The organism is Methylobacter svalbardensis (assembly GCF_037671525.1).
Taxonomy (GTDB): Bacteria; Pseudomonadota; Gammaproteobacteria; order Methylococcales; family Methylomonadaceae; genus Methylobacter_A; species Methylobacter_A svalbardensis.
Window position 1 is genome coordinate 1 of sequence record NZ_JAWPOH010000022.1, and the last position, 57,671, is coordinate 57,671.

47 protein-coding genes and 1 pseudogene (1 of these 48 running past the window's edge) are annotated in these 57,671 nt (G+C 48.2%); 25 read left to right on the forward strand and 23 right to left on the reverse strand.

Features of this window, described 5'->3' with window-relative positions; genetic code table 11:
- Positions 1-168 precede the first annotated feature (168 nt).
- The 5 genes from RW114_RS10370 to RW114_RS10390 all read right to left on the reverse strand — a co-directional run bounded on the left by RW114_RS10370 (position 169) and on the right by RW114_RS10390 (position 6,482).
- A complete protein-coding gene (locus RW114_RS10370; RefSeq protein ID WP_340122675.1) occupies positions 169-618 on the reverse strand; it encodes a very short patch repair endonuclease in 450 nt (149 codons plus the stop codon).
- A 314-nt stretch (positions 619-932) separates the two neighbouring features.
- Positions 933-2,426 (reverse strand): response regulator receiver domain, encoded by a 1,494-nt coding sequence (locus RW114_RS10375; protein WP_340122676.1) that lies wholly within the window; start codon positions 2,424-2,426, stop codon positions 933-935.
- Complete coding sequence (locus tag RW114_RS10380; RefSeq protein WP_340122677.1) at positions 2,419-2,802, reverse strand: ATP-binding protein; 384 nt, start codon at positions 2,800-2,802, stop codon at positions 2,419-2,421. Before RW114_RS10380 ends, RW114_RS10375 begins: the two co-directional genes overlap by 8 nt.
- Before the next feature lie 17 nt (positions 2,803-2,819).
- Entirely contained in the window at positions 2,820-5,378 is a 2,559-nt protein-coding gene (locus RW114_RS10385; protein WP_340122678.1) for an ATP-binding protein, read from the reverse strand.
- A gap of 27 nt (positions 5,379-5,405) precedes the next feature.
- Positions 5,406-6,482 (reverse strand): DNA cytosine methyltransferase, encoded by a 1,077-nt coding sequence (locus RW114_RS10390; RefSeq protein WP_340122679.1) that lies wholly within the window; start codon positions 6,480-6,482, stop codon positions 5,406-5,408.
- 200 nt (positions 6,483-6,682) lie between these two features.
- Here RW114_RS10390 and thpR point away from each other — a divergent pair, with 200 nt between their 5' ends.
- Entirely contained in the window at positions 6,683-7,225 is a 543-nt protein-coding gene (gene thpR, locus RW114_RS10395; protein WP_340122680.1) for an RNA 2',3'-cyclic phosphodiesterase, read from the forward strand.
- Here the strand turns inward: thpR and xseA are convergent.
- Positions 7,212-8,576 carry an exodeoxyribonuclease VII large subunit gene (gene xseA / locus RW114_RS10400; RefSeq protein ID WP_340122681.1) on the reverse strand — a complete coding sequence of 455 codons (1,365 nt, stop codon included), beginning with the start codon at positions 8,574-8,576 and terminating at the stop codon, positions 7,212-7,214. The two genes, thpR and xseA, sit on opposite strands and share 14 nt — an antisense overlap.
- Before the next feature lie 163 nt (positions 8,577-8,739).
- On the reverse strand, positions 8,740-9,456 hold the full coding sequence (locus tag RW114_RS10405) for a flagellar brake protein (protein WP_340122682.1): 717 nt from the start codon (positions 9,454-9,456) through the stop codon (positions 8,740-8,742).
- 202 nt (positions 9,457-9,658) lie between these two features.
- Between RW114_RS10405 and RW114_RS10410 the strand changes: the two genes are divergently transcribed.
- The 3 genes from RW114_RS10410 to RW114_RS10420 are packed head-to-tail and all read left to right on the forward strand — an operon-like array spanning position 9,659 to position 10,594.
- Positions 9,659-9,979 (forward strand): DMT family transporter, encoded by a 321-nt coding sequence (locus RW114_RS10410; RefSeq protein ID WP_340122683.1) that lies wholly within the window; start codon positions 9,659-9,661, stop codon positions 9,977-9,979.
- 1 nt (position 9,980) lies between these two features.
- The gene (tusB, locus tag RW114_RS10415) at positions 9,981-10,271 is read left to right on the forward strand and encodes a sulfurtransferase complex subunit TusB (protein ID WP_340122684.1); all 291 of its coding nucleotides are present in this window, start codon (positions 9,981-9,983) and stop codon (positions 10,269-10,271) included.
- Positions 10,262-10,594, forward strand: a complete 333-nt coding sequence (locus tag RW114_RS10420) for a TusE/DsrC/DsvC family sulfur relay protein (RefSeq protein WP_340122685.1) — start codon at positions 10,262-10,264, stop codon at positions 10,592-10,594. Before tusB ends, RW114_RS10420 begins: the two co-directional genes overlap by 10 nt.
- Positions 10,595-10,780: 186 nt before the next feature.
- Here RW114_RS10420 and RW114_RS10425 read toward each other — a convergent pair whose 3' ends face one another.
- From RW114_RS10425 to trhP, 5 genes are all read right to left on the reverse strand, one after another.
- The gene (locus tag RW114_RS10425) at positions 10,781-11,173 is read right to left on the reverse strand and encodes an RNA-binding S4 domain-containing protein (protein WP_340122686.1); all 393 of its coding nucleotides are present in this window, start codon (positions 11,171-11,173) and stop codon (positions 10,781-10,783) included.
- Positions 11,173-11,532, reverse strand: coding sequence for a rhodanese-like domain-containing protein (locus tag RW114_RS10430; RefSeq protein WP_340122687.1), 360 nt, complete (start codon positions 11,530-11,532; stop codon positions 11,173-11,175). Before RW114_RS10430 ends, RW114_RS10425 begins: the two co-directional genes overlap by 1 nt.
- A gap of 242 nt (positions 11,533-11,774) precedes the next feature.
- The gene (gene ispH / locus RW114_RS10435) at positions 11,775-12,722 is read right to left on the reverse strand and encodes a 4-hydroxy-3-methylbut-2-enyl diphosphate reductase (protein WP_340122688.1); all 948 of its coding nucleotides are present in this window, start codon (positions 12,720-12,722) and stop codon (positions 11,775-11,777) included.
- Between the two features lie 36 nt (positions 12,723-12,758).
- Positions 12,759-13,244, reverse strand: coding sequence for a ribonuclease E activity regulator RraA (gene rraA / locus RW114_RS10440; RefSeq protein ID WP_340122689.1), 486 nt, complete (start codon positions 13,242-13,244; stop codon positions 12,759-12,761).
- Positions 13,245-13,337: 93 nt separating this feature from the next.
- Positions 13,338-14,678 (reverse strand): prephenate-dependent tRNA uridine(34) hydroxylase TrhP, encoded by a 1,341-nt coding sequence (gene trhP / locus RW114_RS10445; protein ID WP_340122726.1) that lies wholly within the window; start codon positions 14,676-14,678, stop codon positions 13,338-13,340.
- A gap of 265 nt (positions 14,679-14,943) precedes the next feature.
- On the opposite strand from trhP, the gene RW114_RS10450 reads away from it, so the two are divergent.
- Positions 14,944-15,075: a hypothetical protein gene (locus RW114_RS10450; RefSeq protein WP_340122690.1), complete on the forward strand. Its 132-nt coding sequence runs from the start codon at positions 14,944-14,946 to the stop codon at positions 15,073-15,075.
- A gap of 101 nt (positions 15,076-15,176) precedes the next feature.
- On the opposite strand, the gene RW114_RS10455 is transcribed toward RW114_RS10450, so the two are convergent.
- The 4 genes from RW114_RS10455 to RW114_RS10470 all read right to left on the reverse strand — a co-directional run bounded on the left by RW114_RS10455 (position 15,177) and on the right by RW114_RS10470 (position 18,868).
- Positions 15,177-15,521, reverse strand: coding sequence for a hypothetical protein (locus RW114_RS10455; RefSeq protein ID WP_340122691.1), 345 nt, complete (start codon positions 15,519-15,521; stop codon positions 15,177-15,179).
- On the reverse strand, positions 15,521-16,618 hold the full coding sequence (gene nadA, locus RW114_RS10460; protein WP_340122692.1) for a quinolinate synthase NadA: 1,098 nt from the start codon (positions 16,616-16,618) through the stop codon (positions 15,521-15,523). The genes RW114_RS10455 and nadA overlap by 1 nt, the downstream gene beginning before the upstream one ends.
- Positions 16,619-16,711: 93 nt before the next feature.
- The gene (gene aspS / locus RW114_RS10465) at positions 16,712-18,505 is read right to left on the reverse strand and encodes an aspartate--tRNA ligase (protein WP_340122693.1); all 1,794 of its coding nucleotides are present in this window, start codon (positions 18,503-18,505) and stop codon (positions 16,712-16,714) included.
- A gap of 96 nt (positions 18,506-18,601) precedes the next feature.
- Entirely contained in the window at positions 18,602-18,868 is a 267-nt protein-coding gene (locus RW114_RS10470) for an FmdB family zinc ribbon protein (protein ID WP_340122694.1), read from the reverse strand.
- 107 nt (positions 18,869-18,975) lie between these two features.
- On the opposite strand from RW114_RS10470, the gene pyrC reads away from it, so the two are divergent.
- Positions 18,976-20,013, forward strand: coding sequence for a dihydroorotase (gene pyrC / locus RW114_RS10475; protein WP_340122695.1), 1,038 nt, complete (start codon positions 18,976-18,978; stop codon positions 20,011-20,013).
- Positions 20,014-20,046: 33 nt separating this feature from the next.
- On the opposite strand, the gene RW114_RS10480 is transcribed toward pyrC, so the two are convergent.
- Positions 20,047-20,808 carry an MlaA family lipoprotein gene (locus RW114_RS10480; RefSeq protein ID WP_340122696.1) on the reverse strand — a complete coding sequence of 254 codons (762 nt, stop codon included), beginning with the start codon at positions 20,806-20,808 and terminating at the stop codon, positions 20,047-20,049.
- Between the two features lie 118 nt (positions 20,809-20,926).
- Between RW114_RS10480 and rnt the strand changes: the two genes are divergently transcribed.
- Complete coding sequence (rnt, locus tag RW114_RS10485; protein ID WP_340122697.1) at positions 20,927-21,550, forward strand: ribonuclease T; 624 nt, start codon at positions 20,927-20,929, stop codon at positions 21,548-21,550.
- A gap of 68 nt (positions 21,551-21,618) precedes the next feature.
- Here rnt and grxD read toward each other — a convergent pair whose 3' ends face one another.
- Positions 21,619-21,942, reverse strand: coding sequence for a Grx4 family monothiol glutaredoxin (gene grxD, locus RW114_RS10490; protein ID WP_340122698.1), 324 nt, complete (start codon positions 21,940-21,942; stop codon positions 21,619-21,621).
- A 326-nt stretch (positions 21,943-22,268) separates the two neighbouring features.
- Here grxD and RW114_RS10495 point away from each other — a divergent pair, with 326 nt between their 5' ends.
- The gene (locus RW114_RS10495) at positions 22,269-22,760 is read left to right on the forward strand and encodes a hypothetical protein (RefSeq protein ID WP_340122699.1); all 492 of its coding nucleotides are present in this window, start codon (positions 22,269-22,271) and stop codon (positions 22,758-22,760) included.
- A 322-nt stretch (positions 22,761-23,082) separates the two neighbouring features.
- A pseudogene (locus RW114_RS10500) lies at positions 23,083-23,216 on the forward strand (IS1 family transposase); the annotation flags it as partial.
- A 280-nt stretch (positions 23,217-23,496) separates the two neighbouring features.
- Here the strand turns inward: RW114_RS10500 and glgC are convergent.
- The 3 genes from glgC to RW114_RS10515 all read right to left on the reverse strand — a co-directional run bounded on the left by glgC (position 23,497) and on the right by RW114_RS10515 (position 26,638).
- Entirely contained in the window at positions 23,497-24,768 is a 1,272-nt protein-coding gene (gene glgC, locus RW114_RS10505; protein ID WP_340122701.1) for a glucose-1-phosphate adenylyltransferase, read from the reverse strand.
- 425 nt (positions 24,769-25,193) lie between these two features.
- Positions 25,194-26,234 (reverse strand): acyltransferase, encoded by a 1,041-nt coding sequence (locus RW114_RS10510; protein ID WP_340122702.1) that lies wholly within the window; start codon positions 26,232-26,234, stop codon positions 25,194-25,196.
- 188 nt (positions 26,235-26,422) lie between these two features.
- Positions 26,423-26,638, reverse strand: coding sequence for a hypothetical protein (locus tag RW114_RS10515; RefSeq protein WP_340122703.1), 216 nt, complete (start codon positions 26,636-26,638; stop codon positions 26,423-26,425).
- A 705-nt stretch (positions 26,639-27,343) separates the two neighbouring features.
- Between RW114_RS10515 and RW114_RS10520 the strand changes: the two genes are divergently transcribed.
- From RW114_RS10520 to RW114_RS10595, 16 genes are all read left to right on the forward strand, one after another.
- Positions 27,344-28,477, forward strand: coding sequence for an exopolysaccharide biosynthesis polyprenyl glycosylphosphotransferase (locus RW114_RS10520; protein ID WP_340122704.1), 1,134 nt, complete (start codon positions 27,344-27,346; stop codon positions 28,475-28,477).
- A gap of 200 nt (positions 28,478-28,677) precedes the next feature.
- Entirely contained in the window at positions 28,678-37,830 is a 9,153-nt protein-coding gene (locus tag RW114_RS10525) for a DUF4082 domain-containing protein (protein ID WP_340122705.1), read from the forward strand.
- 86 nt (positions 37,831-37,916) lie between these two features.
- Entirely contained in the window at positions 37,917-38,423 is a 507-nt protein-coding gene (locus tag RW114_RS10530; RefSeq protein ID WP_340122706.1) for an acyltransferase, read from the forward strand.
- 175 nt (positions 38,424-38,598) lie between these two features.
- On the forward strand, positions 38,599-39,642 hold the full coding sequence (locus RW114_RS10535; RefSeq protein WP_340122707.1) for a Gfo/Idh/MocA family protein: 1,044 nt from the start codon (positions 38,599-38,601) through the stop codon (positions 39,640-39,642).
- Positions 39,639-40,757 (forward strand): DegT/DnrJ/EryC1/StrS family aminotransferase, encoded by a 1,119-nt coding sequence (locus RW114_RS10540; RefSeq protein ID WP_340122708.1) that lies wholly within the window; start codon positions 39,639-39,641, stop codon positions 40,755-40,757. The genes RW114_RS10535 and RW114_RS10540 overlap by 4 nt, the downstream gene beginning before the upstream one ends.
- Positions 40,758-40,775: 18 nt before the next feature.
- Positions 40,776-41,417 (forward strand): LbetaH domain-containing protein, encoded by a 642-nt coding sequence (locus RW114_RS10545; RefSeq protein ID WP_340122709.1) that lies wholly within the window; start codon positions 40,776-40,778, stop codon positions 41,415-41,417.
- Between the two features lie 214 nt (positions 41,418-41,631).
- On the forward strand, positions 41,632-42,606 hold the full coding sequence (locus tag RW114_RS10550; protein WP_340122710.1) for an NAD-dependent epimerase/dehydratase family protein: 975 nt from the start codon (positions 41,632-41,634) through the stop codon (positions 42,604-42,606).
- On the forward strand, positions 42,603-43,790 hold the full coding sequence (locus tag RW114_RS10555) for a DegT/DnrJ/EryC1/StrS family aminotransferase (protein WP_340122711.1): 1,188 nt from the start codon (positions 42,603-42,605) through the stop codon (positions 43,788-43,790). Before RW114_RS10550 ends, RW114_RS10555 begins: the two co-directional genes overlap by 4 nt.
- Before the next feature lie 28 nt (positions 43,791-43,818).
- On the forward strand, positions 43,819-45,534 hold the full coding sequence (locus RW114_RS10560; RefSeq protein WP_340122712.1) for a GumC family protein: 1,716 nt from the start codon (positions 43,819-43,821) through the stop codon (positions 45,532-45,534).
- Positions 45,535-45,600: 66 nt separating this feature from the next.
- Complete coding sequence (locus RW114_RS10565) at positions 45,601-46,356, forward strand: CpsD/CapB family tyrosine-protein kinase (protein ID WP_340122713.1); 756 nt, start codon at positions 45,601-45,603, stop codon at positions 46,354-46,356.
- 605 nt (positions 46,357-46,961) lie between these two features.
- Positions 46,962-47,867, forward strand: coding sequence for a glycosyltransferase family 2 protein (locus tag RW114_RS10570; RefSeq protein WP_340122714.1), 906 nt, complete (start codon positions 46,962-46,964; stop codon positions 47,865-47,867).
- Positions 47,868-48,182: 315 nt separating this feature from the next.
- Entirely contained in the window at positions 48,183-50,060 is a 1,878-nt protein-coding gene (gene asnB, locus RW114_RS10575) for an asparagine synthase (glutamine-hydrolyzing) (protein ID WP_340122715.1), read from the forward strand.
- Positions 50,061-50,085: 25 nt separating this feature from the next.
- Entirely contained in the window at positions 50,086-51,045 is a 960-nt protein-coding gene (locus RW114_RS10580) for a glycosyltransferase family 2 protein (protein ID WP_340122716.1), read from the forward strand.
- Between the two features lie 9 nt (positions 51,046-51,054).
- Positions 51,055-53,001 carry an asparagine synthase (glutamine-hydrolyzing) gene (gene asnB / locus RW114_RS10585; protein ID WP_340122717.1) on the forward strand — a complete coding sequence of 649 codons (1,947 nt, stop codon included), beginning with the start codon at positions 51,055-51,057 and terminating at the stop codon, positions 52,999-53,001.
- A gap of 456 nt (positions 53,002-53,457) precedes the next feature.
- A complete protein-coding gene (locus tag RW114_RS10590; RefSeq protein ID WP_340122718.1) occupies positions 53,458-54,339 on the forward strand; it encodes a glycosyltransferase family 4 protein in 882 nt (293 codons plus the stop codon).
- A 250-nt stretch (positions 54,340-54,589) separates the two neighbouring features.
- A complete protein-coding gene (locus tag RW114_RS10595; RefSeq protein ID WP_340122719.1) occupies positions 54,590-55,690 on the forward strand; it encodes a glycosyltransferase family 2 protein in 1,101 nt (366 codons plus the stop codon).
- Here RW114_RS10595 and RW114_RS10600 read toward each other — a convergent pair.
- Both RW114_RS10600 and RW114_RS10605 read right to left on the reverse strand, forming a co-directional pair.
- Positions 55,661-56,956, reverse strand: coding sequence for an O-antigen ligase family protein (locus RW114_RS10600; protein WP_340122720.1), 1,296 nt, complete (start codon positions 56,954-56,956; stop codon positions 55,661-55,663). The two genes, RW114_RS10595 and RW114_RS10600, sit on opposite strands and share 30 nt — an antisense overlap.
- Before the next feature lie 589 nt (positions 56,957-57,545).
- Positions 57,546-57,671 carry the final stretch of a glycosyltransferase gene (locus RW114_RS10605; RefSeq protein WP_340122721.1) on the reverse strand. It continues 1,128 nt past the right edge of the window, so only the last 126 of its 1,254 coding nucleotides appear in the window; its start codon lies off the right edge, out of view; the stop codon is at positions 57,546-57,548.

Sequence of the window (57,671 nt, forward strand, 5' to 3'; positions counted from 1 at the left end):
AAATCGCAGCATGGCAAGAAAAAAGAAATGCTATTGTTCGACCTATGGAATGGCGCTTTACTAATGAGGACGCTCGGGTAAAGTTGAAGAAACTTTATCCGACATTACAAGAATGACTGAGTACTAGCCGCTGCCCAACCTCCGGTCGGACATATGTACCTACAACCGTCATTCCGGCATGGATTGCCGGAATCCAGAATACAGGGACGTGATAGAACCTATACATCTTCGAATAGTTCTAATAAGAAGTTCCTCCTTTTTTGTTTCGCATTCCCAAATAATACAAACATTCCATCCTTGCTGGCGGAGCTCTTTTTCCGCATGCTCATCTCTTTCCATTGTTCCTTGGAATTTTTTTACCCAAAATTCGTGGTTGAATTCGGGTATCGTTGCGCGTTTACATCCAGGATGTTGATGCCAAAAACATCCGTGGACAAAAATACAAAGACGAAACCTAGGGAGAACAATGTCAGGCTTTCCAGCTAAATCCTTTCGATGCAATCGAAAACGGTACCCCATTTTATTCAGCATTCGTCTAACACGGATTTCCGGCGTGGTGTTCTTTCCTTGCACTGCCGCCATGTTTTTGGAACGTTGTACAGGGTTAAGCTTGTCCATTTATTGAATTGTTAAGCCTCATTCGGCAAACACTGGAAATCAAGCCCAACTCTCGAAAGGGAAACACCCAGCCGCTGTAAAAGATTCAGCGCATATTCGTAGCGAAGATGAGCAACTACTTGTGAAGAAATCTCAAGCACAACTAATTGTTCTTGATCGGAGACAACCCTTCGGAGACTGATATTCTTTTCGTCATCAAATAGTCCTTGACGAGCCGCGAACATTTGCTCCCATCTTGGATATGAGAATTCCGAATTGCCCGGCAAAAAACTGAGTGCCTTTATCTTTGAATCTATTTTTAGAAAAAGATGGTTTCAGTAATTTACATTCTTTAATGCATTTTCAATATCAGCATTATGTAACTGCACAGCCTTAAACGGCATGTTTGGTTTAAGGCTTTTCAACCAACCTTTTTCTTGCCCAGGCTCCAAATCGCAGGCGGGAGAAAGACAAAGCCAAAATTCGGCACCTATTTTTAAAACATGCCCAGTTGTCAGATGGTTTCCCTCGATGGCTTTAGTACAGTGGTAGCAGTTCGCTGCAGCTAGATTTTCGGTTTTGTTGCTGTTAGAGCCATCAGGACAATGGATTTTGTATGCTTCGACGGGATCAAGGTCACAAAGATAGTCAGTCATTTTGGATGTAAAGCTGGCAACTTCAGCTTGAACCGAATCGCCCAGACCTTCCCAATGCCTTTCAATAGTTTTGTTAACGTTTAGTTTTCTTTGTGATGCGTCCTCAATCAGCAGTTCTTCAAACCAAGCCGCCTGTAAGCAAGGGTTATCCAATACCTCCTCTTCCGCCAGAGCTCCCCGTGTGTCAAGAGCAGCTCTCATTTTTGCCATTAGTAGCCGATGAGGTTCGGGTTGCCAGTGATTGAGCGCTTCAACCAATTTATCCGGCAATGAATCGGGGGTGTTTTGTTCTTTATGGATAACGGTTATAAATAAGCGACTGGTTCTTATCCAGTTGATGCCGTTTTCGGAATAGCGAAAGCCGACATGCCCCAGATTGTTCGACGACAACTTGCTTTCTAATTTCTTTTGTTGCTCATGAACTAACCAACGTAGAAATAATGAATTTTTAAATTTAGACGGTTTATTCGGATTACTCTCAAATAATAAAACAGCTTCTTGAAATTCAGGTGTTTTTTCTATTTTTTTCCAGTCAATCTTAAGTTGATGATTTACAGCTAAGTAGGCATTCTCGTCAATCGTTGCTTTTAACTTATCCGTAATTCCTTCCTCTTCATCCTCCCATTCCTCAAGATATTCGGTCACCTTGTTTAAACTTTGATGATTTAGTACCAGACCCGATTTGTTTGACGTAAGGCCTAATGCAATTTCCCTTATGACACAGTCAAGGTCACCAGCGTCATTTCCGTAACCTTTCGTATAAACGATAACCATATTGAAATGATCGTTAGTCGCCAACTCCCTAAGGATAGCTATCGCTTTATCTCCGCTGCCTTCATTGCCATCAAGATGATAATCCAGAATCATTAAATCACTTTGATGTAAGTGAGACGCGATGCACTGATCATCATCCGTCGAAATCTTCTTCCCATCATGAACGTCTACCAGCCAACGTCGGTCTTTATGTCTACAGGCAGCCAGAATATCTCTAACTTTATCGGCATCTTCCTTTGTCCCGCACTTCCCGTTTTCTTCATACCATTTTTCTGCAATCAAGCCATCCAATGAGGGAAACTCATCATCGATTACAACCACGGTGCGAATCGGGTCTATATAAACTTCCTTAATCAGGTCGCGATATTCAATCGGTTTTGCCGCGACAGAATTATTCATATTTAGCTCCTTTAAAATCGATTATGAAATTTGCACCCGGCAACCTTTTCAGATCCCCGTCTTTAATGTAATCAATGGTATGTCCGCCTGCCGCTAAATTAGCTCGGCACAGATAAAGCCCGACACCACGTCCGCCACGAAGCTTGCGGGTAAAAAACAAGGTAAACAGGTGTTTAAGATCATCTTCTTCTATGCCTGGCCCGTCATCGGCTATAACAACCTTGCCGTCGACAATGTCCAGTAATATCCTTTTCGAGTCCTCAGCAGTCTGACAGACCCAATAAGCGGCGTTGTTGACCAAATTGATGAATACCGGATAGATACGTGCCGGCTGTTCGTAGATGCTGAAGTTTTTGAATGCCGGTGTTGCGTCCAAAATGATGTTCCTGTGTGTTAAGTTGTCGCCCATAAAGCACTGAATATATTCAATAAGCTTATTGCCGGTGAGCCATGTTTTGTTTTTTCTCCCGACAATTTCAACGGTGATAAAAAGCGCAGTCTATCCGTCAATGCCTCATACGCCGTTTTGACGGCTTCATAGGCCTCTGTAGCTTTGATTTGATCTGGCATTTCGCGCAACCCTCGGGAAATCGTCATATCTAAGCCTTCGATTTCATGACCGATAAATTCGACGGTAATGCCGAGTTGAGCCAGCAAATTCAATTCTTCAAGCTTCTTGTTCAACACTGTCGACTCTTCCAACGTAAAGCTGATCATCGATTCAATATCGATACTTTCCTGTAGACTTTTCAAAACTGAAATATATGGCTCAAAGATCTCGGCATTTTTCCGATCCTGACGATCCCGCTCCCTATCGAGTTCGTCAAGCACTTGAGTCATCGAGATGCGTTGATGTTCCAGATCATCCAGACGCGGCAACATTTCAAGGTGATAGCTTTTGTTTCGTTCATCGGTAAGCTGGTTAATGCGTTGGATTTCCGAATTGAGAATGTCCCTAGCTTCCTGTGCCCATTTGCGTAATCGATTGTGCAGAAATGCGGCGTTACGATTCAATTCAGAATACGCGGTTTCCGTCGGCGATTTAGGCTTTAAGATTTCCAGTTTTTTAATCAACGAGTCATTCAACTGCACACACAATTCGGCGACTTCCCGACTATCGCGGCGATAATCCTTGTATGCATCTTCCAACGTGCCCAAAGAATTTGGCAGCGGTCCTAAAGACAATTCTCGAACATCATTTTTTAAGCTGGATACCTGTTCTCTGAGTGCCAGAATTTCAGTTGCATCGTCCGGTAGCTCAAGCCGAACATGTTCTACGAGTTGTTGAAGTGCGTTCAATGATTTACGCAGTTTGGGAGAGAAATCCTGTAAGTTTTTACGAAATTCTTTACGCTTGCGGGATTTAATTTTTTTTTGAGCTTCGTCGGCTTTTTCTTTGGCTCGCATTTCTTTTACTTCAGGCAACAATGTACCTCGAACCCCCGTTTCTAAGCTAAAGAAACGACGAGAAGAAGTCTTCAGGATGTTTTCCACTATATCCCTAAATACTTTAGCCGCAGTGTTATCGATAATGCCTTCTCTACCAGCCTTATCCCTTAGATTCGGGTTTTCATCACGCCTCAATGCTACGCGCCCAAATAACCGACGGTTTGACCAAAATTCACGTCCTGCATGTCTCGAACGTCTATGTTCAATTTCAAAATAATCATTATCTTCTCGACCAAATGGTAAAACTCGTAGACCATTTCTATAGATCATTAAGCCAGCGTATTTTTTCATTTGCTCATCGTATTTAGTGTGTATTTCAGGTGGATGAGATGAACTTGCTGCTATTTGCTCGAATGTGCCTAAACGTATGCGAAAAGGCCCAACTTTTGAATTAGCTCGTTGGGGAGTCTTTGCATTAGAAATAATGATAATTTCACCGTCTTGCCATTTGCCAAGAACTTTAACACGTCCTCTAAAATCCCCCATTTCATCAACATGCCCATCTAAGACATGCTCTAAACTCTCAAGTTTATTTAGATCAAATTCGCGTTCATTTGCAATAATCTGATTACATAAAGCACCATCCCAAGTAGTAACTGAGTAATGAAAGTTTTCTGCTGCATAGCCTTCTTTAGCTTCTTCATGATCAACGAAAGGATCAGTGAAATTTGATAATGTTTGATGTAACCGATTTTTTGCCTGCATTCCGGCACTGTCTATGCCTCGACCATCCAGTTGCGCTTCCAAATCGAAAGAAATATTCCCGATCAGCAGTGCCGTACCGTGTGTTTTTGTACTGTTCCAAACTGGCCATTGCTGCAGATGTCTCGTTTCAAAAACCGCAGCAATAAGCACTTGCTCAATTGCTTCCCGAGTCAGCGGCTTATCCTCTGACTTTTCCAATTGATCGAAACTTACCCAAGCTGCTTTAATCCGTTGGTCTCTTGCCAAGTCACGACTGTCACCCCACAGATTTCCCATTAATCGGTCAAACATTACCGGCAATTGCTCAAGTAATTCGTCTTTGTCGAAAAATTCAATTATTGGAATTTCGATGTCTTGCAGATAGAGAAATGGATTTTCAAATAGCCGCCAATCGATTAATGCGGCAACAAATGGCTGGTCTATTCTTTTTGAAATCAGCAGCAGCAACGATCCCAGGTTAGCTGAGGATAGTCGGCCTATGCCTTTTTGCCCCTGCTTTGGACGAAACGGCAGACCGTTACGATCTGAGTCTGGCGTTACTGTACTGGAGGCTTTGGACTCGGTACCGACCACTAGCCATTTTTCGATAAATTCTTCCCGACTCATGCCGTGGCCGTCGTCGACTATCGCGGCAATCGGTACTTCGCCGTCGAAAATGTGCAACGCAACGTCTCGCGCGTAAGCGTCGTAGGCGTTTTTCCATAGCTCGGAAACGGCGGTCGGGCAATCGGCAATCTGCTCGCGACCGAGATGGTCTATGGTTCTGGCTCGGGTTTTAAATGCTGCGGTTTCAATCATGGTGCTTCCTGCTTTATCTTTGGGATGCTATTTATCGAGCTTAAAGTTTAGGCCTTCCGCAATAGTGCGTAATAACACTTCACCGAGTTTTACCGGGACGGCATTACCGATTTGTTCACCGGCGGCGATAAGCCCACCCTTAAACACGAACCAATCTGGAAAGGTTTGAAAACGCGCGGCCTGACGTAAGGTAATACCATGATGTTCGATTGGATGTACAAATCTGCCTTTGGATGGATTGATACAGGCTGTGGTCATCGTTGGACCGGATTGTGTCGGATCAATTCTACCGTAAACATCCTTATGTCCATTATGTTTTTCGTGACACGGCAAAACACGATTGGAATCTCGACGACTGCCGCCATTTAAAGGCGTAGATTTGAATACTTCAATTAAATTGGCGGAGTGATTCATGTGGATGTTATTTTCATCATCGTCAGGAACAGGATTTTTAAACACTTCAGTTGCCGGTACCCAAGGATGCAACGATGGATTTTTTTCTATTTCTTTTTCGATGCCGTGCGTAGCTGCCGGCGGCCATACTGAATTAAATTCAATGTCGGATCTTATGCCTAGTATGAATACTCTTTTTCTTCTTTGCGGCAAACCATAATCTCTGGCATCAAGAGTCACCGGCTGCATCAACTGGTATCCGGCTTTTTTCCCTTCTGCATAAAATGCGTCTAAAAATTTCTTATGTCTGGGCCACAATATGCCTGGTACATTTTCCATTAGAAAAACTTTCGGCTTCAAGACGGCAACATATTCAAAATAACGCAGAATAAGTTTGTTACGGGGGTCATCGATACCTGCATCCTTAATTCTATGGACGGAAAATCCCTGACAAGGTGGGCCACCTAAGACAATGTCGCAAGTTCCATCTATAAAATGAGCATGCCTAATTTCTTCAGGTGCCAGCTCAAGTATATTTTTTTGATATAGCTTTGTTGAATTGTCTTTGATAAGATTTTGTCGGTACGTTTCACAAGCGTGGTTGTTTATTTCAATAGCAGCGGATACGTTGAAACCAACATTTTTTGCTGCCAATGAAAATCCCCCTGTTCCCGCAAATAAATCTATACAATTCGGACGATTTTCCTTCATAAAACTTATTACTTGTTACTTACAGAGCTCTTGCATTAAGTCATGTAGAGTAACGCATCGCGTACCATTTTCCAAACATCATCCCAATTTCAATACAACTATGCGACTGTATCCTGCTTCTCTTTCGGCGATCCTCACTGTAGCCATTCTATGAGTTTCTCGATAAACAAGGTTTATTCATCCAACCCTATTTTAAATCCATGTCCAATACTTCAAGATTGTTTTTCGCCTTATGGCCTGACGATGAAACCCGGCAAGCCTTGACACGCCTGGATCGATCCATTCCGGCTAAAGAGTTCAAATGGGTGCAACCGCACAATCTCCATGTGACCTTGGTGTTTCTGGGGCACGTTGACAAAGATGCCGCGTTATCGATTAAACAGTCCGTCGCCGGCATTACCGCCCAACCTTTTTCGTTAACCTTTGACAGCTTAAGTTACTGGAGTAAGCCTAAGATTTTATGCCTGACCTGCCTGCAACCTGCCCCGGAAGTGGCGGTGTTATTGACATCCGCATTGGCGGCAACGGCAGCAAACTGCGGTTTGCAAACGGATACCCGGCCTTATACCCCGCATATTACCCTGGCCCGGCATGCCCGGTATTTGCCGGACGCGAAGTTTGAACCTATCATCTGGCGCGCGGCAGCGTTTTGCCTGGTTGAATCCTGTAGCGAACCGGATGGCGTCTGTTACAGGGTGATACAGCAATGGCCTTTTATCAAACCTGCCGCTAATCCCGGTTAATGATTTTAATCTGGCTGGTGAACCGGCCTTGGGCGAGACGGGTTTGAACCATATCGCCGACGCTGATTTGTTCGGTAGAGCGGATGATTGCCCCGGTAGACGGATTGATTGCCATCGCGTAACCCCGGTTTAACGTCGCCAGGGGGCTGACCGCATGCAGGGTCTGGCTGGAATTTAACAAACGCTGATTAAACTGCTCCAGCTTATGCGCGGTTGCGGCAAGCAGGCGCTTACTCAAATACTCTTGCCGTTGCTTATGGCTGTTGATGATTACCGCAGGATTATGTTGCCATAATTGGGCGGCTTTTGCCTCAACACTGCCGGCCAGATGACGGAGTCTGATGTGTACGGCCTGCTTGAGCCTGGCCTCAAGCTCATCCATGCGCCGCGCATTTCTTGCCAGTTTCTGACCGGGATGTTGCTGTTGCAGCCGCTGGCTCAGCCAGTCCAGGGTCTGCTGTTTTTGGTTCAACTTGCGTTGCATCTGTTGTTGCAGCCGCGATTCCAGATAGACGAATCGGGACAGCCATTGCTGTTGATCGGGGCTGGCGTGTTCCGCGGCGGCCGAGGGCGTTGCCGCACGCAGGTCGGCGACAAAATCGGCAATGGTGAAATCGGTTTCGTGCCCGACCGCTGAAATGATCGGAATTTCGCTGGCAAAAATGGCTCGGGCAACCTGCTCTTCATTGAACGCCCAAAGATCTTCCAGCGACCCGCCGCCCCGTCCGAGTATGATGACGTCGCATTGCTTATGTCGATTGGCGATGGCAATCGCCCTGGCAATTTCATGTTTGGCGTTGTCGCCCTGCACCGCAACCGGGTAAACAATCACCGGTATCGCCGCAAAACGTCGTTGCAACACGGTCAGTATGTCCCTGATGGCCGCGCCTGACGGTGAAGTAATGACGCCGATGGCTTTGGGCAGCGTGGGCAGACTTTGTTTGTGCGCGGCATCGAACAGTCCTTGTTCCGACAGTTTCAGCTTTAACGCATCAAACGCCCTGCGCAAAGCGCCATCGCCGGCTTCCTCAATATGCTCGACGATCAGCTGGTAATCGCCTCTGGGTTCGTACAGGCTGACTTGCGCCCTGACGATGACCTGTTTGCCGTTTTCCGGTTTAAACGCCAACCGCCGCTGCTGGGTGCGAAACATCGCGCAACGTACCTGGGCGTTAGCATCCTTCAGCGTAAAATACAGATGCCCTGAAGAGGGTTGTGCCGTGTTGGAAAGCTCTCCCTCAACCAGCACAGACAGGAAATGCTCGGCAAGCAATTGACTGGTTTCACGGTTAAGTTGGGTAACGGTGATGATATTGCGCTGTATAGCAGTCGAAGTGGGGGTTATAACCATGGTTTTACGCGAGTTGAGGGTATGTTTGTTAGAGTAAGCCGCTTATCACTCATTTTTGCATGCTTTCTCGTTGAAGCTGATTGATATAGCGTTGGACGGTTGACTCAAATAGAAGGCATCATTCAGGTAAAATCCGATGAAGGCTATTACCGTCATTCAATCATTATTTCTGTAAGTTTTCTCGTTGAATCTGCTGCATATAACGCTGAATAATCTCTTCAACCGGACGCGCTAGATTGATAAACTTGCAGCCTATTTTTTGAATCTTTTGTAATTTGTCAGGGTTGATTATGTACTTGGCACAAATCTCAAAAGAAATCATGCCCTCACCCGCTTCCGAAAGAATAAGCTTACATTGTGTCATGGTTTTACCGGGGATCATTAACTCAGAAATATCTTTTGATACATTAAGCATTGCAAAACCGGTAAGACTGATATCGTATAACTTAAGGTTAACGGGATCCCTATCGTCTCGTATTAATTGGCAATAACTGGGTTTTGAAAGCGGCAATTTTACCCTGTAATACTCTCTACGTTGCATCCAATAAAGCGATTTAGGAATAGGCATACTGAATGCCGACTCTCCATTATGGGTGATTTGTTTCAACTCAGTTCCGGCAAAAGAAACTTTAATGCCGTTATAATCCGCATCGAATGCAACCTTACCGGCATTAAGTAGACGTTGATTTAAATCTTCTTTAGATCCGGAGTCTAAAATTACGGCATTGTTTTTCCCATCGATTCCAAGCAATGTAGTGATATAGAATTCACTATTCGCCCCAAAACGAGCGCTTAACAGACATCTGCTTTTTAATAATAGTGTTAAATGATGAATTATTTGTTTGGTATTTTTAACCGAAAAAGATGATATGTTGTTCATTGTCGCTTTGAATATTTATTAAAGCCATCATCGAAAATCATGAATTTATTTTCTTTTTAACGAAAACTTATGGCGATCAGAAAAGTCATTATCACTAGGGAAACCTGGTCTTTCATTGCTGATAACGATTTTTTTTAAAATGCGGTTAAATTTAGTGTATTGTAGAATATTTAGTATTCAGGCACAAAGGAAAGGGGTGTTCGTGGCGTGGTTTCTTTTATTTTCTGCAGGATTTGCGGAAATAATATTCGCTTTAAGTCTTAAATATAACCAAGGCTTTACCAAGCTCTGGCCCAGCATCATAACGATGGCTTCCGGCGGTTGTAGTTTTTATTTATTGATAGTGTCCATTAAAACTTTGCCATTGGGAACGGCTTATGCCGTTTGGACGGGCATGGGCGCAGTCGGCGTGGCAGTGTTAGGCATTTTCCTTTTTAAAGAGTCTTCCGACTGGTATCGCTTATTGTCAATTACGCTGGTCGTTGCTGGCATTATCGGTCTTAAATTAACGGACAACGCTTAACGTGCTGCACCTTATTTTTCAGTCGCCGATTGAAACTGCGGTCTTGGAGCGTATCGATTCCGGCGATGTTGTGGTATTTCTTGAAAACGCAGTTCTGCGGGTATATCAACATAGCAACATAAGCGATGCGTTAAGCAAACAACTTAGCAGTAATCGCCTTTGTGTGCTGTCAGATGACATTACCGTGCGCGGAATCATTGCCGATGAGTTAGTTAAAGGAATCGAAGTGATAAATTATGCCGAACTGGTTGAATTGACGGTTAATAACCCGGTTATTCAGTCATGGACGTGATGGATCATCATTTGCGCCTGGAGACAACAGACCAGGGTTTTTTGGTGAATCAGGCGGACTGGAATGAAAATGTTGCAGAGCAACTGGCGGCATTGAACCATATCAAGCTGAGCGATGAACATTGGGAAATTATTGTATTTATTCGACGTTATTATCAGCAATTTAAACATTTGCCCAATGCGCGGGTTTTTACCAAAGCGATTGCCAAGGCATTAGGCGAGACTAAGGGCAACAGTCGTTATTTGCATAAATTATTTCCGGACGGCCCTTTAAAATACGCCTGCAAGCTGGCCGGTTTGCCTAAGCCGCCCACCTGCTTGTAGCGCTATGCGCTTAATTCTAGAAAAATCATTTCGTCCACGAAAAACACAAAAAGCACGAAAATTTTCAAAGAGATGCCAAACTGTAGGCCGTCACCCAAAGGGTGAATAGCCAAGTCAATACAACGTACTGATTTATTTCGTGTCTTTCGTGTTTTTCGTGGATAAGCTGCGGTTTTTAGGTTAATCCTAGCCTTGCTTAAACTGGTGAATCAGACGCCGTTCCTTTTTATTCGGCTTATGCTCCCTGCCGCTAAAGTCGAACAACTCCCGCTGCTCACGGTTCTGTATGACTTGTTGCTCACGTTTGGCAAGGCTTTCGGCGCTTTCCTGATAGAGCAAAACCGCCTCTTTAGCCGAGCGCCGTTGACCGTTAATAGCGATTATCGTGATGTCCCAGCGATAATTGTCTTTACTGATGGAAAGCATCGCGCCGATTTTGACTTCTTTTCCGGGTTTGCTGCGCTGGTCATTAACATGAACTTTACCGCCGGCAATAGCCTCAGCGGCCAATTTGCGCGTTTTAAAAAAACGCGCAGTCCATAACCATTTATCCAGACGGATAGCTTCCAGCTCAGACACTAGACGACTTCATTGCCGTTGTCAGTCCAGGCCTTAAATCCCCCAGCCATGCTGACGACATTGTTAAAGCCCATTTTGCTTAATACCTCGGTTGCCAAGGCGGAGCGGCCGCCGGACTGACAATAAACGATGATGTGGGCGTCTTGTTTATCCTGAAAGTCAGGATGCGAGCCTATCTTGAATTCCAATACGCCTCGAGGTATGTTGAACGCTCCAGGCAAGTGACCTGCGGCATATTCAGCAGGCTCCCTGACATCCAGGATCAGGCTTGTTTCCAGGGAACTTTTTGCAGCATCAATATCGATTTCAACGATATTTTGTTTGGCTTGAGCGACAAGATCCATTGCAGTAAGTGTCATAATCATCTCTGAGAAAATAAATTCATGTTAGTAATAACTAAGAGTTAGTTTTTATAGGATATTTGAGGCCTTTTCATTCTTAGCGTTAAGATTGGTTTTACAGCGAGGGCTATTTTAGATAAAAAAAATAGTTTTTGTCTTTATTTTAACAACCTACGGCTGGATGAGCACAGTGCCGGAGTCACAAATGCAAAAAGAAAGCCGGGGCGATCACTGAAGTAGTCACCCCGTAATAGGGAATGTTAATTGATGTGTTTTTTTAATTCTCTAGGCAAAGAAAACACCACTTTTTCTTCTATACCTTGAATCTCAATAGTCGATTGTCCACCCCATTGCTTTAACTGATTGATAACTTCCTGAACCAGAACTTCCGGCGCAGAGGCTCCGGCGGTAACGCCGACCACGGCAATGCCGTCGAACCAGTTTTGCTGCATATCTTTTGCGGTATCGATCAGATAGGACATCTTACCCAGCTGTTGTGCAATTTCACGTAAACGGTTGGAATTGGAACTGTTCGGCGAACCGACTACCAGGATAATATCCGCCGTTTTGGCCAGTTCAAAAACCGCATCCTGTCGGTTTTGTGTGGCGTAGCAGATGTCGTCTTTTTTCTGTTCCTGTATGCCTTTAAAGCGCGCTCTTAAGGCGTCGACCATGATCTTGGTGTCGGTCATCGACAAGGTAGTCTGAGTCACATAAGCCAGATCATCCGGGTTTTTTACCACCAGGTTTTTAACGTCGTCCGGCGTTTCTACCAGATAGATGCCGCCGTTTTCAGTACAGCGTTCATATTGTCCCATGGTGCCTTCAACTTCCGGATGTCCGGCATGTCCGATCAGGATAACTTCACGATCCTCTTTGGCATGTTTGGCGACCTGTAAATGAACCTTGGTGACCAAGGGACAGGTAGCGTCAAAAACCGTTAAATCGCGTTCCTTGGCTTCCTTTTGTACTTGTTTGGATACGCCATGGGCGCTGAAAATCAGGTAAGAACCGACCGGCACATCGGTTAAATCTTCAATGAAAATAGCGCCTTTTTCTTTAAGGCCGTCGACAACCGTACGGTTGTGAACAACTTCGTGGCGGACATAAATGGGCGCGCCGAAAGCCTCAATGGCTTGATCGACGATTTCGATAGCCCGGTCGACACCGGCACAGAATCCACGGGGGTTAGCGAGTACAATTTGCATATCTTGACTTCTTCACTAGGTTAATTTGGAGTTATTCTAACTCAACATTGTTTCTGATACGATAATTCCGTCGGCATCAGCATATAAAAAATGATTCTGTTTGAAATTGATTCCGGCGAAAGTAACCAATAAGTCGCGGTCGCCATGATCTTTCTTGTGGCTTTTTAACGGATGCGTATGCAATGCCAGAATACCGATAGGAAGTTGCTTGATGCTTGCAGAATCGCGGATGCAGCCATGAATGACAATGCCCTGCCAGCCATTGGCGATGGCGATCCTTGCCAGGTCAGCGCCCAATAGAGCACAACGGTGAGAGCCGCCGCCATCGACAACCAACACCCGGTTTTCGACTTTTTCTTCCAGAACCGTTTTGATCAAGATATTGTCTTCAAAAACCTTGATCGTGGTGATTTGGCCGTAAAAGCTGGTCCGGCCGCCGTAAGATTTAAGCAACGGCTCGGCAATTTGGAAGTGGTCTTCCGCTGAATGGGCATCGCAAAGATCGGCGGTAGTAAAGGTCATGATTCAAGTCTCAAAAGGATAAAAGGCGGCGAAGGGCGAAAGGCTAAGGACGAAAGGCTTTTTTCGCCTTTTGTCTTTCGTCCTTCGCCTATCTCAAGTATACCGCGCCAACAAGCCATTATCGCCGCAAATTTCCGGCAGCGGTATTTTCACTTCATAGCCGCCGCCTGAGGCTTCTTCCATGTCTTGCCCGAACATGCCTTCCATGCGTTCGACGACAATATCCTGATTGCCTTGCGGCAGTATTAATTCCAGCTTGTCGCCGACCGAAAACTTGTTTTTAACATCAATAGTCGCAAGACCGGTTGCCTGATCATAATTTCTGATTTCACCGCAAAATTGCTGCTGATGGCTTTTGGAATAACCGGTGATATAGTTTTGCTGCTCATGGGTATGGTGGCGTTGATAAAAACCGTCGGTATAACCCCGGTTGGCCAAGTTTTCCAAAACGCCGATCAGTTCAGGCTGAAATGCACGCCCCGCCAACGCATCATCAATCGCCTGACGATAGGTTTGTGCGGTACGTGCCACATAATAATGCGACTTGGTGCGGCCCTCGATTTTAAGACTGTCCACTCCGATTTCAACCAGACGCTGCACATGCTCGATGGCCCGTAAGTCTTTTGAATTCATGATGTAGGTGCCGTTTTCATCTTCCATGACCGGCAGCAACTCGCCTTTTCGGCCTTCTTCTTCCAGGAAATACACCTTATCGGCCAACGGGTGCCGTTCCGCACCGCCGCAGCTGGCGTTGCTGATGTCGGACATGGACAGCACTTCGCCAACAGGCAGGTAATCGCCTTCGGCATTTTCTTCGGCAGGCAGGGTGTCGTATTTCCAACGGCACGAATTGGTGCAAGTGCCCTGGTTAGGATCGCGATGGTTGAAGTACCCGGATAACAAACAGCGTCCCGAATAAGCGATACATAACGCGCCGTGGACGAATACTTCAAGCTCGGTATCAGGGCAGCGCTGGCGAATGTCTTCGATTTCATCCAGCGACAATTCGCGGGACAAAATGACCCGTTCAACGCCCATGCTTTTCCAGAAATTGACCGACGCATAATTGACCGTATTGGCTTGTACCGACAGATGTATCGGCATATCCGGCCACGCTTCCCGCGCCATCATAATTAGGCCCGGATCGGCCATAATCAGGGCATCCGGCTGCATCGCAATAATCGGAGTAAGATCCTTAACAAAGGTTTTAATCTTGGCATTATGCGGAATCACATTGGTCGCCAGGAAAAACTTTTTGCCTAGCTGGTGCGCCTCATTGATGCCCTTGGCCAAATTATCTTCAAGAAAATCATTGTTGCGCACTCGCAGACTATAACGCGGTAATCCTGCATAAACGGCATCGGCGCCGTAGGCAAAAGCATAACGCATGTTTTTAAGCGTTCCTGCAGGAGAAAGTAATTCGACTTGTTTCACGCAGGGCTGTCCTGCCCTGCGCCCTTCGGGTAAATGCAAATCCGCTCCCGGCGGATTGGTCACGCAGGGCTGTCCTGCCCTGCGCCCTTCGGGTAAATGCAAATCCGCTCCCGGCGGATTGGTCACGTCAGACTGTCCTGCCTGACGCCCTTCGGATAAATGTAAATTGGTTCCAGACATATTTGTGATGTTGAGTAGGTCAATAATCCAGGTAGCGGTATTCTATCGTAACCGGCTTAGGCAAGCCAAAAACGGGAGAAATGCGATGTGGATAGTGTTGTTTATAGTCATAGTGTTGTTTGTTTTGGGCAGCGCATTGATGCTGTTGCGCTCAGCTAAAATACCGAAAATTCCTGATAAGGTAAAGGCGCAACCTTATGAAGAAGATGATGAATAACTAAACCCGGAGTACAGGCTTTGCCTGTTCGCAAGCAGAGCTTGCACTCCAGCTACTCACAATGTCTCTTTAGGTTAGTAACCCGCCATCGTCACGATACTTTATTCAAAAAAGCCGTATAAATACATGTCTTCATCTTCGCCTTCCAGGATGAATTTTACATCGTCATCGGAAATTTCCACATCCAGAAGGTAAGGCTCGTCGGCATCGTCAAAATAATCGGACTTAATATAAAACTCGTCATCGCCCTCTTTTAGTAGCACGACCGAGTAAAGCTCCTTATCTTCGTTTTGATCGATATTGGTTAAGCTAAAACTGATGCTGTTGCCGTCGGGCGCAACCACGGGGCTTTGCTCGGTTTGCTCATATTCGCAGGCTATATCTTCTCCATCCGTAAACACATAGGTCATGGAAAAATGCTTTAAACGATTAAAATCGACTGACATTATTTTACCTCCAGCATATTATCCAGCGCTTTTTTGGCGTACTTTGCTACGTCCGCAGGCACCGAAATCCGGTTAACCACCTGCCCTGCCGCCAGATTTTCCAGCACCCAGGCCAAATGTTGCGGATCGGTCCTGAACATGGTTGAGCACATGCACAAGGTAGGCGACATGAAATGTACGTTTTTACCCTGCGCCTTGCACTCTTCGTGCAGGCGGTTGACCAGATTGAGTTCCGTCGCCACCAGCCAGCGGGTGTTGGGTTCGGCTTCGCGCACCGTTTTTAAAATGTACTCGGTGGAGCCGATATAATCCGATTTTTGGCACACTTCAAATGAGGCTTCCGGGTGCGAAATGACTTTGGTTTCAGGAAAGCGCTTCAGGAACTCGTCAATCTGTTCCGGCTTGAATACCTGATGCACCGAACAAAAACCGTTCCAAAGGATGATTTTGGCATTGCGGATTTGCTCCTCGGTCAAGCCGCCCATAGTCTTGGTAAAATCCCAGGTGACCATCTCTTCCAATGGAATGCCCATACGATAGCCGGTATTGCGTCCCAAATGCTGATCAGGAAAAAACAGCACTTTCGATTTTTTGGCAAAACTCCATTCCAATATTTTTTGGGCATTGGACGAGGTGCAGACGATGCCGTCATGCTGGCCGCAAAAGGCTTTAAGGTCGGCAGCAGAATTGATATAGGTAATCGGCGTGACTTCCGTCTCCACATCGATCACTTGCGCCAATTCATCCCAGCATTTTTGCACCTTGATCAAATTAGCCATATCGGCCATCGAACAGCCTGCCGCCATATCCGGCAAGATTGCAATCTGCTCCGGACGGGACAGTATATCGGCGACTTCGGCCATAAAATGCACGCCGCAAAATACGATGTATTCGGCATCGGATTGCGCCGCATCTCGGGACAGTTTTAGCGAATCACCGGAAAAATCGGCGTGTTTGAACACTTCATCGCGCTGATAATGATGTCCGAGCACTACGCAACGACGGCCAAGTTTGGCTTTGGCGGCGATAATCCGGGCATCGCATTCCTCATCGCTGAGTAAGGCATAATCTTGAATCGGAAATGGGGTATTAGTCATAAATGATACTCCTCTAGGGAGAATTACTTCGGTAAGATTTGTTTACCACCAAGAGTGTACCCTTGGTGGTAAACAATACAAAAATAAGTAGCCTTAATCCTGCTTAGCTTTTTCTTTTCCCGCTGGCTTAATCAAGCGAATACCCAGCTCTTTCAATTGCTCATCCGTCACTACCGCCGGTGCGCTGACTAAAGGACAAGCCGCCGATTGCGTCTTAGGAAAAGCGATTACGTCACGGATAGAACTCGATCCAGTCATCAGCATCACCAAACGATCAAGGCCGAAAGCAAGGCCGCCATGCGGAGGTGCGCCGTATTTCAATGCATCCAACAGGAAGCCGAATTTTTCCCTGGCTTCGTCTTCGCCGATGCCTAAAATCTCAAATACGGTTTGCTGCATGGAAGTACGGTTGATACGAATTGAACCGCCGCCGACTTCGGTGCCGTTCAACACCAAATCGTAAGCGCGTGACAAGGCCGCGCCCGGATTGGCTATCAGTTCTTCAGCCGAGCAACTTGGCGCTGTGAACGGGTGGTGGATCGCGTTGTAACGGCCGCTTTTCTCATCCCAGTCGAACATCGGGAAGTCGATCACCCAAACCGGTTTCCACTCGCCTTCAATCAAATTAAGATCATGTCCCAGTTTGACCCGCAACGCGCCCATTGCTTCATTCACGATATTGGCTTTATCCGCGCCGAAGAAGATTAAATCGCCGTTTTGTGCGCCGGTTTTAGCCAATACGCTGTCCCACACTTCAGCAGGCGCGAATTTAACGATAGGCGATTGCAAACCATCGACACCGGCGGCAAGATCGTTAACCTTGATATAAGCCAAACCGCGTGCGCCGTAAATGCTGACATACTTGGTCAGCGCATCAATGTCTTTGCGGCTTAAATCGCCGGCATTCGGTACGCGCATCGCAACGACGCGGCCTTTCAGGTCGTTAGCCGGTGCCGAGAAGACTTTGAAATCGACATCCTTCATGTCCTCGGCAATATCGACCAATTCCAGCGGAATCCGCAAATCGGGCCTATCAACGCCGTAACGTGATACTGACTCCTGATGAGTCATGCGCGGAAATTTGTCGCCCAGATTCACGCCGATCACTTTAATGAACAACTGCCGGATCATTTCCTCCATGATGTGCATGATTTCGTTTTCATTCATGAACGAGGTTTCGATATCCAGCTGGGTGAATTCAGGCTGACGGTCGGCGCGCAAATCTTCATCGCGGAAACAACGTACGACTTGATAATAGCGATCCATGCCCGCCACCATCAACATCTGCTTGTACAATTGCGGCGATTGCGGCAGCGCGAAAAACGAGTTTTCGTGGGTGCGGCTTGGTACGATGTAATCGCGCGCGCCTTCGGGTGTCGCTTTGGTTAAGTAAGGCGTTTCAATCTCAAAAAACTCGTTGTCATCAAGAAAGTTCCTTAACACCCGCGTCACATCGCGGCGCACTTTCATTTTTTCCTGCATTACGGTACGGCGCAAATCGATATAACGATAGCGCAAGCGCAGTTCTTCGTTAACTTCGATCTCACTTTCCACCGGGAACGGCGGGGTTTCCGATTCATTCAGGACTTCGATGTCCTTAGCCAGTATTTCAATCGCACCGGAATGCATATTGGCATTAACCGTGCCTTCGGGACGGTGGCGAACCAATCCGGTAATTCTTAATACATATTCACTGCGGACGCTTTCAGCAATCGCGAAAATATCAGCCATGTCGGGATCAACCACGACTTGCACTAAGCCGGCGCGGTCTCTGAGATCGATAAAAATAACGCCGCCGTGGTCGCGGCGTCTATGTACCCAACCGCAGATTGAAACCGTTTCGTCCAGCTGTTGTGTATTTAATACTCCGCACATGTGAGTACGCATAAATTTTCCCTGTTGATTTGATTAAGATAAAAGGCGAAGGGCTCAAGGCGAAAGCCTGTTTTTTTGCCTTTCGCCTTGAGGCCTTCGCCTGCTTTACTATTTACAACCGCCGCCTGAACAGCCGCCGGAGGATGGTGCGGAACTCGGACTACTCGCCTCGCCCGCTATATTTTTTTTGGTGCCGCTCTTAAAATCAGTTTCGTACCAACCGCTGCCTTTTAATCGGAATCCCGCCGCAGAAATCTTCTTCATTAATTCCGGCTTGCTACAGGCCGGGCAGGTAATGAGAGGCTCGGCGCTGAGTTTTTGTAGCGCTTCGTGCTCATGACCGCATGATTGACATTGGTACTCGTATATTGGCATTTACCGCTCCGATAACAAAAAATAATAGCTACGATAAGTGCTATGTTTAGTTTTTCAAGACACTTACTATAAAATAACCGCCTATTTTACAGAATTTACCTTCAATAATGAAAACAATAACCATCACCAAACCGGATGACCTGCATTTACACGTCAGAAACGGGGCCGTTTTAAAAACCGTTCTGCCGCATACCGCCAGGCAATTTGCCCGCGCGATCATCATGCCCAACCTCAAGCCGCCGGTAACTACGGTCGCTCAGGCCTTGACTTATCGGGAAGAAATTCTGCAAGCCATTCCTGCCGAACTGGATTTTGCACCGCTGATGACGCTGTATCTGACCGGTTCGACGACCGAGGCTGAAATAAAAAAAGCCGCCGAATCCGAACATATCCATGCCTTTAAACTTTATCCGGCAGGTGCGACCACCAATTCCGATTCCGGCGTTGCTGACATCAAGGCGATTTATCCGTTATTGGCGACCATGGAGCGACTGGACATCCCGCTGCTGATTCATGGCGAAGTCACCGATGACGCTTGCGATATTTTTGACCGGGAACGAATATTTATCGACACCTATCTTACCGGCATCGCCGCTAATTTCCCCGGTTTGCGCATCGTGCTTGAGCATGTAACCACTGCTGAAGCCGTGCAGTTTGTACAAGCATCCAGCACAAATGTTGCTGCGACCATTACCCCCCAACATTTACTGTTTAACCGCAATGCGCTTCTGGCGGGCGGCATCAGACCGCACTATTACTGCCTGCCGATTATCAAGCGCGAGTCTCATCGTTTGGCATTGGTCGAGGCCGCGACCAGCGGCAATCCAAAATTTTTTCTGGGCACAGACAGTGCGCCGCATCTGACTTCATTAAAGGAAACCGCCTGCGGTTGCGCCGGCTGCTACAGCGCTCATGCAGCTTTGGAGCTATACGCGGAAGCATTTGAGCGGGCGGACGCCTTGGACAAACTGGAAGGCTTCGCCAGTTTTTACGGTGCTGATTTTTACCATTTGCCCAGGAACTCAGGCACGATCACGCTGGAAAAAACCGCCTGGAAAGTGCCGTCTGCTTATGGAGAAGATGATCTGTCCATCACGCCGCTCAAGGCCAACGAAGAGTTGTGCTGGAAATTGGCTAAAGGCTAAAAATACAAGATCTTTTCGCCCTTCGCCTGATTTTTAATACGGTTTAACCGGAGCCAAATTATCTTCATTAAAGTCCTCATCAAGATCCAGCAGATCCACTCCTTCCGGCAAATTGCCATCGTGAATCAGATATTCACGCTGCTGAAAATAAGCACTTTTAAAAAACGCATACCGGTCTACAGCCGCTTCCGAAGCAATTTTTTCGGTATCCAGATTGTCTGCCCGTAAGTCAGCGGCATTCAACGCAAACAGACTGCCGGTGATAATGCCACTATCAATATAGCTAATAGGATTCATCGCCGCATCGCCGACCAGACCACCCACGCCACGAGGAGAACTGGGGCCAAAAAACGGCAACACCAGATAAGGACCGGTCGGCACCCCCCAAACGCCCAGGGTTTGATCGAAATCTTCATTATGTTTGGGCAAATCAATCATCGCCGCGACATCGACAAAACCGGCAACACCGGCGATGGTATTGACGATAAAGCGCGAGCCATCCATACCGGTTTGCTCTATTTTACACTGTAACAGGTCATTAATGGTCACACCTATATCTCTAATATTACCAAAAAAATTAGTCACTCCCTGATCAACAAACGATGGCGTTATCCAGCGATAACCTTTAGCAACCGGCTTCATTGCATAATCGTCAAGATTGTCATTAAACGATTGCACGCCCCTATTCCATTCTTCGTATGGATCTTTAGGGTCATTGGCAACAGTCGCGCATCCTCCCAACGCACTCAATAAAACAAGAAATCCAAGCGGGGTCATTAATTTTTTCTGTTGCATTACATTCTCTCTACTTTTGCTATTATTTTTTATAATTGAGTAAACTTTCGCGTAACATATCATAAATTACCGCATTTATTCCCCCATCATTTCAGCACTTCTTGGCAAACATTAAAAAATGGATACACCTGTAACTCCCTTAGACAAACGCTTCCGCGGTTACCTCCCGGTAGTCGTCGACATAGAAACAGCCGGATTTAATCCCAAAAAAAATGCATTGCTGGAAATTGCGGCCGTCATCGTTGAATTTGACGGTAACGGTGATCTGGAAATTACTGAACGTTATACCACACACGTTATTCCCTTTAAAAACTCCGAACTCGATGCTGCCGCACTTAAGTTTAACGGCATAGACCCGCACCACCCATTTCGCATGGCGATCGACGAAAAAGAGGCACTGCACATGCTGTTTAAACCGATTAAAGATGCCGTCAAGCGTAACAACTGTACTCGGGCAATTCTGGTCGGACACAACCCGGCTTTCGACATCGGCTTCTTAAATGCAGCCATTCAAAGAACCCAAATAAAACGCAGTCCTTTTCATCCGTTCAGTACTTTCGATACCGCGACACTGGGGGGATTGGCTTATCAACAGACCGTGTTGGCAAAAATCGCCCAAACGGCAGGATTAGACTGGGATAACGAAAAAGCACATGCAGCGCTCTATGACGCGGAAAAGACAGCAGAATTATTCTGTATGATAGTCAATCGATGGAAACAGCTGGAGTCGATTGCTAGTTGATGACAAAAACAAGCGCACGAATGACACGGATTTTTCCATAACAATCCACATCATCCGCGCGCCAGACCTTATTCCGCTACAGCACCGGCCTCAGCCAGCATTTTTGCAAGCTCGCCCTGTTGATACAGACCGATAACAATATCGCAGCCGCCGACCAACTCGCCGCCGATATAAAGCTGCGGATAGGTCGGCCAGTTTGAATATTCTTTCAATGCCTCGCGAAGTTCAGGATCCTCAAAAATATTAACGTGCTTATATTTAGCATGACAGGCCGCTAATATTTGAACTGTCTGGCCGGAAAAGCCGCATTGAGGAAAATCCGGCGACCCTTTCATATATAAAACAACCTGATTATTTTCAAGTTGATCTTTAATTCTTTCAATAACGCTCATGATGATTCACCCGATTAATAATAAACCTAGTAATTTTATCAACTTTATATTTATTAAAAAAGGAAATCTTTCAATCCAACACCCCGGCCCTCACTTCCCATAATATTGGCTGGGCATCTAATAGGTTCAGTTTGTTTTGGCTCAGAGCCCAAGCAGAGAACGCAAAACACATTAACTTTAGTCTGCAATGGCTTTTAACAGCTTTGACAACAGCGACAAAGCGTATATATTCCTTCTAACATCAATGAATTAATTAGCCGACAGTCATTACCACTAAGCTCATCTCTAGAAGAATGAGGTTTCTTTTGCAACTTATTTTATGTTCCATGTTTAGCTTAGCCGCACAAGTCATCTTGGGGCTGCTGTATGCCAATGCCGGCGAATGGCTGATGCATAAATACATACTGCACGCGTTGGGTCAAAATCGGCAGAGTTTCTGGGCCTATCATTGGCATGAACACCATGCGGTTTGCACCAAAAACGCGATGCTCGATCCGGGCTATCGATCTTTGACGTTAACGACATGGAACGCCCAAACCAAGGAATTGGCGGTGTTAGCAGGCATTGTACTGCTGCATCTGCCGTTGTTTCCACTCTTCCCCCTGTTTACCGGCGCGGTGTATGCATCGTTAATGCTTTATTACTACAAACATCGCAAGGCTCATCTAAATCCTGCCTGGGCTAAGCAACACTTATGCTGGCATTACGATCACCATCTTGGTGGCAACTGCGCCGCGAACTGGTGTGTGACTTGGCCCTGGTTCGACTACCTGATGGGAACCCGCATTAAAAACAAAAAGCTTGGACAGTTGCCATGAATAACAAATTTGTCTCAATGACTTAACTGATGTTACGCAGCCCTCAATTTTTTGCAATTCAGCATAAGCTATTTGCTTCACTTAATGAAAAGTTTGGCCATTGACAGTAACGCAAAATGATTGGTTTTATGTTTTATCTTCAAACACAGAGTAATGGGTTAAATCTGTAGTTTGTTGCATGTTTATCCGGTTTACGCACACACGAACTACAGGTAGTATGTTGATTGTCTACGCACCGCTTCCACCAAGGCTGAGCTATATGCCAGCGAACGCGGTCTCACTACATTTAGTAGCTGTGCGTGACAGCCGGATAAGCACGCTACGAACTTGGAGCAAACGGTTGGCAAGGAAAACCATCTGTTTTCCAAGTCAGCTTTGATGCATGATACCGTCATTGGACTGCTTGTCAATAAGGTAGAGTTTGGCGTCGATATTCATGCCAAGTTACAGGTTTGACCCACTACCGGAATACTTATCGCCACTAGCTTAAAAGCTAAGTGGCTTTGATAGCTCAATGCTTGTTCACGTTTTTAAATTGATAAATAACGCATCAACCTAGAAAAATCATTTGATCCACGAAAAACACAAAAAGCACGAAAATATTCAAAGAGATACCAAGTTGTAGCTCGTCACCCAAAGGATGAATGACTGCGTAATACAACATACTGATTTCTTTCGTGTCTTTCATGCTTTTCGCGGACTAACTGCGGTTTTTAGGATCAAGATTACCGACCTCTCAATGAGCCGTATTGGCCGTTGCCTGATCTACAAGATTGTATAAGTCATTAGTCGGAAAATGGTAGTCCTTCGGAATGACGGTGATACCGGATTCCGAGACAGTGAAGCGGACTGCATCGGCGGTGACGTCAAAGCCAATCCGCTCGCCAGGCGGTATCTGCACGTTTTTGTCGACGATGCAGCGTTTTAACTGGGCACCCGTTCCGACATGTACCCCGTCAAACAAGATTGAATCTTCGACTACGGCAGTTTCATCGACCTGGACTTGGGAGAACAGGATCGAATGCCTGACCGTACCGCCGGAGACAACCGTCCCGCTGCCGAGTAGAGAATTGACCAGTTGCCCTTCGTGTCCGAGAGCTCCGGGGGCCATCCGAGCCGGCGGGTTTTGTCCATGGTAGGTGCGGATGGGCCAGTCGGACTGATACAGGTTCAGCGGCGGAACCTGAGCCAGTAGATCCATGTTCGCCGTGTAATACGAATCTATCGTACCGACATCGCGCCAGTATTGATCCGGGGTGACGCGTCCAGTTTTTCCGCCGAACCGGTATGCGCATACACAATATGTTTCGATCAGACGCGGAATGATGTCCTTGCCGAAATCATGGCTTGATGCGGCGAAATCGGAGTCGGCTTGCAATTCGCGACAGATCAGATCCATGTTGAAAATGTAGATACCCATTGATGCCAGTGCAAGGTGTGGTTCGTCAGGCATGGGCTTGGGATTTTTCGGCTTTTCGTGGAACTCGCGAATTCGATAAGCGTCATCCACTGACATGATACCAAAAGAGCTGGCACTGGCGAGCGGCACCGGCATGCAGGCAATCGTCAGCTCCGCTCCCTGGTCACGGTGAAACTGAAGCATGGCGGCATAATCCATCCGATAGATATGGTCTCCCGACAAAATCAGCACGGTGTTGGCATTGCTGCGCTCAAGCAGGTACAGATTTTGGCGGATGGCATCGGCTGTGCCGGAATACCAGGATTCACCGGTTCGCATCTGTGGCGGCACCGGAGTGATGTATTTGGAAATTTCCGGGTTGAAGATGGACCAGCCATCGCGCAGATGCTTTTGCAATGAGTGCGACTTGTATTGGGTCAGCACCAGCACACGTCGCAACCCGGAGTGGAGACAGTTGGTCAGCGTAAAGTCGATGATTCGGTAATTACCGCCGAATGGCACCGCCGGCTTGGCCCGGTCGGCCGTCAGTGGATGCAGCCGCGAACCCACACCGCCGGCAAGAATGATAGTTATGGTTTTATCGAGCATCAGTCACCTCGTCAATTCGATCGATAAGCATCAGGCTTTCCTGCTGGATTGAGGCAGCCCGGTCGATTCATTTACCGCGACAAATAAAGAATTAGCATTATTTATGCCAATAATTGACTGTAAAACTCGGTTATTGCTAGCCCATGGCGGCCGTGCTCTTGTAACAATGACTCAAAAATCGCAAGCCTGGCTATTTTGAAAAATTGAACCAAAGTAGTGTCTTCGACTGTCACTCTGCATTAGAGCGGTGCGCCCTGATGCTATCAGCGTAGGTTTTCGCGTCAGCAAACCGCAATTTGACACACAATATCCAAAATATTGGACCATAAAAAACCGCTTGAAAAAGTCCGGGCGATAGTCAGATCATCCCGACATATGGTGGATTGCTAGCGCGAATACGCCGTCCAGTGCAGCATCTTGTTGGGCTAAATACCGAGGTACTTCTTCTGAACCACATCAGGGATCGCAAAACTCACGAAACGAATCAGTATTACGCATGCTGCCAAAGTTAAGGTGGTGTTGATAAAAATAAAAAGGGGCTGGGCGGAATAGACGAATGGAATGGTTTTCAGGATAGATCCAGTTAGTGGAAGAAATAGAAGGTGCGTTAGGTAGATTGGATATGAATTCTTGCCTAGCCACACAACATATGTATTATTGGTACTCACTTGGCCTTTTTTAAAATATGACACCGCAAACATAAAAAGCGATATAGAAGCCATGAAACTAGAAAATTTAATTTGAGAAGCGCCGAATGAAAAGAAGCCTTGATGCGCAAGATACACACCTTCAATCACCGCAGCGATAGTAAATAACAAGAATAAAGAAAACATTGTCCGCGAGCGATATGAAAGCGCATCGTTGTCAGCAGAGTTCAGCTGAGCAACATAAATACCGAGATGATAAAACGGATACCATACGAAAAAAGGAAGTGCATTCATTGGAAATTGTGCCCATGTACTTTCTGCTTGATTTATCCTAATTTCGTACGTTATAAACATTGATCCAGCAAAGATCGCCGCCATTATCAAGATATGCTGCCAATCCTTCTTTATCTTTAAAATAAATGGCGTGATAAAAATAAATTGAGCCAGTACAACAATAAAATACCCAATGCCAATTCCTGTTCCGAGAAATATGTCTTTAGATAGTGCGCCTGGTGAAAAGAAATCTGAAGGGTGCTTCAGAAGAACAAAAATCACCGTCCAGAATAAATATGGCGGTAGGACATGCCCAAGCCGACTATGATAATAATGCAGGCTAAAGCTCGTTGAACCGCGGGCGGCAAAGAAGCCGGCCAATGCAAGAAATAGCGGCACGGCGAAATTGATGATCTGGCGAAAAACCAAGCCGAAATACCAATTGAAAGACTCGGCGGGAAACTTGCCTGACTCTCCGGTGGCATGAATTGCCACAACAGCTAGTATGGCGACGCCTTTCCAGGCATCCCAATAATTAGAACGCATATTGCTCCCTGTTTTCTTGTGCCCGACGTGATATACACGACATCGATTGTCTTATAAAAAACCCGATTTGTCGTAAATTTTTCATGAGCCAATCTAAATTATTGTTTATATTGGATTAATTGTAAGCTAGTTGAGCGTCACGCACAAACAAAAACGACACTCGTTTTTTAAAATGCCGCATTTCGAACTTACTTGTGATCTCTATTCCACCCCTGCACTACATCATTTAAATGCCCATAAGCCGGTAACGTTTCCAGTCGCTTATTTTCCAGTAGTTTACCTACCGGAAAATGATAAAGACTTTGGAGTTTATCGTCCTTGAACCCTAAAAGCTCATGCACGCTGTCATCAAAGTAACAGCCGAGCCTACGTATGCTCGGCGCTTCCGCTTCCAGATACGGCACGTGGCTTTACCGCCGCTTGTTCTGGGAATTGCTCCGGCATTATGGCCCGGTAAAAAGGTTACAGGAATTTGATGTATCCACTCTATGGATCAGGGTGTCAGGCGTTTTATCAAAGACCCGAAGCTGGTCGATGTGCTGAATTACCACCCTGAGGACCACCGAAGGCAATAATTGCTAGGTCATTTTTCGTGGCTAAACCGGATGATTCCCCTTTTAACTTTCGCGAAGAATCCTGGCACGCCTGTTTTTGGCTGGCTTTCATAATGTGGTTGTTCCGGACAACTTCCGCTCAGACATCACCAAGACGCACCATTATGAGTCTGAGCTTAAGCCAACTTGTCTGGAGATGGCAACTCATATGCTATGACTATCGTGCCGGCGCGCGCAAACAAAATAACACACGTTCAGACGCGTAGTACTTTCATCCAATAAGTATTTCCACTGATTGTACAAATGATTTGTTTCTTTTATTATAAATCTGATTCCAGCGGTTTTTTTGGTTGATGTATTAAAGTTCAATATTCACCGTTCATTAATTCAAATATAGCGCAACTACTAAGTGAGATAAAAATTATCTTAAATCAATAAGTTATAAAATATGTTTATTCCATGACAATGACGTCTGTTTTTTATAGCTATTTGATTTTAAATAATTACTTAATTAAGATACAGCTACGCTCATGATAATAATCATTAGGAATGAAAATGAAAATAAATGAACATTTATTAGTGGAGCCAGGGGCATCTCCCATCTCACCCAATAATTCAAGTCACTATCGGGTTACTTCTGGTGAAATTTTTTATGACCCTTATTTTCTCAAGCAGTTGCGCCTTGAGACACTCCGGGCGCAACGGTCTAAATCCACATTATCAATTATATTGCTAACCCTTAATGACGAGACTGATGTCGAATCCATTAATATGAATGAGATTTTAGGTGTTGTTCGGGAAAAAACACGAGACACCGACATTAGCGGCTTCGTTAACCATAAATCCCTATGCGTGCTTCTCCCCGATACAGACGAGACAGGAGCGAAAGAAATTTGCGCAAAATTAGTTAATGAAACGTCACAATTTTCTATTACTACCTCAAGTTATCCCGATCATATATTTGAAAGCCTGGCAAAAAACGGATGCGTTCGACCCGATGCTTTCCCTTTCGAACTGTGGGATTCAGGAGATGCACCGGATGCTTCATCGTTTAAATTTTTATTAAAAAGAGGTGTTGATATCGTAGGCTCGATTATTGGCATACTTGCTTTTATGCCTGTCATGTTAATTACCGCATTGGCTATCAAAGCAACTTCGCCGGGGCCTGTCATTTTCAGTCAAACCCGCCTGGGCAAGCAAGGCACCCCTTTCACATTCTACAAATTCCGATCCATGCATGTGAATATGGATAATCAAATACACCGTGAATACGTCCAAGACTTTATCAGCGGTAATCACGCAAAAACCAATCAAGGGGACGCGGAAAAACCACTCTATAAAATTAAGTCTGATCCCAGAATAACCAGGGTTGGCAAATTCATTCGAAAAACCAGTATTGATGAGCTGCCGCAGTTTTTTAATGTGTTAAAGGGAGACATGAGCCTGGTTGGACCGAGGCCCCCCCTTGCTTACGAAGCAGAGAAATACCAAGCGTGGCATCTCAGGCGAATACTGGAGATGAAGCCGGGGATCACCGGACTCTGGCAGGTAGAAGGACGCAGTAAAACAGAATGGAATGACTCGGTGAGGCTCGATATTCGCTACATCCAGAACTGGTCTCTACTCTATGACTTAAAGATATTACTCAGAACGGTCAAGGAAGTTTTAAGGTGCAGAGGCGCCATGTAATGCATAAAGCAACAAATCCGGTCAGGACCTTAGGCTATAGGCTTAAGGATGGCATTAAATTATAACATTTTCGGTTGAATTGCATCAGATAATCCTCAGGACGTTTGGTTTGTCTAAAAGTATTCAACGGCTAAATCTGAAGCATGGTCGAGCCAGTGATCGTCATGTTTTCAGAGACTTAATTGTATAGGAGCAAGCATGTGATTAAGCTAAAGATAAAATATCAATACCTGACGGGTCTCGTACTTATCATTCTGACTTTGATTGCTTTTGTTCAAACTATCGGTACTGCGGGATTTGTTAGCGCTGCAAGTGCCAATCAAGTGCTCAACGTTTCCTCGGTGAAACTCCCCAGTGAGGGACTCGACCCCGTTGCGTTCAGTCCGGATGGAAAAACATTAGCCAGTATGGACTCCGACGGGCAAATCATGTTATGGGATGTAGCCTCCGGCCAGGTACGGGTGACGCTTCCAAGCCAGTTTGCAACCTTGATTAGCAGCATTGTTTTTAGTCCGGACGGCAAGACACTAGCTAGCGTAAGCGAAAACTCAATTCGATTATGGGACGCCGCCTCCGGCGACGCCAGCTTAACCCTTCCCGAGAGTGGCCTTGTCACCGCTCTGGCATTTAGTCCGGACGGCAAGACCTTGGCTGCTGTAGGCCAGAATGCCCACATCACGCTCTGGAATTCGCAATCCGGTTCTATAACTCAGGTCATAACCGCTCATCAAGGTGACGTTAATGCCATCGCATTTAGTCCGGACAGTACGATCCTGGCCATCGGCGGTCAGGATGCACAGATTAACCTCTGGAGTAAGGCATCAGGCCTGAAACAGGTAAACCTGCCCGGCATGGTTAATACCTCTGTCACCGATCTGCTATTTAGCCCGGACGGCAAGACCTTGGCTGCTGTAGGCCAGAATGCCCGCATCACGCTCTGGGATTCGCAATCCGGTTCTACAACTCAGATTTTAACCGGCCATCAAAATGGCGTTAATGCAATTGCATTTAGCCCGGACAGTAAAACTCTGGCGACCGGCGGTCAGGATGCTCAGATTAAACTATGGAATAGAACAACAGGCATGGAACAGGTGAGCCTACCAGGAGAGAGTGGTGTCGCTATTACCGATCTGGTATTTAATCCGGACGGCAAGACCTTGGCCAGCGTGAGTGAGAGCGAGCCGGTTTTTTTGTGGGATATGACCAATAAGTTTAAGTTACCCCGACTTTTGACAGGACATAGTGATTGGGTGAACAAGGTCATTTTCAGTTCCGATCAGAAGACCTTGGCCAGCGTGGGCAAAACCGGACAGGTCATCGTATGGGACTTAATGACCGGACTGGAGCAGTTGTTTTTTCTAATTCCCTCGTCAAGCGCCGCCAACTTAACCCCGCAAGGGTTCGTTTCCGGCAACTTAATCACCAATACAGCGATGGCTGGCGTAGCGGGATCGATGTTGACCAATGGGAATAGCCAAGCCGTTAAAGTGACTGCTATTAGCCAGAGTGCTAAGAACGCCAACAAGAAGAAAAGCAACCACGATTGGAAGGGAGTTACGGCACTCGCCGTTAGTCCGGATGGAGCGCTCTATGGCGGTGCGACCAGGGACGGTAAAGTCAGGCTTTGGTCTTCAAGCGGACAAGAGCGTTTTGCCATTTCAGGACATCATGGCGCAGCTGTAACCGGGGTTGTTTTCAGTGCCGATGGGAAGAACTTAGTGAGTGTAGGCAGAGATACGGAAATCCAAATAAGGAAGGTCGTTAATGGCGAAAAGCTCCAGACTTTATTGGCACATGAACACCCGATCAGGACCGTCGCGGCTAGTGCTGACGGTAAGTTCCTTGCCAGCGCCGGCGAAGAAACGAGAATCATGTTGTGGGATGCGCAGGCCGGCAAGCTACTCAGAATCCTTTCAGGCCATATTGATTTCGTGAACGCCGTCAGTTTCAGCGCCGATGGAACACAGTTGGCTAGCGCGGGCGCCGATGGTCGTATCCTGCTGTGGGATGTAAAAACAGGGCAGCTTGTTAAAACGCTACTCGGTCACTCGGACGAGGTCAATGCGGTTGCTTTTAGCAAAAACGGCAAGTTCCTGGCTAGCGGAAGCGCTGATAGCGTGGTGATTTTGTGGGATGCCGCAACCGGTGAGCAAATACAGAGCTTTGCGGAACACCAGGCTTCCATTAGAGCCGTTGCTTTCAGTCCGAATGGACAAAAATTGGTCAGTGCGGGCGAAGACACCCGGATTTTGGTTTGGGATACGGCGACGCGTAAATTGGACAAGCAAATTGCCGGCGCAACGAATGCCATCAGTGCGCTGATGTTCGGTCCAAGCGGCAACTTGATTTCCGGAAGTGAAGACGGCGAGGTCAAAGAGTGGAATGTTGATAAAGGCCAAATAATAAAGCGTATCAAAACACTTGTACCACAACTATCCGATAATTCCGAAGCGCTCACAGCGACTGTTTCAGTTGAACCGAGCAAATCCCTTCATTTCGGCAGTGCCGACGAGGTTTCCAACTCCCCTGATAAAAAATTAACGAATGTTAATTTAGCTCAAGTCTTGACTCGAGTGTTGGATTGGATCATTCCCTCAGCCGAGGCAGCCATCCCTAACCCGCCGGGTGGGCCGATCCTGATCGTAACCACGGCTTCAGATCCCTTCGGTCAGTATTACGCGGAGATTCTACGGACCGAAGGCTTCAATGAATTTGCCGTAGCCGATATTTCGGCCGTTAACGCGACCACCTTAGCCGCCTACGACGTGGTCATTCTCGCGCGGATGACATTGACACCCGCCCAGGTAACCCTGTTCACCGATTGGGTTACGGCAGGCGGCAACCTGATTGCAATACGACCGGATCTGCAACTCGTCACCTTGCTGGGACTCTCGACCACGGGAACTACCTTGTCGAACGCTTACCTGCTTGTCGATACCTCAAAGGCACCGGGCAATGGTATTGTGAATCAGACCATCCAGTACCATGATCAGGCTGACCGTTATATCCTGAACGGAGCATCCAGTCTCGCTTCTCTTTACAGCAATGCGAGTACGGCCACGACCAACCCCGCTTTGACATTAAGAAGTGTTGGTTCCAATGGCGGTCAGGCGGCAGCATTTGCCTATGACCTGGCGAAATCCATTGTCTATACGCGCCAGGGCAATCCTGCCTGGGCTACGCAGGAGCGCGACGGCTTCACACCGATCCGCTCCGATGACAAGTTCTTCGGCAATGCCTCCGGCGATCCGCAGGCTGACTGGATTGATTTCAACAAGATTGCGATTCCACAGGCGGATGAACAGCAGAGACTGCTCACCAACCTGATTCTCGAGATGAACCGCGACAAGAAGCCGTTACCCCGCTTTTGGTATTTTCCACGCGGTAAAAAAGCCGTCGTGATCATGACCGGGGACGATCACGGCAACAATGGCACACAAGGCCGTTTTGATCAGTTTAAATCGATGAGCCCTGCAGGCTGTTCGGTAGCTAACTGGGAATGCGTGCGGGGTACCTCGTATATCTACCCGAATACCCCGCTGACCAATGCACAAGCTGCCGCCTATACCACGGAGGGTTTTGAAGTGGGACTGCATGTCAATACGAACTGCGCAGACTTTACTCCCGCATCTCTCAGGACTTTCTATACCCAGCAGATTGGAGATTTCAGAACCAAGTATTCGAGCATACCGGCTCCCATCACTCAGCGACACCATTGTATAGCCTGGAGCGACTGGGTCACCGGTGCGATCGTACAGTTAGAAAAAGGAATCCGCTTCGACACCAGCTATTATTTCTGGCCTCCCAGTTGGGTGCTGAATCGTCCGGGATTTTTCAGCGGTTCCGGCATGCCGATGCGATTTGTCAACCTGGACGGTTCCATGATCGATGTCTACCATGCCACCAGCCAGATGACCGACGAATCGGGGCAGGCCTATCCGTTCACCATTGATACATTGCTGGACAGAGCGCTCGGGTCACAAGGTTATTACGGTGCCTATACCATCAATGCCCATACCGATGTGTCACAGATTCCGGAAGCGACCACTACGGTCAATTCGGCCTTGGCCCGCGGCGTGCCGATCGTTTCCAGCAAGCAGATGCTGGACTGGCTGGACGGCCGCAACAACTCATCATTCGGAACGCTGGCCTGGGACGGCAATAGCCTGAGTTTCACGGTCGCGACCGTCGCAGGAGTCAACGGACTACAAGCCATGCTGCCGGCAAACTCCGCCACGGGCGTCATCCTTGGCCTCACCGGGCCAAGCGGCGCTGTTGCCTATACGATCGATACCATCAAAGGCATTCCGTATGCCTTTTTCGCGGCGGCTGCGGGAACCTACACCGCGACTTACGGCGCAGACACGACGCCGCCGACGGTAACTTCAACCTCTCCCGTAAGCGGCGCTACCGGCGTGGTTCAACAACCGACCGTCACGGCCACCTTTAGCGAGCCGATCGATCCGACGACAGTCACTACGTCCAACGTTCAATTGCAGGCCGGAAGCAACCCGCCGGTGTCCGCTACTGTCAGCTACGATGCCGGCACACGCACTGCGAAACTGACACCCAGCACCTTGCTGGCTGGTTCGACGCTCTATACCGCCAGGATTCTGACCGGCATCAAGGATTCGGCCGGCAATGCCCTGGCTGCCCCTTACGCCTGGTCCTTCACGACACAGGCTCAACCATGTGCATCTGCGCCTTGCAGCGCCTGGACCAGTTCTACCGTCCCAGGCACTCCGTCAGTAAATGATCCGAATGCCGTCGAATTGGGCGTCAAATTCACCGTCGACCTCGATGGCTTCATCGCCGGCATCCGGTTCTACAAGGGCAGCACTAACACCGGCACCCATGTGGGACATTTATGGACCAGCACTGGGCAGCAATTAGCGACAGCGAACTTCAGCAGCGAGACCGCCACAGGTTGGCAACAGGTGGATTTTAGTACACCGGTGCCCGTCACTGCAGGTACCGTGTACGTTGCTTCGTACTATGCGCCTAACGGCAATTACGCCGCAACAAACAGTCCGGAATTTGGTACGTCGGGGGTTGATGCCGTCCCTGTACATTTGCTGAAAAGCGGTGTGAGCGGTCCAAACGGCGTGTACCTATATGGCGTCGGAGGCGGTTTTCCCTCGAACAGTTTCAATTCCACGAACTACTGGGTGGACGTAGTGTTTGCGACCAGCACCGGTCCCGACACAACGCCTCCGACGGTGACAGCCCAGAGCCCTGTGTCCGGGGCCAGCAGCGTCGCAACAAGCACAAGCGTTACCGCGACATTTAGCGAGGCGATGGATACGACCACGATGACTACCTCGACCTTCGAATTGCGCAATGCCTCTAATAGCCTTGTATCGGCGACGGTCAGCTATAACGCGACCAGCCGCACGGCGACCTTGACTCCCGGCAGTGCGCTTGCGGCCGGCGCAACCTATACGGCCACAGTCAAAGGTGGTGCGACAGACCCGCGTGTCAAGGATTTGGCCGGCAACGCACTGGCTTCCAGCCTTACCTGGTCATTCACGACAGCAACGGGTACAGCGACAGGCTGCTCAGGAAGCACCACCTCCATCTGGCCCAGTAACCCAACGCCGTCGATCATCGCGGATTCAGACACCTCCTCGATCGAACTCGGGGTGAAGTTCAGGTCCAATGTGAATGGCTTGATCTGCGGTGTTCGTTTCTATAAGGGCAGCGCCAATACCGGCACACATATCGGCAAATTGTGGAGCAGCACGGGGCAGTTGCTTACCAGTGCCACGTTCCAGAACGAGACTGCATCCGGTTGGCAGCAGGTGACCTTTGCGACGCCGGTAGCGGTCACAGCCAACGTCACTTACGTGGCCTCCTATCTGGCCCCGATTGGACGGTATTCCGCTAACAGCAACTATTTCACAGCCGGAGTAACCAGCGGGCCGCTATATGCTTTCAATAACGCTGAGAGTGGCGGCAATGGGGTGTACCTGTACGGCGCCGCCGGTGGATTCCCCACGAACGCCTTCCAGTCGAGCAACTATTGGGTGGACGTAGTCTTCACCAGCAACACGGGTCCTGACACGACGACGCCGACCGTCGCATCGACATTGCCCACAGCTGGCGCTACAGGAGTCAACCCGACTGCGCCAGTAACCGCGACTTTTAACGAAGCGATGGACTCGGCGACCCTAAGCACCGCGACCTTTGAGCTGCGCGACCCGGCTAATACTCTTGTGGCCGCGGCGGTGACTTATAACGCGGCCACCAATACGGCAACGTTGACGCCCACCACTTCATTAACGTCATCAATACTTTACACGGCCAAGGTGAAAGGCGGAACGAGCGGCGTCAAAGATCTTGCAGGCAACGCACTTGCGACGGACTTCACGTGGTCGTTCACCACCGGCGTCGACCCCTGTTCGCCCGGAGGCAACCCGATCGTGTGCGAGAACAGTAAGCCAGGCAACCCTTCGAGCGAATGGGACATTTCCGGCGCCGGAGACCTTACCATTCAGGGCTTTGCGACCGATATCAGCGTAAATCGGGGCAGCGCGGTCAACTTCAAGATCAAAACCCCTGCGGCCTATCGTCTCGACATCTACCGCATGGGCTATTACGGCGGGAACGGTGCGAGGAAAGTGGCCACGCTATCTTCTTTGCCGCTTCAAAATCAGCCCGCCTGCCTGACCAACGCCACCGGACTGCTAGACTGCGGTAATTGGACGCAGTCCGCTTCCTGGACGGTGCCCTCCGATGCGACCTCCGGCATTTATTTCGCCAGGGCCGTGCGTTCGGATACTAATGGCGCCAGCCATATCACGTTCGTGGTGCGCGACGACGCCAGCACCTCGCCGCTTCTGTTCCAGACCTCGGATACCACCTGGCAGGCGTACAACAACTACGGCGGCAACAGTTTGTACCAAGGCACCGGCCCAGGCACCGGCGGCGCGTCAACTGGGCGGGCCTACAAGGTCAGTTACAACAGACCTTTCAACACGCGCAACGTGGACAACGGACAAGACTGGGTATTCAACGTCGAGTATCCGATGGTGCGCTGGCTTGAGGCTAACGGTTACAACATCAGTTATTTCACCGGCTTGGACAGCGATCGGCGGGGCAACCTGATTAATAACCATAAAGCGTTCCTCTCGGTCGGCCACGACGAATACTGGTCAGGCGCGCAACGCGCCAACATAGAAGCGGCCCGCGACGCAGGCGTCCACTTGGCATTCTTCAGCGGCAACGAGGTATACTGGAAGACCCGCTGGGAGAACAGTATCGATGCCTCCGGTACGGTCAATCGAACCCTGGTGTGCTACAAAGAGACGCATAATTTCCCCGGCAATCAGGATCCCGCCGATCCACCGATCTGGACCGGCACTTGGCGCGACCCCAGGAATTCGCCACCGGCCGATGGAGGGCGTCCTGAGAATGCGTTGCTCGGCACCATCTTTACGGTCAACGCCGGCGCCACCACCAGCATTACTGTGCCGGAAGCGGACGGCAAGATGCGGTTCTGGCGGAACACGAGCATTGCGAATCTGGCGGTCGGAACCAGCGCCACCTTACCGAACGGAACCCTCGGTTACGAGTGGGATGAGGATCTGGACAACGGTTTCCGACCTGCCGGTTTGGTTCGGCTTTCGACGACCATTGTCAATAACGCACCGGTCCTGACCGACTACGGTTCCACCTTCGGTTCAGGTATCGCGAATCATGCCCTGACGCTGTATCGGTCCGACAGCAGCGGAGCGCTCGTTTTCGGAGCAGGCACCGTGCAGTGGCCCTGGGGCTTGGACAGCACCCACGACCGGGCCGGCACGCCAACGGATATTAGGATGCAGCAAGCGACGGTCAACCTGTTCGCCGATATGGACGTACAACCGAATACCTTGCAAGCGGGACTGGTGGCGGCGACGGCGTCTACTGATGCAATACGACCCACTTCGACGATCTCCTCGCCACTGACCGGGGCTAATGTACAACCAGGAAGCGTGGTTACTATCAGCGGAACGGCGACCGATACCGGAGGCGGCCGGGTTGGTGGGGTAGAAGTTTCCGTCGACGGCGGCGCAACGTGGCGCGCAGCGACCGGCCGCAGCAGCTGGACCTACAACTGGTCGACACCAAGCACTCCGGTAACGGCAACGATCAAGAGCCGGGCGGCCGACGACAGCGTCAACCTGGAGCTACCTGGAGCAGGCATTACTGTAAACGTTGGATCGGGATCGGATATAACCCCACCTTCGGTACCGGGTAATCTGACGGCGACGGCGACCAGCATCACGCAGATCAGCCTGACCTGGAGCGCATCGACAGACAATGTCGGGGTGACCGGCTACCGTGTCGAACGCTGCCAGGGAGCCGGGTGTTCCAATTTTGTTCAGATCGCGACGCCGGTCGGCACGAGCTTTGGGGATTCCGGGCTCATTCAGGGGACAACCTACCAGTACCGCGTACGGGCGACCGATGCGGCGGGCAACCTGAGCGCCTATTCGGCCGTGGCTACGGCTACCGCGCAGACCGATACGACACCGCCGACGGTGATGGCCCAGAGCCCTGCTCCGGGCGCAACCGGGGTTGCGACGAGTACGGTCGTAACAGCGGCCTTCAGCGAGGCTATAGATCCGGCGACTGTCACGGCCTCAACTTTCGAGTTGCGGGATGCGGCTAATGCCCTTGTCTCAGCAATGGTCAGCTATAACGGAACCAATAACACGGCGACGTTGACGCCAGGCAGTGCTCTGGCAGCCAGCACAACCTACACAACTACCGTCAAAGGCGGCGCAACCGATCCACGGGTCAAGGATGTGGCCGGCAATGCCCTGGCCGCAAACATCACCTGGTCTTTCACAACTGCGGCAGCTGGAACATCGGCCTGTTCTGGAGCTACCTCGATCTGGTCCAGCAACCCAACGCCATCAATCATTGCGGATTCAGACACTTCCTCGGTCGAGCTCGGCGTAAAGTTCAGGTCCAATGTAAATGGCTTTATCTGCGGTGTTCGTTTCTACAAGGGGAGCGCCAATACCGCTACCCATATCGGCAAGCTGTGGAACAGTACTGGGCTGTTGCTCGCGAGTGCCACGTTCCAGAACGAAACCGCCTCCGGCTGGCAGCAGGTGAGTTTTGCGAGCCCGGTAGCGATCACAGCTAATACGACCTACGTGGCGTCGTATCTGGCTCCAATTGGACGGTATTCGGCTAACAATAACTATTTCACAACAGCGGTAACTAGCGGGTCATTATCTGCATTAAGCAACGCTGAGAGCGGCGGCAATGGCGTGTACCAGTATGGCTCAGGGGGATTCCCCATCAATACTTACCAGTCAAGCAATTACTGGGTAGATATGTTGTTTACTACCAATTAACGATACAGGTAACTACCAATAGTTCAGGTTTGGGCAACAAGTGATTTACAATAAATAGATCAACTCAGCCAACTAAGGGGAACAGAATGATTAAAGAAGATGTGGTTTTGGGCGAAGGGGTTGCCATATACCATCCTCAGCTTGTAAATCTCTACGGTTGCACTATTGGGGAGGATTCCAAAATCGGCACATTCGTTGAGATACAAAAAGGCGTTTCTGTGGGCGCCCGCTGCAAAATATCCAGCCATACTTTTATTTGCGAAGGCGTTGACATCGAGGATGGGGTCTTCGTAGGCCATGGTGTCATGTTTACCAATGACGTTTATCCCAAAGCCGTTAACGCGGAAGGGGATCTGCAAACAGAAGCTGACTGGCAAGTTATCAGAACCCGTGTCAAGGCCCATGCCTCTATCGGCAGCAACGCAACTATTCTTTGCGGCATCACTATTGGCGAAGGGGCTTTGATTGGTGCTGGAGCCGTGGTTACTCGCGATGTGCCCGATTATGCCATTGTCGCCGGCGTCCCTGCCCGAGTCGTTGGCGATGCTCGCATACGGGGAGAGGGGCGTGAGCCAGTGACAAGCTTTGCCTAGGCCCATTGACTGCGGAGGATTATTCGCATCAGCTCGGCCGGAGCTGACTTTTATTTTGATGGTCATCGGAATTTTCCTCAATATTCGGTGATTTACTGTTACTACGCAACATGATCGATTTTTTAGCAATACCGAAAGCAATACAATTGTTTCATTCCAATTAAGGAGAATTATTATGATTAGAATAGGTGTTATTGGATACGGCTACTGGGGGCCCAACTTGGTGAGAAATTTCTCCGAGACACCGGGAATTACAGTTGCCAGTGTGGCTGATCTCGATCCGAAAAAACTTGAAATTGTTCAGAAACGCTATCCCGGGGTAAAAACCACATCGCGTTTCGAGGATCTGCTTGAGAATAAAGACATTGATGCTATCGCGATAGCGACTCCGGTCAATAGTCATTTCGAACTGGGAATGGCAGCTCTCAAGGCCGGTAAACATGTCTGGCTGGAAAAACCGATGACAGAAACCTCGGAGCAGGCACGCAAACTGATTAATGAAGCTGAGAAGCGTAAACTGGTGCTGATCGTCGATCATACCTTCATCTACACGGGGGCGGTGCGCAAGATGGCGGATATGGTTAAATCGAAAGAACTCGGTCAAATTCTTTACTACGATTCCACCCGAATCAATCTCGGTTTGTTCCAGCGTGATGCCAACGTCATCGCCGATTTGGCGGTGCATGACTTCTCAATCCTCGACTATTTACTGGAGGAACAACCGGTGGCGGTGTCCGCCGTCGGCACCAACCACTTTCCCCACACACCGGAAAACCTGGCCTATATTACCCTGTTTTACGACTCAGGAATGATAGCGCATATCAATGTGAGCTGGTTGGCGCCGGTGAAAGTGCGCCAGATTTTGATTGGCGGCAGCAAGAAAATGATCATCTACAACGATCTGGAGCCCAGCGAAAAGATCAAAATTTACGACAAGGGCGTCAATTTCACCGATGACCCGCAGAAGATTTATGAAATGCGGGTCGGCTACCGCACCGGGGACATGTGGGCGCCGCAGTTGGACTCTTCAGAAGCCTTGCGTGTCGAGGGTGAGCATTTTGTCGATTGCATCGAAAACGGCAAGGTGCCGCTGACCAACGGTACTCTGGGACTACGAGTAGTGGAATTAATCGAGGCGGCGACCCGCTCGATGAATGAGCATGGTCGATCCGTTGAAATCAACGGAATACACATACACCAAGGCAGGAGAGTAGCATGATACCGTTTGTCGATTTAAAAGCGCAGTACACGGGGATTAAGGATGAAGTGAACGCCGCCATCCAGGGCGTATTGGAAACCTGCCAGTTTACCTTGGGGAGTGAAGTGGCCGCATTTGAGGAGGAATTCGCCGCCTACAGTCAGGCCCAATACGGAATTGGCGTGAATACCGGAACCAGCGCTTTACACCTTGCCCTGCTCGCGGCCGGAATTGGCCCCGGCGATGAGGTAATTACCGTTCCCTTTACCTTTGTGGCGACCGTAGCGGCAATTTACTATACTGGCGCTACGCCGGTGTTTGTGGACATTGATCCTCGCACCTTCACGATCGATGTGAAAGCGATCGAAGCCGCAATCACTGATAAAACCAAGGCCATCCTTCCCGTACACCTGTATGGGCAACCGGCGGATATGGACCCCATTCTGGATATCGCCAAGCGACATGACTTGGTGGTCATCGAAGACGCGGCTCAAGCTCACGGTGCAGAGTACAAGGGTAGACGCGTAGGCAGCATCGGCGACATGGGCTGCTTCAGTTTTTATCCCGGCAAGAACCTTGGCGCCTATGGTGAAGGCGGCATGGTGGTCTCCAACAACGCCGAATATACCCGTACCATCCGCATGCTTCGCGACTGGGGTGCAGAGCAGAAATACCAGCATGTGCTCAAGGGCTACAACTATCGCCTAGAGGGTATTCAGGGGGCGGTTCTCAGGGTCAAGTTGCGCCACCTGGAAACATGGACCGAAGCACGGCGAGCGGTCGCAGCGCATTATAACGAGCAGTTATCGGGTGGCGGCGTGCCAACGCCGGAGGCAATGCACTACGCTCGGCATGTGTACCATATCTATGCAATCCGTACCCAGCAGCGAAGTGAATGGCAGCAGGCGTTGCAAGCCAAAGGTATCCAGACCGGCATCCATTATCCAATCCCTGTGCATCTCTTGCCGGCCTATGCCGATCTGGGCTATAAAAAGGGGGATTTCCCCCATTCAGAGCAGGCGGCCGATGAAGTGCTATCCCTTCCCATGTTCCCCGAGTTAAGCCGTGCTCAATGCAAAGAAGTCAGTGAGGCCATAACGACGCTCGCGAACCAGGCGACGGTTGAGCTCGCTTAGCAAAAAGGAGACGATGACATGCAAGAAGCGCAGCCACTGTTGATTTTTCCTTATAACGGCAACGGTATCGAGGCATTGGATTGTATTGGAAGCGCCTACCGATTAATTGGTTTTGTGGATGACACTCCGCAGAAGAGAGGGATCGATCCGAACGGATATCCGGTATTGGACAGAGGCGCATTCGCGCAGTTTTCCGATGCGCGCGTCTTGGCTATCCCCGGCAGTCCCAGTTCCTATCGATTTCGAAAAGAAATTATTCAAGGTCTGGGTATTGCAGAGGAACGGTTTGCCAGTGTGATTCATCCCGCTGCCAGGGTGTCCCCCCTTGCTTCGATTGGCTGTAATGTGTTGATCATGGCGGGGGTGGTGATTACGAGCAACGCGCTGATCGGTTCGCACAGTTGTATTCTGCCGAATACGGTGATCCATCATGACGTGGTGGTGGGTGATTGGGTTCTCATCGGCTCCAACGTGACCATTGCAGGCAACACTGTCGTCGAAGAAAACTGTTACATCGGCAGCGGTTCAAGCATCATGAACGGTTTGCGCGTTGGCAGCGGAGCCTTGATTGGTCTCGGTAGCAACGTCATTAGCAGTATTGCGGCCGGTGCCCGGGTTGTGGGTAATCCCGCACACGAGATTGGAAAAAAGTTTTGCTAGCGGCTATCGCCCCACTTTCCTTATGGGGTTAGGCTGAGGGGCAATTCCAAAAAACACAAATTACGACTACACTCAAGTATATCGAAGCAAGGTTAATCGCATAGAACGGGCTATCCAAATAGTACTGCTTAGACTTGCCGCTATGAGGTCAGCCTCGGTATTTTTTTGAAAATGAAACGAAGACGTCAATAGAAGATGAGGAGTAAGCTGAATAATGGATATTAAAGATTCAAACATACTGGTGACAGGCGGCTGCGGTCTGGTTGGCTCCACAACCATCGATTTGTTACTGCGGGACTATTCACCTGCAAGTATCGTCATTCTCGATGATTTAAGTCGGGGGACGCTGGCCAATGTTGAGGCGGCTTTAAAGAATACTCGTGTGACACTGGTTCAGGAAGATATTCGCGATCTGAAGTCCGTTCATAAGGCTATGCAGGGCATGGACGCGGTTATCCATATGGCAACCCTTCGTATCACCGCCTGTGCGGCCAATCCACGCGATGCGATGGGGATAATGTGCGACGGTAGTTTCAATGTAGTGGAGGCCGCACAGGTGGCCGGCATAAAAAAGGTAGTGGTGGCATCCTCGGCATCGATCTATGGTCTGGCCGACACCTTCCCTACGCGCGAGGATCATCACCCTTACAACAACCGCACCTGGTACGGCGCCAGCAAGATTATGCTGGAAGGACTGCTGCGTTCGTACAATGATATGTACGGGCTGCCCTACGTGGCGTTGCGCTATTTTAACGTCTATGGTCCTCGTATGGATATTCATGGCAAATACACCGAGGTGCTGATCCGCTGGATGGAGCGTATCGCTGCCGGACAGTCGCCACTGATCCTCGGAGATGGTGCCCAAACCATGGACTTCGTGTACATCGAAGACGTGGCCCGATCTAATATCCTGGCCCTGCAATCGGAACTGAGCGATGATGTCTTTAATGTCGCCAGCGGTACCGAGACCAGTCTCAATGACTTGGCTGCTGCACTTCTTAAGGTGATGGGTTCCGATTTGCAGCCGGAGTATGGGCCGGAGCGAGCAGTGAACCCGGTATCCCGCCGCCTGGCCGATACGACCAAGGCTGAACAGTTGCTTAAGTTCAAGGCTCAAGTTAACTTGGAAGAGGGGCTTGCGCATCTGGTCGACTGGTGGCGCACAAACAAGCCGGAGGTACAATCATGATCCCGATTACCAAACCCATGTTAGGCGAGAATGAGGCGGAGGCGGCACGGCGCGTTATCTTGAGTGGCTGGACTAGCCAAGGCCCGGAAGTTGCTGCGTTTGAAAAGGAGTTTGCACAATACGTAGGCGCACCGTACGCCTGCGCGGTATCCAGTTGCACCACCGCCTTGCATTTGGCGCTGCTGGCCGTAGGCGTGCAGCCTGGCGACGAAGTTATCACCGTCAGTCATTCCTACATCGCCACCGCCAACGTGATCCGCTACTGTGGCGCCACGCCGGTATTCGTGGACATCGAGCCAGCCATGTTCAATCTTGATCCCACTCAGATCGAAAGCGCCGTGACCGAGCGTACTCGTGCCATTTTATGTGTGCATCAGATCGGGATGCCCTGCGATCTGGCGGCGATTCTCGACATAGCGCACCGGCATTCGCTCCCCGTCATTGAAGATGCCGCTTGCGCCATCGGCAGCGAAATTCTTTGGCAGGGACAATGGGAAAAAATCGGTAAACCGCAAGCCGATGTTGCCTGCTTTTCGTTTCATCCGCGCAAGGTGATAAGCACCGGCGATGGCGGGATGATCACCACAGCGAATGCGGAATGGGACGCCAAGTTCAGACTGTTGCGACAGCATGGCATGAGTGTCCCGGATACTGTGCGCCATGGCGCAAGCCAGGTCATCTTCGAGTCTTATCCTATTGTCGGCTACAATTTTCGCATGACCGATATACAGGCGGCGGTTGGCAGGGAGCAACTTAAGCGTTTGCCCGAGATTGTCGACCAACGTCGGGAGTTGGCTTCCCGCTACCAGTCACTGCTCGCAGAAATACCAGGACTGGGTTTGCCGGTGGAACCGGACTGGGCACGCAGTACCTGGCAAAGCTTTTGTGTTCGCCTGCCTGTTGGAGCAGACCAACGTCAGGTTATGCAGTCCATGCTGGATGCGGGCGTGGCGACTCGTCGTGGTGTGATGTGCTCACATCGGGAGGTCGCTTATCCGGCTAATACATGGTCATGTGTCGGTAGAACTGAGGGTTGCGCCTGCACTGCTGGATTTTGCCAGTGTCTTAGTCACAGCCAAGAGGCGCAGGATCACACTATTATCTTGCCGTTATTTCCTCAAATGAGCCTTGACCAACAAGATTACGTTGTAAAGGCGCTTCATGATGCCTTGCGTATTTTTTAAATGAATAGAATCTCCATTTTAAAAAGTTATGGAACAATATACTAAAACACCAGCCGATTATTTTGACCTTGTGAAACGGCGCAAGTATTACATTGTAATTACTTGGCTGCTTATCAGCTTAACATCGTTAATCGTTGCGTATAATTTACCCAAAATTTATCGCTCAACGGCAACGCTGTTAATCGAAGCGCCAATTCCGACAAAACTTTTCGACTCGATAGATTCGCAATTTGGAGAGAGCCAGATTCAATCAATTTATCAACGAGTCATGACGACCGATAATGTGCTTTCGATTATTGACTCAAGTGGCCTTTATAACGATATCAGGGATGCCTATACGAAATATGAACTAGCGGATTTGTTCAGGGACAACGCTGAAGTTATGTTAGCCACCCCATCCTTCACACCTAAGACTAACTCAGGAATGACTGAAGTCGCCTTTGATATTTCGTTTAGTGATAGTGAGCCAACCAAGGCACAAGAGATTGCGAGTAAGTTAGCCACCTTGTTCCTTGAGCAAAATGACAAGGGCAGAGCTCAGCGTGCTATTAAAGCGACTGATTTCCTTATGGAGGAATCAGACAAGCTCAATCAAGAGCTAAGTGAAATTGATAAGAAAGTTGCAGATTACAAGGAGCAAAATAACTTCAGTCTGCCGGAGCAAATGCAAGGCAATTTGGCCGCAATAGACCGTGCGGAGAATGAACTGCGAGACACCGACAGTCAGATCCGCGCTACCAAGGAAAGAATTGCTTTTTTAACGGCGGACTTGACTAGAGCACAACAAGAAATACCCGGCAGGTTCGATGATAAAGCGCCTCAGAGCCGGGCAGATTCGCTAAGAAGCTTACGGGCGAAATACCTGCAAATTTCCAGCATTTATTCCCCTACCCATCCATCGGTAGTTCGTCTGAAACGTGAAATAAAGGCTTTTGACCCCGCTTTTGAAGGGATACCCGTTAAGGAAGACGTTCTCAAACAATTGGCAGAGACAAAGCATGAACTTAAATTGCTGCAGGAAACGTATGCCGGTAATCACCCGGATATAGCCCAGCGTAGAAAAAAAATCGATAGACTGGAACAACAATTGAACAGCAAACCGCTGGATACTGAACAGGAACAGGTGTCCACGCATACGACTAATCCGGCTTACTTCGGTGTAGAGGCTCAATATAAAAGCAGTCAATCAGAACTTCAGTCATTGATACAGAAGCAGGGTTATTTGAAAGAAAAACTTGAGAAAATGCACAATACCCTGTTAATGGCCCCACAGGTTGAAATAGGATATACCGACTTAATCAGGGAACGAGATAACACCATAAAGAAATACACTCAGCTCAAAGAAAAATGGCTGGATGCCAAGCTTGTTCAAACACTGGAAGAGCAGCAGCAAGGCCAAACCATTACGATCATCGAACAGCCTGCTATTCCTTCGCAGCCGGAAAAAGCGATCAGAATGAAAGTGGCCATTGGCGGTTTATTTATGGGCATCATTGCAGGTTTCGGTGTTGCTTTTTTGGTCGAATTCCTGGATCCTGGAATTAGGGGATACCGGGCAATTAGCGAAGTCACCGGTCTTATGCCGCTAGTGGTAGTCCCCTACATCGAGTCTCCATCCGAGTTAGAAGAACGCCTTGTTAAGCAGAATCAATTGAGGAAAATCATAGTCTGGACTAGCATAACATGCATCTTATTGGCTACCGTTGTCATGCTTATCTATTTCCTTCCTTTAGTGCAAACATGAATCAAATTCAGGAAAAATGTAATATAGTGACAACCAAACAATTGCGCCCTTCCTGGAGAGCAATCAATGAATAAAAGTATTAATGGATACCCGCTCGATTCGATCCGCTACACAAAAACTCAGTCGGTCATGATTGATCAGGATGTGCTGCGGGATAATCGAGTCATTATGGGACTCAACAACGATCCACGAGCGGATTTGTTTCGCGTGCTCCGGACAAATGTCCTCAAGCAGCTGCGGGAGAATAACTGGAACAGCTTCGCCATAACGAGCGCGACGCCAGAGGCAGGAAAAACCTTCATCTCCGTAAATCTGGCTATTGCGATAGCGATGGAGGGAAATCAAAGCGTTCTGCTCGTTGACGCTGATCTCAAATGCCCAAGAGTAGGTCAATGCTTGGGTCTTGAGTGGGAATTCGGACTTGTTGATTGCTTGAATATGGATGTTTCTTTGGAAGATACTTTAATCAACCCCGGCATTGAGCGCCTGGTTGTCTTGCCTGGAAACGATTCCAACAACAATTCTTCGGAATTGATTTCATCCCAAAAAATGGTCAATCTGATTAAAGAGATCAAATCGCGCTACGAATCCCGGATAATCATTTTCGATCTTCCCCCGCTTTTTTCAGGGGACGATGCGTTGGTGTTTATGCCCTATGTCGATGCTGCGCTGCTTGTTATAGAGGATGGGAAAAATACTTCCGAAGAGCTTCAACAGTCCATGTACATTCTGGAGCAGACCAACCTGCTTGGCTTGGTTCTGAACAAGTCAAGACAGCCGCTGACAACATACCAGTATGGATATGTATCAGAGGCTGACTAGAACTGACGGCAGTTTCTGACCTACGGACAGCATGATTGAGCATGGATATGCTGTATTTTTTAGCCCACCGGATAGGTAATTGCACTTATTGATTAAAGAAGTTGAATTATTTATCCTAAAGATGGTTGTAGAATATCAGCCGATTTTTTAGGATAAGGAAAAAACGTTAGTACTATGAATTATTCTAACTCTTGACTATGAAATTCACTGCAATGGAGACGGGTGTTGATGACCGGATTTTTCCGCCTTTTCTCGCTCATTGCGAACAACGCTCGATAGGTTTGGCTCCGACACTTTGAGTGGAGTGAATTACCCCGACCTAAAGGACGGAGCTTCAACGGGATGGTGCTCGGCACTATGTGCATGTGTCTTATGACCCTCGACTGGCAGTACTGCTGATTCCCAACGGGATCCTGATTAAGGAGATTTGATTGTGAGTAAAGATAAAAACCAAGTCAAGAGCACATCTTACATCCCCGCCCTAAACGGCGAGATTTTACGGTGCAGGAAGCAGTGGGAAACACATTAAAAATCAATTCAAGCCTTAACCCTCCTTTCGTCGGCGCATCAGCTTCTTATCATTAAACAGAGCAACTGGAGATAATGTGGAAATAGAGCAAGCCGTGGCGCCATACGTAATTATTACTCCTGCGCACAATGAGGAAGCTTTCATCGAAAAAACGATCCACTCCATGATTAACCAAACAGTCCGGCCACTTAAATGGATTGTGGTGAATGATAATTCAACGGACCGCACGGGAAAAATTGCTGAACAATACGCGAAGCAATATGATTTTCTTCAGTTGGTCAATTTGAGTCGATCGGGTGGAAGGAACTTCGGCAACAAAGTACGTGCTTTTAATTATGGTCTGAACGAGGCGCAGCTATGCGACTACCAATACATTGGCAATTTAGATGCCGACATCTCTCTGAATAAAGATTACTTCGAGAAGATCCTTTGTGAGTTTGATAGCTGCCCTAATCTCGGAATCGCTGGAGGAATGGTTTCAACCTGTATTGGCGATAAGTTTGTTAGTCAGGAGGTAGCGCTCGATAGCGTGGCAGGGGCTGTCCAATTGTTCCGTCGTGAATGTTTCGAACAGATAGGCGGATATCTGGCATTGCCACACGGCGGGATCGACGCCGCAGCAGAAATCATGGCCCGAATGAAAGGATGGAAGACGCGGACATTTGCTGATCTTCGCGTGTTTGAGCACCGCCGAACAGGCACCGCAACAGCCCGACCGCTGGCATCGAAAGTAAAGGACGGACAGCGCTTTCAATCGCTAGGATATGACTTCTTGTTCCTCAGTCTACGCTGTGTGTATCGCTTAATGGATCGGCCAAGAGTTGTAGGAAGTGTCGCCACTCTCTATGGCTATTTCAAAGGCGTAATCAAGAAGACTCCAATTGTTTTGCCTCCAAATGTTGTCCAGTATTTAAGGGCTGAACAGCGAGGCAAGCTCATGCGTTACTTAGGACGCTCGCATAGGTTACAAAAAGATATGTGATTTTGATCAGCTACATTTGCTAGTGCTTAATTATATAAGGGGCAATGTGATATATCGGTACGCCATGTTATTCAAATTGATTTATACATCAGGGATTATTAAAACAAAACATTAGTCGCCTATTAATCAACCTAAATTTAATCCAGGGATACATAACCTATGTCACAACATTCAACTACAATCGGCAACCTATCGTCCAACAGTATATTGCTTGACCATGAGTGGCAATGGAATATTCGCATGATGACTTTCTCATGGACGCAGTCGATACTTTAAAGAAATATCCTCATAATTGATGCAGAGGTAATAACTGTTATGTGCGGTATTTGCGGTATCTTTGATCGGTCAGGCGATCCCATCGACCACGCCACTCTCGAGCGGATGAATACGGTTCTCCAGCATCGGGGACCGGATGGGGAGGGATACTTTGTGGATGGCGGGATCGGGTTGGGGCATCGTCGGCTCAGTATCATTGACTTGGATGGCGGTGCCCAGCCGATGCCCAACGAAGACGGAACACTACAGGTTATTTTCAACGGCGAGATTTACAACTACATCGAGTTGAGAGAGGAATTGTCGGCCTTAGGGCATCGATTCCGAACACGCTCCGATACCGAGGTCATTGTTCATGCATATCAACAGTGGGGGGTAGAGTGCGTAAATCGATTTAACGGGATGTTTGCATTTGCAATAGTCAACGTACGCGAAAAAACCATGTTTCTGGCGAGAGATCATCTGGGCATCAAGCCTCTCTATTACATTTGGATCGGATCCCAACTGCTGTTTGCGTCTGAGATTAAAGCATTGCTACAACACCCCGATTGCCCACGCGAAGTTGATGTGGAATCGTTGGCTGAACTATTTACATTTCGATATGTCCCTTCACCAAAAACGCTGTTTAAAGGTATTTTTAAACTACCCCCCGGTCATATGATGCAGGTGAGCACCAGTTCTATGAGAACAGAGCGGTTTTGGAAATGGGTTCCTCAAATAAGAAAAAAATGGCATGAACGGGACTTGATCGAAGAATATCAAGGATTGCTTGACGATGCCGTCCGGCTACAATTGCGTAGTGATGTACCGTTGGGATTGTTTCTCAGCTCAGGTATTGATTCAGGCGTCCTTTTGGCTATTATGAGCAAATATTCTCCTAGCCGGATCCAGGCATTTACAATCGGTTTTGAGGGAGGCGAGAAGACAAATGAAGTTGCAGATGCCCGGTTTCTCGCAGATATGTTTGGAGCAGAACACCACTTCACAATGGTGGGTCCTAAAGACTACCTTGAGTATTACGAGCGCTTTCTGTGGGATATCGAAGAACCCGTCGGGCACGAAGCTGCAGCTGCTTTTTACTTTTTGGCAAAGGGAACCAGCTCGCATGTCAAAGTCGCTTTGACCGGTCAGGGAGCAGATGAACCCTGGGCGGGGTATGATCGTCATATAGGTGTCAAACTTTCGAACATATATAATCGCCTGCCATCTAATGTCACAGATCCACTTGCGTGGTTAGTGACTAGAATGCCTGGACGATTCGAACGATTGAAACGGGGCGTCGTTTCTCTTGGTGAACCTGATGTGCTGACTCGGTTTGTCAAGATTTACTCATTCTTTAGTGAGGATATGAAGCGCCAGCTTTTTGAGGGCGCCTTAAAAGAAAAGATGTTTGTTAATGGTTATCAGTCGAAAGAGGCCATTCGTCACCTTCAATCAGACGTTCAGCATTTGGATCCTGTTACGCAGATGCTCTACATCGACACGCGAGCTAATCTGCCTGACGATCTTCTCATGGTAGGGGATAAGACAGCTATGGCGAACTCCCTTGAAGTTCGAGTTCCTTTCCTGGACTATCGGTTGATAGAGTTTATCGAAAGTCTGCCTCCAAACCTTAAGCTACGCGGCTTTACGGGCAAATATCTTCATAAAAAGGCACTGGAAAAGTGGCTGCCAAAGGATGTGATTTACCGCAAGAAAAAAGGATTTGCGAATCCCATTGAAGAATGGTTCCGAACCGGGATGCAGAGCTACTTGGAGGAATATCTCTTGGGACCTGATTCGGCTTCGGCCTTATTCTTCAACCAGACATTCATTCGCCAAATGCTGATGGATGATCGAGATGGTAAGGATCAGTTTCGTCGCCATATTTATCTCCTGCTTTCTTTTGAATTGTGGTATCGAAAATTTATCCGCAAATAACCTTTAAGCAAACTTTAAAAATAACATGGATCTATCAATTATCATCGTTAACTGGAACTCCAAAGATTATCTTCAAAAGTGTATAGCATCGATATTGTCATGGACCACCGATATCAACTTTGAAATTGTGGTCATTGATAGTGCCTCTTTCGACGGTGTCGATGAAATGCTCAAGCGATGCTACCCGCAGGTTCGATTTATACAAAGCGACAGAAACCTAGGTTTTGCGAAAGCGAACAATGTGGCCTTTAGAGTGTCAACTGGCAGCAATATCTTATTTTTGAATCCAGATACCGAACTCATCGGTCCAGCCATAAATATTTTGCTTGATTATATTCAGATATTGCCAAAAACCGGCGCAATTGGCTGCAAGCTACTCAATGCAGACGGATCCGTCCAAACCAGTTGTATTCAAGCATTCCCAACGATTCTTAACCAACTGCTGAACTCGGAATTTTTAAGGGCCTTATTTCCGAAATTCTCGCTTTGGGGTATGGCATCGCTTTTCAACGCCAAGGATGAGCCTGCGGAAGTGGACGTGATTTCGGGGGCTTGTTTAATGTTGAAGCGATCGCTGTTTGAACAAGTTGGGCTCTTCAGCGGGGATTATTTCATGTACGCTGAGGATTTGGATCTCTGCTACAAAATCAGTCAAGCTGGTTTTACGAATTATTATATCCCCGGTGCCTCTGTCACACACTTCGGTGGAGGGAGTACAGAAAAGAGGCCCAGTGATTTCTCGGTCGTTATGATGCGTGAATCTCTTTGGCGATTTATGAAAAAAAACCGGGGGAATATTTATGGTTTAGCCTATCGGGCTTCTATAGCGATTTCGGCAATCGGTCGTTTGCTCCTGCTAATGATTCTATTACCTCTGCACTATTTCAGACAGAGCAGGCCATCATGGAATGCTTCGTTGAAAAAATGGCAGGCTATCCTGACTTGGAGCTTGGGACTCAAAGCTGCAGCATCAAACCAGTCATGAAACTGTTCATTGACTTTCAACCAGCACGAAAACTATCCGCAGACTGGAGATGATTATATGTGTGGTATCGTAGGCAAATTCTCCCTTGATGGCCGACAACCGGTTGATCCTGAACTCATTAAAAGAATGACAGACGTGATCGCACATCGTGGACCTGATGGCGAGGGGCAGCACGTAACAGGGCCAATTGGATTGGGGCATCGGCGACTATCCATTATCGATCTGAACACCGGCTCTCAGCCTATGTGTAACGAGGATGGCACAGTCTGGATTGTTTTCAACGGTGAGATCTACAACTACCTTTTACTAAGGGCCGAGTTGAAAGCCCAAGGTCATACCTTTAAGTCCGCCAGTGATACCGAGGTCATCGTCCACCTGTATGAAGAACTGGGGGAGCAGTGTGTATCGCGCCTCCAGGGCATGTTTTCGTTCGCCATCTGGGACGAACATAAACAGAAGCTTCTCCTAGCACGCGACCGCGTCGGCATCAAACCGCTGTACTACACCAATACTGGAACTGAACTACTGTTCGCTTCCGAAATCAAAGCTTTGTTTGTGGATACTTCGGTAGCTAGGAATATTAGCACGCGCGGCGTTGATCGCTTTTTAACGTACTATTATCTACCAGGAAATGAAACACTGTTCGAGAATATATACAAACTTGACCCCGGACACTATCTGACCGTAAGTAATGGCCAAATCAAGAAATGTCAGTACTGGGATTTGCATTTTGGTATTTCCCCGCGTTGGGAAAGATTCGATGAGGCTGTGGAGGCACTACAGGAATTACTGCAACGCAGCGTTAAAGACCACATGATTAGCGATGTTCCGGTCGGCGTGCTATTGAGCGGGGGCGTGGACTCGACCGGAGTATTGCGCTATGCGGTCGAACAGAGTGACCAGCCGATTCACACATTTACCGTTGGCTTCGAGGGGGAGGCTTTTCCTGATGAAAGGCCTTTTGCCCGGCTCGCCGCCCAACATTTTGGAACGATACATCAGGAAATTACTATTAGTGCAGCTGATTTTTGCAACTTTCTTCCAAAATATATCTGGCACATGGAGGAGCCGGTCTGCGAGCCACCAGCCTTCGCTCTTTATTTAGTATCACGGCTGGCTCGCGAGTCGTCGGTCAAGGTTTTATTGTCAGGTGAGGGCGGAGACGAGGCGTTCGGTGGTTACAGTAAATACAGGAACCTGCTGGCGCTGGAAGGCCTAAAGTCAGCCTTTGGGTCCGCAAGAGGTTCCTTAAGTTTCGGGATAGAGGCGCTGGCAAATCTAGGATGGAAACGTATTGCAAAATATTCCAATTTAATTAACCTACCGCTGTCGCAATATTACTTCAGTTTTACAGCAACGCCTGACACTCCATTTAACCGCCAAAAACATACCCTTTATAACAAAGATTTCATTAAGTTCCTCGGATCAAGGGCTTCCGACGAGCCTACACGGCTCCTCTTTGAACAAGCGGACGATTTACCACTGCTTCATCAAATGCTTTATGTTGATACTAAATCGTGGTTGCCTGATGATCTGCTGGTCAAAGCGGATAAAATGACTATGGCGACATCTGTTGAGCTGCGGGTGCCACTGCTTGATTCTCGAGTACTTGAATTTGCGGCTTCGTTGCCTCCACATTTTAAGGTTAGAGGCTTAACAACGAAACGCATCTTAAAGGCTGCCCTAAAGGACTCCGTTCCAAGTGCTATTCTCAATCGAAAAAAAACCGGCTTTCCCGTGCCTTATGATAGATGGTTAAAAAACGAAATGAAAGACTTCGTTTTTGAAACGCTCTTAAATCCTAATAGCAATCTGAGAAATTACTTTTGCAAAGAGAGCCTTATTAAAATGATAGAAATGAACCAGCGCGGAGAAGGTTATTCTCAAGAAATTTTTAGTCTGCTTGTACTCGAACTATTACACCAGCAATTCGTTGAGGGTCGCGGTGTGCCTTAGGGTATGTCCTGAAGTCGTTCTTGGTATAGCAGGATCTATAGAATAGTTTAATCCTGTAATAATGGTTAATATGAATTAAGGCTCAGCGAAATTGCAGAGTACGTAACTTAGTTTAACTGAAGCATTTTGCTAATCAGGTTGTTTTAATTATCTCAAACTATAAACTTTATGTTCAATGTTCAAAAGACGGCTCAGAAAATGAGGATTACATTCGTTCTTCCGTTCGCGGGATTGCAGGGAGGTATACGGGTGGTTGCGATCTACGCCGAACGATTAAGGCGACGAGGGCATGAGGTGGTGGTGATTTCGACGCCGCGGAAGGTTTCGATGCGGTGGAGGTTGGAGTCGTTCATATCCGGTCGAGGATGGCGAACCCGCCCAGAGCCTTCATATTTCGAGTGCTTAGACGTGGACCATCGAGTGCTAGAGAAGGTAAGGCCTGTAGTGGATACGGACGTGCCAGACGCGAATGTCGTGGTGGCGACCTATTATACGACTGCTTATGGGGTGCAGAATCTCTCTCCCGCGAAAGGCGCCAAGGTAATCTTCATCCAAGGTTATGAAGTGGAAGAAGGCAAGCCCAACCCAAAGTTGGACGCGACCTGGCGAATGCCGATGCACAAGATCACAATATCCAAGTGGCTAGTTCAACTGGCACGTGAAAAATTTGAAGATACGGTCGTTTCGCATGTACCCAACAGCGTGGATTTGGACCAGTTTCACGCTGCACCGAGAGGCAAAAGCCCGGTTCCCACGGTTGGACTATTGTATAATACCACTCCCCTAAAGGGGTGCGGTACTAGCCTCAAGGCGCTCGAGCGGGTTGTAACGGCTATGCCTTCGATTCGCCTTGTCTGCTTCGGTGCTGAGCATCCGGATTTTAGGTTGCCGCTCCCGCACTTCGCGGAGTTTCATTACCAGCCACCACAGGAAAAAATCAGGGAACTCTATGCGCAATGTGATGTGTGGTTGTGCGGAAGCAACGTCGAGGGTTTTCACTTACCGCCACTTGAGGCTATGGCCTGCAGGTGTCCGGTAGTATCAACTTGTGTTGGGGGGCCGATGGACATTATTGAGGAGGGCGTAAATGGTCATCTTGTCGATGTGAAAGATGTGGATGCGCTTGCGGATCGAGTGTTGCGCGTGTTGAACCTATCGCAAGAGCGGTGGCAGCAGATGTCGAATGCAGCTTACCGTACGGCGACCCGTTTCACTTGGGATGACGCAACGGACCTGTTTGAAAAGGCATTGGAGTTCGCCATAGAGAAGAATAAGCGCGGCGAGTTGCAAGATGAACGCGGTGTTTTGGATCGACATGCCCGTACAACAAATGAATAAAGCGGTGAAAAGGGTATACGCAACTAGGGGGCACCAGTGCTTGCTACAGATGAGGGGATTACATGATCCTGGGAACGCACTCGTATCGCTTCAGGGGAGAGAACAACTACTTCGGCATCGGGCCTAAGCCCACACTGAGAGGCATTGTTAACCTCCAGACCTGGGATTCTAATAAGGTCCCTGCTTGTAAGAATTTGGTTTACCTAGCCACCAGTCATTTGAAAACAGTTCATAATAGGATTTATATCTGATGAAAAGCCCAATCGTTAGCTTCGTCGTTCCGTGTTACAAGCTGGCTCATCTGCTCCCGGAATGCATCACTTCAATACTCTCTCAATCTTTTTCCGACTTTGAAATCCTCATCATGGACGATTGTTCCCCCGACAATACGTCGGAAGTCGCCCAGTCGTTCCGTGATCCCCGGGTAAAATACATCCGCAATGATTCGAATTTGAGGCATCTTAGGAACTACAATAAGGGGATCGGGTTGACCCGGGGCAAATATGTATGGCTGATTTCCGCCGACGATTACTTGCGAAAACCTTATATTTTGGAAAAATATGTTGGTCTTTTGGATAAACATCCAAACGTCGGATATGTCTTTTGCCCTGGATTAGGCGTTAGAGATGAAGTCGAAACTAGAATTTTGGGGCGTTATTCTGAGCGAGGGGACAGTGATCGTATCATTCCTGGTCATGTTTTATTGAAAAAGCTTCTCCGCGGAAACTTTGTGCTATGTCCTTCCGGGTTGGTCCGACGTGAATGCTACGATAGAGTCAGCTTTTTCCCATTAACTATGCCTTGGGCTGGCGATTGGTATTTGTGGTGTCTCTTCGCGCTATATTATGACGTTGGCTATTTCGCCGAACCAATGCTCTGTTATCGGGAACACCACGATCTAAGTATGACAACTAAGTTGGCTCGAGATAGTCTTGAAGGATGTGCCGCTGAGGAGGTTTCGATTCCATGGATTATCAGAAAAAAAGCTCTTGATGACGGCTACGTTAGCGTGGCAAAGGAATGCCTCAACGCAGTCTCTAAAACGTATGCGCGTATCTTAACGAGTGAGCGTTATCGAGAGTCTAGATTCTTTATGAATTTTGAAGCTCTGGAAGAGTCGTTACGTCAATACACTTCGAGTGAAACCGAGCAAAATTGGGTTCGCGCGCGAGTCTATGAGAGCGTGGGCAATGAATTTTATTGGCAGGGAAATTTGGCATCGGCCAAGCAATTTTATCAAACAGCAATCAAGAAGGATCCTCGGATGGCATCGGTCCACCTTAAACTGTTATTACTTGCTCTCGGAAAGCCGGGCGATTTCCTAAGAAGAACGATTTTTTCGTTCCGTTAAGTTGGTGGAAGGTTGCAAATTGTCGTTTAGCGTCATACGAGTAACCCATTTGTGGTATCGGACTGCTGGAAAAGAAGTCGCGCTTGAGTCGATCGTCTCTCTGTTGACGGGCGATCGCAATGTTTGAATAGATGCTGAGCAAATAGCTGCAAGAGTTAAATATAAGAACACAAATGACTGGTCGAAATAAGAGACCGATAGGAATGTAGCGGCGTGCGAGAAGAGTGAAGCCCCAAGTGCCCAGATCATGAATTGAGACGCCGGGGGTTGTGGGTTGTATGCCTGCTGTAACGTTTGTCCCACGAAGGAAAACCCTTTGGCGAGGATGGCAATGAACAGCAACATTAAAGGCAGCCCCCCATATACCCCCATAACTAGGTAATGATTGGTGATGTCAATGTGCTCTGGACTCCAACCAACACCATAGTCCATCCAGTGGCGGGTGTAATCGGTACCCGCGAGCCACCATTCAGAGAGGTGTTCTAGAGCTGCCTCGATTAATGCAGCTCGGTGCCAACTGGCGCTACTCCCCGTCAGATCAATACGCGCTACAAGGTAATACGCCGGAGCCTTCATAACCAAATCCAAACCAATATAGGCCAGGACTGCAAGCCACCGGATAAGCCGCATTTGGTCGCGCCAATACCACATAAACAAAGCCCCTATGGCGAATAATGCGCTCATGATTGGTCCACTGGAAGCAGATGCAACAATTATTGAACAACATGCCACAATTCCTGCAATCGCAGTCTTTCTGTGTTGTTGCCAGATGCCAATCATTAATGGCAAGGATACTGCACCGACTGACCCTGCGAGTATCGAATGAGCAAAAGGCCCTTGAGCACGAATCCTGCCATTGCGTACCTCAGACATCTCCGAGACACCACCCAGTACGGAAAAAATATTGTGCCCCGTCATTTGTTCGGAAAGCATTTCGATGGATAGTGGAATCAACAGGAAAGCCGTTATGCGGCATAGCCCGACTACGTCGTCCAACGATTGACAAAAAGCGCGAAGAAGGAAATAGATGCCGCACCCGTTATAAACAAGGCCGAGCCGGTTTACTAACACTCCAGAGATATCTTTGTGAAAGAAACTGCTAATCAATGCCCAGGCAGCCCATGTCACCATCAACAGGTCGAGACTGGTTATCCTACCCGCCAAACGCTCACCCCGTACTATCGCCCTTACAAGCCCAACGGCTATCAATATTCTGATGAAGTGAAAATGAAACGGTCCCAGCGTGACTTCTTGACCGACTGTCATGTAACAAGCTCCGACTAGAAGAGGCAGAGCTGCCCATTGCCGCGAGAGCATTAACAACGCCCCCGCATTAATCATCAAAAAAACTATACCAATACTATTCATTCAAATAAAAAATCCTCTCAGCGCAAGAGTTTGTCTGGTAATAACTATTAGTAAATATAGAGGTTCGGAAGTAGCGCATAGTTCCTATTCCCGTGAAACTCATCAAGTTACAGGTTGATAGCCCTAAAGTCCTCATCGGTGACTCTGAGTTCCTTTGGGTACGTTGCGAAATAGCGTTCTGTTCGCACCTGTAAACAGCTATGAGTGATATGTAGAAACTTTAATGCTAATTTTCTGAAAATTATAACCTCTTTCTTCCAATAAATTTACTATGAAAAAAATCTGGTGTCCGGCGTCAACTATCCTGCCCGAATGGTGATGGTTGGGTAAAAGCAGCAGGTCAAGCCATTCTTAAACAGAACAGTGATGATCCAATAAAGCTGCCAAAAAATATGAAAAATAACTAATATTAATTCAATGAGATGGAGTATGTGTTACTCATTTAGGAAGGAATCCTTACGGTCACCCAAGAACTGGCTGTTTCCTTTCACTTCCCTTGATGCGAGTCGAAAGACTTGAGGTTTTCGAGCAGTGTCAGATATACCGCTTTGTGCTCCGCCCATTGAAATCGCGAAAACCAACTGTCCTGCAACTCTGCTGTCAACTTTTTGGC

Coding starts and splice junctions, on each gene's coding strand:
- RW114_RS10370 (WP_340122675.1), bottom strand. CDS start 618: ATGGACAAGCTTAACCCTGTACAACGTTCCAAAAACATGGCGGCAGTG.
- RW114_RS10375 (WP_340122676.1), bottom strand. CDS start 2,426: ATGAATAATTCTGTCGCGGCAAAACCGATTGAATATCGCGACCTGATT.
- RW114_RS10385 (WP_340122678.1), bottom strand. CDS start 5,378: ATGATTGAAACCGCAGCATTTAAAACCCGAGCCAGAACCATAGACCAT.
- RW114_RS10390 (WP_340122679.1), bottom strand. CDS start 6,482: ATGAAGGAAAATCGTCCGAATTGTATAGATTTATTTGCGGGAACAGGG.
- thpR (WP_340122680.1), top strand. CDS start 6,683: ATGTCCAATACTTCAAGATTGTTTTTCGCCTTATGGCCTGACGATGAA.
- xseA (WP_340122681.1), bottom strand. CDS start 8,576: ATGGTTATAACCCCCACTTCGACTGCTATACAGCGCAATATCATCACC.
- RW114_RS10405 (WP_340122682.1), bottom strand. CDS start 9,456: ATGAACAACATATCATCTTTTTCGGTTAAAAATACCAAACAAATAATT.
- RW114_RS10420 (WP_340122685.1), top strand. CDS start 10,262: ATGGACGTGATGGATCATCATTTGCGCCTGGAGACAACAGACCAGGGT.
- RW114_RS10430 (WP_340122687.1), bottom strand. CDS start 11,532: ATGACACTTACTGCAATGGATCTTGTCGCTCAAGCCAAACAAAATATC.
- ispH (WP_340122688.1), bottom strand. CDS start 12,722: ATGCAAATTGTACTCGCTAACCCCCGTGGATTCTGTGCCGGTGTCGAC.
- rraA (WP_340122689.1), bottom strand. CDS start 13,244: ATGACCTTTACTACCGCCGATCTTTGCGATGCCCATTCAGCGGAAGAC.
- RW114_RS10450 (WP_340122690.1), top strand. CDS start 14,944: ATGTGGATAGTGTTGTTTATAGTCATAGTGTTGTTTGTTTTGGGCAGC.
- RW114_RS10455 (WP_340122691.1), bottom strand. CDS start 15,521: ATGTCAGTCGATTTTAATCGTTTAAAGCATTTTTCCATGACCTATGTG.
- nadA (WP_340122692.1), bottom strand. CDS start 16,618: ATGACTAATACCCCATTTCCGATTCAAGATTATGCCTTACTCAGCGAT.
- aspS (WP_340122693.1), bottom strand. CDS start 18,505: ATGCGTACTCACATGTGCGGAGTATTAAATACACAACAGCTGGACGAA.
- RW114_RS10470 (WP_340122694.1), bottom strand. CDS start 18,868: ATGCCAATATACGAGTACCAATGTCAATCATGCGGTCATGAGCACGAA.
- pyrC (WP_340122695.1), top strand. CDS start 18,976: ATGAAAACAATAACCATCACCAAACCGGATGACCTGCATTTACACGTC.
- RW114_RS10480 (WP_340122696.1), bottom strand. CDS start 20,808: ATGCAACAGAAAAAATTAATGACCCCGCTTGGATTTCTTGTTTTATTG.
- rnt (WP_340122697.1), top strand. CDS start 20,927: ATGGATACACCTGTAACTCCCTTAGACAAACGCTTCCGCGGTTACCTC.
- grxD (WP_340122698.1), bottom strand. CDS start 21,942: ATGAGCGTTATTGAAAGAATTAAAGATCAACTTGAAAATAATCAGGTT.
- RW114_RS10495 (WP_340122699.1), top strand. CDS start 22,269: ATGTTTAGCTTAGCCGCACAAGTCATCTTGGGGCTGCTGTATGCCAAT.
- glgC (WP_340122701.1), bottom strand. CDS start 24,768: ATGCTCGATAAAACCATAACTATCATTCTTGCCGGCGGTGTGGGTTCG.
- RW114_RS10510 (WP_340122702.1), bottom strand. CDS start 26,234: ATGCGTTCTAATTATTGGGATGCCTGGAAAGGCGTCGCCATACTAGCT.
- RW114_RS10520 (WP_340122704.1), top strand. CDS start 27,344: ATGAAAATAAATGAACATTTATTAGTGGAGCCAGGGGCATCTCCCATC.
- RW114_RS10530 (WP_340122706.1), top strand. CDS start 37,917: ATGATTAAAGAAGATGTGGTTTTGGGCGAAGGGGTTGCCATATACCAT.
- RW114_RS10535 (WP_340122707.1), top strand. CDS start 38,599: ATGATTAGAATAGGTGTTATTGGATACGGCTACTGGGGGCCCAACTTG.
- RW114_RS10540 (WP_340122708.1), top strand. CDS start 39,639: ATGATACCGTTTGTCGATTTAAAAGCGCAGTACACGGGGATTAAGGAT.
- RW114_RS10545 (WP_340122709.1), top strand. CDS start 40,776: ATGCAAGAAGCGCAGCCACTGTTGATTTTTCCTTATAACGGCAACGGT.
- RW114_RS10550 (WP_340122710.1), top strand. CDS start 41,632: ATGGATATTAAAGATTCAAACATACTGGTGACAGGCGGCTGCGGTCTG.
- RW114_RS10555 (WP_340122711.1), top strand. CDS start 42,603: ATGATCCCGATTACCAAACCCATGTTAGGCGAGAATGAGGCGGAGGCG.
- RW114_RS10560 (WP_340122712.1), top strand. CDS start 43,819: ATGGAACAATATACTAAAACACCAGCCGATTATTTTGACCTTGTGAAA.
- RW114_RS10565 (WP_340122713.1), top strand. CDS start 45,601: ATGAATAAAAGTATTAATGGATACCCGCTCGATTCGATCCGCTACACA.
- asnB (WP_340122715.1), top strand. CDS start 48,183: ATGTGCGGTATTTGCGGTATCTTTGATCGGTCAGGCGATCCCATCGAC.
- RW114_RS10580 (WP_340122716.1), top strand. CDS start 50,086: ATGGATCTATCAATTATCATCGTTAACTGGAACTCCAAAGATTATCTT.
- RW114_RS10595 (WP_340122719.1), top strand. CDS start 54,590: ATGAAAAGCCCAATCGTTAGCTTCGTCGTTCCGTGTTACAAGCTGGCT.
- RW114_RS10600 (WP_340122720.1), bottom strand. CDS start 56,956: ATGACAGTCGGTCAAGAAGTCACGCTGGGACCGTTTCATTTTCACTTC.